57 protein-coding genes, 3 tRNA genes, 1 other RNA gene and 1 riboswitch (1 of these 62 cut by a window edge) are annotated in these 55771 nt (G+C 73.9%); of the genes, 30 read left to right on the forward strand and 31 right to left on the reverse strand.

Annotation, left to right across the window (positions count from 1 at the left end; genetic code table 11):
- Nucleotides 1-185: 185 nt before the first annotated feature.
- Nucleotides 186-608 (reverse strand): phage holin family protein, encoded by a 423-nt coding sequence (locus ATM99_RS07730; RefSeq protein ID WP_062102338.1) that lies wholly within the window; start codon nt 606-608, stop codon nt 186-188.
- A 161-nt stretch (nt 609-769) separates the two neighbouring features.
- On the opposite strand from ATM99_RS07730, the gene ATM99_RS07735 reads away from it, so the two are divergent.
- Nucleotides 770-1339 carry a metallophosphoesterase gene (locus ATM99_RS07735; protein ID WP_223304882.1) on the forward strand — a complete coding sequence of 190 codons (570 nt, stop codon included), beginning with the start codon at nt 770-772 and terminating at the stop codon, nt 1337-1339.
- A gap of 24 nt (nt 1340-1363) precedes the next feature.
- Here the strand turns inward: ATM99_RS07735 and ATM99_RS07740 are convergent.
- The 5 genes from ATM99_RS07740 to ATM99_RS07760 form a co-directional block, all read right to left on the reverse strand.
- A tRNA-Asn gene (locus ATM99_RS07740) sits at nt 1364-1436 on the reverse strand.
- Between the two features lie 89 nt (nt 1437-1525).
- The gene (locus tag ATM99_RS07745) at nt 1526-2038 is read right to left on the reverse strand and encodes a hypothetical protein (RefSeq protein ID WP_062102443.1); all 513 of its coding nucleotides are present in this window, start codon (nt 2036-2038) and stop codon (nt 1526-1528) included.
- A 38-nt stretch (nt 2039-2076) separates the two neighbouring features.
- Nucleotides 2077-2820, reverse strand: coding sequence for a phosphatase PAP2 family protein (locus tag ATM99_RS07750; RefSeq protein ID WP_062102339.1), 744 nt, complete (start codon nt 2818-2820; stop codon nt 2077-2079).
- The gene (locus ATM99_RS07755; protein WP_062102340.1) at nt 2817-3533 is read right to left on the reverse strand and encodes a phosphatase PAP2 family protein; all 717 of its coding nucleotides are present in this window, start codon (nt 3531-3533) and stop codon (nt 2817-2819) included. Before ATM99_RS07755 ends, ATM99_RS07750 begins: the two co-directional genes overlap by 4 nt.
- A gap of 63 nt (nt 3534-3596) precedes the next feature.
- Nucleotides 3597-3670, reverse strand: a tRNA-Ile gene (locus ATM99_RS07760).
- Nucleotides 3671-3811: 141 nt separating this feature from the next.
- Between ATM99_RS07760 and ATM99_RS07765 the strand changes: the two genes are divergently transcribed.
- From ATM99_RS07765 to ATM99_RS07795, 7 genes are all read left to right on the forward strand, one after another.
- On the forward strand, nt 3812-4594 hold the full coding sequence (locus ATM99_RS07765; RefSeq protein ID WP_062102341.1) for a DUF1206 domain-containing protein: 783 nt from the start codon (nt 3812-3814) through the stop codon (nt 4592-4594).
- An 81-nt stretch (nt 4595-4675) separates the two neighbouring features.
- Nucleotides 4676-4750, forward strand: a riboswitch (cyclic di-GMP riboswitch).
- 19 nt (nt 4751-4769) lie between these two features.
- Nucleotides 4770-4994, forward strand: a complete 225-nt coding sequence (locus tag ATM99_RS07770) for a BldC family transcriptional regulator (protein ID WP_062102342.1) — start codon at nt 4770-4772, stop codon at nt 4992-4994.
- Between the two features lie 155 nt (nt 4995-5149).
- The gene (gene def / locus ATM99_RS07775; protein WP_062102343.1) at nt 5150-5638 is read left to right on the forward strand and encodes a peptide deformylase; all 489 of its coding nucleotides are present in this window, start codon (nt 5150-5152) and stop codon (nt 5636-5638) included.
- Nucleotides 5639-5796: 158 nt separating this feature from the next.
- Nucleotides 5797-6297 (forward strand): DUF3145 domain-containing protein, encoded by a 501-nt coding sequence (locus ATM99_RS07780; RefSeq protein WP_062102344.1) that lies wholly within the window; start codon nt 5797-5799, stop codon nt 6295-6297.
- Nucleotides 6298-6421: 124 nt separating this feature from the next.
- The gene (locus tag ATM99_RS07785) at nt 6422-6904 is read left to right on the forward strand and encodes an FMN-binding protein (protein WP_062102345.1); all 483 of its coding nucleotides are present in this window, start codon (nt 6422-6424) and stop codon (nt 6902-6904) included.
- Nucleotides 6891-7748, forward strand: coding sequence for an FAD:protein FMN transferase (locus ATM99_RS07790; RefSeq protein WP_062102346.1), 858 nt, complete (start codon nt 6891-6893; stop codon nt 7746-7748). The genes ATM99_RS07785 and ATM99_RS07790 overlap by 14 nt, the downstream gene beginning before the upstream one ends.
- The gene (locus ATM99_RS07795; RefSeq protein ID WP_062102347.1) at nt 7745-9325 is read left to right on the forward strand and encodes an FAD-dependent oxidoreductase; all 1581 of its coding nucleotides are present in this window, start codon (nt 7745-7747) and stop codon (nt 9323-9325) included. Before ATM99_RS07790 ends, ATM99_RS07795 begins: the two co-directional genes overlap by 4 nt.
- Here ATM99_RS07795 and ATM99_RS07800 read toward each other — a convergent pair.
- The 5 genes from ATM99_RS07800 to ATM99_RS07820 form a co-directional block, all read right to left on the reverse strand.
- On the reverse strand, nt 9292-10536 hold the full coding sequence (locus tag ATM99_RS07800; RefSeq protein WP_062102348.1) for a beta-ketoacyl synthase: 1245 nt from the start codon (nt 10534-10536) through the stop codon (nt 9292-9294). The genes ATM99_RS07795 and ATM99_RS07800 overlap by 34 nt on opposite strands.
- 85 nt (nt 10537-10621) lie before the next feature.
- Complete coding sequence (locus ATM99_RS07805) at nt 10622-10870, reverse strand: acyl carrier protein (protein WP_046528618.1); 249 nt, start codon at nt 10868-10870, stop codon at nt 10622-10624.
- Nucleotides 10871-10951: 81 nt separating this feature from the next.
- Nucleotides 10952-11956, reverse strand: coding sequence for a beta-ketoacyl-ACP synthase III (locus ATM99_RS07810; protein WP_062102349.1), 1005 nt, complete (start codon nt 11954-11956; stop codon nt 10952-10954).
- Complete coding sequence (locus ATM99_RS07815; RefSeq protein WP_062102350.1) at nt 11953-12924, reverse strand: ACP S-malonyltransferase; 972 nt, start codon at nt 12922-12924, stop codon at nt 11953-11955. The genes ATM99_RS07810 and ATM99_RS07815 overlap by 4 nt, the downstream gene beginning before the upstream one ends.
- A gap of 148 nt (nt 12925-13072) precedes the next feature.
- Nucleotides 13073-14335 carry a CdaR family transcriptional regulator gene (locus ATM99_RS07820; protein WP_062102444.1) on the reverse strand — a complete coding sequence of 421 codons (1263 nt, stop codon included), beginning with the start codon at nt 14333-14335 and terminating at the stop codon, nt 13073-13075.
- 115 nt (nt 14336-14450) lie between these two features.
- Between ATM99_RS07820 and ATM99_RS07825 the strand changes: the two genes are divergently transcribed.
- Nucleotides 14451-15137, forward strand: a complete 687-nt coding sequence (locus ATM99_RS07825; protein ID WP_062102351.1) for a hypothetical protein — start codon at nt 14451-14453, stop codon at nt 15135-15137.
- Nucleotides 15138-15227: 90 nt separating this feature from the next.
- Here ATM99_RS07825 and aceE read toward each other — a convergent pair whose 3' ends face one another.
- Nucleotides 15228-17975, reverse strand: a complete 2748-nt coding sequence (aceE, locus tag ATM99_RS07830; protein WP_062102352.1) for a pyruvate dehydrogenase (acetyl-transferring), homodimeric type — start codon at nt 17973-17975, stop codon at nt 15228-15230.
- A gap of 296 nt (nt 17976-18271) precedes the next feature.
- On the opposite strand from aceE, the gene ATM99_RS07835 reads away from it, so the two are divergent.
- Together ATM99_RS07835 and ATM99_RS07840 are read left to right on the forward strand one after the other, a co-directional pair.
- Nucleotides 18272-18694 (forward strand): DUF3052 domain-containing protein, encoded by a 423-nt coding sequence (locus tag ATM99_RS07835; protein WP_062102353.1) that lies wholly within the window; start codon nt 18272-18274, stop codon nt 18692-18694.
- Nucleotides 18691-19158: a peroxiredoxin gene (locus tag ATM99_RS07840; protein WP_062102354.1), complete on the forward strand. Its 468-nt coding sequence runs from the start codon at nt 18691-18693 to the stop codon at nt 19156-19158. The genes ATM99_RS07835 and ATM99_RS07840 overlap by 4 nt, the downstream gene beginning before the upstream one ends.
- A 65-nt stretch (nt 19159-19223) precedes the next feature.
- Here ATM99_RS07840 and ATM99_RS07845 read toward each other — a convergent pair whose 3' ends face one another.
- Both ATM99_RS07845 and ATM99_RS07850 read right to left on the reverse strand, forming a co-directional pair.
- Nucleotides 19224-20321 carry a hypothetical protein gene (locus ATM99_RS07845; RefSeq protein ID WP_150118202.1) on the reverse strand — a complete coding sequence of 366 codons (1098 nt, stop codon included), beginning with the start codon at nt 20319-20321 and terminating at the stop codon, nt 19224-19226.
- A gap of 10 nt (nt 20322-20331) precedes the next feature.
- Nucleotides 20332-20405 (reverse strand) — tRNA-Val (locus tag ATM99_RS07850).
- 88 nt (nt 20406-20493) lie between these two features.
- Between ATM99_RS07850 and ATM99_RS07855 the strand changes: the two genes are divergently transcribed.
- The 4 genes from ATM99_RS07855 to ATM99_RS07870 all read left to right on the forward strand — a co-directional run bounded on the left by ATM99_RS07855 (nt 20494) and on the right by ATM99_RS07870 (nt 24389).
- On the forward strand, nt 20494-21543 hold the full coding sequence (locus ATM99_RS07855; protein WP_062102356.1) for a zinc-dependent alcohol dehydrogenase family protein: 1050 nt from the start codon (nt 20494-20496) through the stop codon (nt 21541-21543).
- Complete coding sequence (locus ATM99_RS07860; RefSeq protein WP_062102357.1) at nt 21540-22727, forward strand: Nif3-like dinuclear metal center hexameric protein; 1188 nt, start codon at nt 21540-21542, stop codon at nt 22725-22727. Before ATM99_RS07855 ends, ATM99_RS07860 begins: the two co-directional genes overlap by 4 nt.
- Entirely contained in the window at nt 22724-23461 is a 738-nt protein-coding gene (locus ATM99_RS07865) for a zinc ribbon domain-containing protein (RefSeq protein ID WP_062102358.1), read from the forward strand. Before ATM99_RS07860 ends, ATM99_RS07865 begins: the two co-directional genes overlap by 4 nt.
- Before the next feature lie 124 nt (nt 23462-23585).
- Nucleotides 23586-24389, forward strand: coding sequence for a histidine phosphatase family protein (locus ATM99_RS07870; protein WP_062102359.1), 804 nt, complete (start codon nt 23586-23588; stop codon nt 24387-24389).
- 165 nt (nt 24390-24554) lie between these two features.
- On the opposite strand, the gene ATM99_RS07875 is transcribed toward ATM99_RS07870, so the two are convergent.
- The gene (locus ATM99_RS07875) at nt 24555-25337 is read right to left on the reverse strand and encodes a YaaA family protein (RefSeq protein WP_062102360.1); all 783 of its coding nucleotides are present in this window, start codon (nt 25335-25337) and stop codon (nt 24555-24557) included.
- 52 nt (nt 25338-25389) lie between these two features.
- Between ATM99_RS07875 and ATM99_RS07880 the strand changes: the two genes are divergently transcribed.
- Together ATM99_RS07880 and rnpB are read left to right on the forward strand one after the other, a co-directional pair.
- Nucleotides 25390-25773 (forward strand): tautomerase family protein, encoded by a 384-nt coding sequence (locus ATM99_RS07880; RefSeq protein ID WP_062102361.1) that lies wholly within the window; start codon nt 25390-25392, stop codon nt 25771-25773.
- A 24-nt stretch (nt 25774-25797) separates the two neighbouring features.
- An RNA gene (gene rnpB / locus ATM99_RS07885) (RNase P RNA component class A) lies at nt 25798-26180 on the forward strand.
- Between the two features lie 135 nt (nt 26181-26315).
- Here rnpB and ATM99_RS07890 read toward each other — a convergent pair.
- The 6 genes from ATM99_RS07890 to ATM99_RS07915 form a co-directional block, all read right to left on the reverse strand.
- Nucleotides 26316-27452, reverse strand: coding sequence for a site-specific integrase (locus ATM99_RS07890; protein ID WP_062102362.1), 1137 nt, complete (start codon nt 27450-27452; stop codon nt 26316-26318).
- Nucleotides 27453-27485: 33 nt separating this feature from the next.
- Nucleotides 27486-27857 carry an ImmA/IrrE family metallo-endopeptidase gene (locus ATM99_RS07895; protein ID WP_062102363.1) on the reverse strand — a complete coding sequence of 124 codons (372 nt, stop codon included), beginning with the start codon at nt 27855-27857 and terminating at the stop codon, nt 27486-27488.
- Between the two features lie 275 nt (nt 27858-28132).
- A complete protein-coding gene (locus ATM99_RS07900; RefSeq protein WP_062102364.1) occupies nt 28133-28525 on the reverse strand; it encodes a hypothetical protein in 393 nt (130 codons plus the stop codon).
- 505 nt (nt 28526-29030) lie between these two features.
- Nucleotides 29031-29558, reverse strand: a complete 528-nt coding sequence (locus ATM99_RS07905; RefSeq protein WP_062102365.1) for a hypothetical protein — start codon at nt 29556-29558, stop codon at nt 29031-29033.
- 23 nt (nt 29559-29581) lie between these two features.
- Entirely contained in the window at nt 29582-30787 is a 1206-nt protein-coding gene (locus tag ATM99_RS07910) for an HIRAN domain-containing protein (RefSeq protein WP_150118203.1), read from the reverse strand.
- A 50-nt stretch (nt 30788-30837) separates the two neighbouring features.
- Nucleotides 30838-31215, reverse strand: a complete 378-nt coding sequence (locus tag ATM99_RS07915) for an ImmA/IrrE family metallo-endopeptidase (protein WP_223304893.1) — start codon at nt 31213-31215, stop codon at nt 30838-30840.
- A 343-nt stretch (nt 31216-31558) separates the two neighbouring features.
- Between ATM99_RS07915 and ATM99_RS07920 the strand changes: the two genes are divergently transcribed.
- Entirely contained in the window at nt 31559-31840 is a 282-nt protein-coding gene (locus ATM99_RS07920; protein ID WP_150118204.1) for a hypothetical protein, read from the forward strand.
- Nucleotides 31841-31960: 120 nt separating this feature from the next.
- Nucleotides 31961-32557 carry a PilZ domain-containing protein gene (locus ATM99_RS07925; RefSeq protein ID WP_062102369.1) on the forward strand — a complete coding sequence of 199 codons (597 nt, stop codon included), beginning with the start codon at nt 31961-31963 and terminating at the stop codon, nt 32555-32557.
- Between the two features lie 4 nt (nt 32558-32561).
- On the opposite strand, the gene ATM99_RS07930 is transcribed toward ATM99_RS07925, so the two are convergent.
- From ATM99_RS07930 to map, 5 genes are all read right to left on the reverse strand, one after another.
- Entirely contained in the window at nt 32562-33482 is a 921-nt protein-coding gene (locus ATM99_RS07930) for a DUF817 domain-containing protein (protein WP_369798030.1), read from the reverse strand.
- Nucleotides 33483-33594: 112 nt separating this feature from the next.
- Nucleotides 33595-34686 carry an acyl-CoA desaturase gene (locus ATM99_RS07935; RefSeq protein WP_062102370.1) on the reverse strand — a complete coding sequence of 364 codons (1092 nt, stop codon included), beginning with the start codon at nt 34684-34686 and terminating at the stop codon, nt 33595-33597.
- A gap of 74 nt (nt 34687-34760) precedes the next feature.
- Nucleotides 34761-35066, reverse strand: a complete 306-nt coding sequence (locus ATM99_RS07940) for a DUF6191 domain-containing protein (RefSeq protein WP_223304884.1) — start codon at nt 35064-35066, stop codon at nt 34761-34763.
- Nucleotide 35067: 1 nt separating this feature from the next.
- Nucleotides 35068-35859 (reverse strand): polyphosphate--glucose phosphotransferase, encoded by a 792-nt coding sequence (gene ppgK, locus ATM99_RS07945; RefSeq protein WP_062102371.1) that lies wholly within the window; start codon nt 35857-35859, stop codon nt 35068-35070.
- A complete protein-coding gene (gene map / locus ATM99_RS07950; RefSeq protein ID WP_062102372.1) occupies nt 35856-36725 on the reverse strand; it encodes a type I methionyl aminopeptidase in 870 nt (289 codons plus the stop codon). Before map ends, ppgK begins: the two co-directional genes overlap by 4 nt.
- 58 nt (nt 36726-36783) lie before the next feature.
- Here map and ATM99_RS07955 point away from each other — a divergent pair, with 58 nt between their 5' ends.
- Nucleotides 36784-36966, forward strand: coding sequence for a hypothetical protein (locus ATM99_RS07955; RefSeq protein ID WP_062102373.1), 183 nt, complete (start codon nt 36784-36786; stop codon nt 36964-36966).
- A gap of 24 nt (nt 36967-36990) precedes the next feature.
- Here ATM99_RS07955 and panB read toward each other — a convergent pair whose 3' ends face one another.
- Complete coding sequence (gene panB, locus ATM99_RS07960; protein ID WP_062102374.1) at nt 36991-37812, reverse strand: 3-methyl-2-oxobutanoate hydroxymethyltransferase; 822 nt, start codon at nt 37810-37812, stop codon at nt 36991-36993.
- 116 nt (nt 37813-37928) lie between these two features.
- On the opposite strand from panB, the gene ATM99_RS07965 reads away from it, so the two are divergent.
- From ATM99_RS07965 to ATM99_RS07985, 5 genes are all read left to right on the forward strand, one after another.
- Nucleotides 37929-39266 carry a glutamine synthetase family protein gene (locus ATM99_RS07965; protein ID WP_062102375.1) on the forward strand — a complete coding sequence of 446 codons (1338 nt, stop codon included), beginning with the start codon at nt 37929-37931 and terminating at the stop codon, nt 39264-39266.
- 2 nt (nt 39267-39268) lie between these two features.
- Complete coding sequence (locus tag ATM99_RS07970) at nt 39269-42307, forward strand: bifunctional [glutamine synthetase] adenylyltransferase/[glutamine synthetase]-adenylyl-L-tyrosine phosphorylase (protein ID WP_062102376.1); 3039 nt, start codon at nt 39269-39271, stop codon at nt 42305-42307.
- Nucleotides 42308-42469: 162 nt separating this feature from the next.
- On the forward strand, nt 42470-44074 hold the full coding sequence (locus ATM99_RS07975) for a methyl-accepting chemotaxis protein (protein ID WP_062102377.1): 1605 nt from the start codon (nt 42470-42472) through the stop codon (nt 44072-44074).
- Between the two features lie 131 nt (nt 44075-44205).
- Nucleotides 44206-44937, forward strand: a complete 732-nt coding sequence (locus ATM99_RS07980) for a GntR family transcriptional regulator (protein WP_062102378.1) — start codon at nt 44206-44208, stop codon at nt 44935-44937.
- 55 nt (nt 44938-44992) lie between these two features.
- The gene (locus tag ATM99_RS07985) at nt 44993-46231 is read left to right on the forward strand and encodes an MFS transporter (RefSeq protein ID WP_190278801.1); all 1239 of its coding nucleotides are present in this window, start codon (nt 44993-44995) and stop codon (nt 46229-46231) included.
- 100 nt (nt 46232-46331) lie between these two features.
- On the opposite strand, the gene ATM99_RS07990 is transcribed toward ATM99_RS07985, so the two are convergent.
- The 3 genes from ATM99_RS07990 to ATM99_RS08000 are packed head-to-tail and all read right to left on the reverse strand — an operon-like array spanning nt 46332 to nt 48366.
- Nucleotides 46332-47138 (reverse strand): creatininase family protein, encoded by an 807-nt coding sequence (locus ATM99_RS07990; protein ID WP_062102380.1) that lies wholly within the window; start codon nt 47136-47138, stop codon nt 46332-46334.
- Nucleotides 47135-47608 carry a cytidine deaminase gene (locus ATM99_RS07995; RefSeq protein ID WP_150118205.1) on the reverse strand — a complete coding sequence of 158 codons (474 nt, stop codon included), beginning with the start codon at nt 47606-47608 and terminating at the stop codon, nt 47135-47137. Before ATM99_RS07995 ends, ATM99_RS07990 begins: the two co-directional genes overlap by 4 nt.
- Nucleotides 47605-48366 carry an amidohydrolase family protein gene (locus ATM99_RS08000; RefSeq protein ID WP_062102382.1) on the reverse strand — a complete coding sequence of 254 codons (762 nt, stop codon included), beginning with the start codon at nt 48364-48366 and terminating at the stop codon, nt 47605-47607. Before ATM99_RS08000 ends, ATM99_RS07995 begins: the two co-directional genes overlap by 4 nt.
- A 298-nt stretch (nt 48367-48664) precedes the next feature.
- Here ATM99_RS08000 and ATM99_RS08005 point away from each other — a divergent pair, with 298 nt between their 5' ends.
- The 5 genes from ATM99_RS08005 to ATM99_RS08025 all read left to right on the forward strand — a co-directional run bounded on the left by ATM99_RS08005 (nt 48665) and on the right by ATM99_RS08025 (nt 55220).
- The gene (locus ATM99_RS08005; RefSeq protein WP_062102383.1) at nt 48665-50239 is read left to right on the forward strand and encodes an ABC transporter substrate-binding protein; all 1575 of its coding nucleotides are present in this window, start codon (nt 48665-48667) and stop codon (nt 50237-50239) included.
- 83 nt (nt 50240-50322) lie between these two features.
- Entirely contained in the window at nt 50323-51369 is a 1047-nt protein-coding gene (locus tag ATM99_RS08010; protein WP_082659440.1) for an ABC transporter permease, read from the forward strand.
- Complete coding sequence (locus tag ATM99_RS19285) at nt 51362-53110, forward strand: dipeptide/oligopeptide/nickel ABC transporter permease/ATP-binding protein (RefSeq protein ID WP_062102384.1); 1749 nt, start codon at nt 51362-51364, stop codon at nt 53108-53110. The genes ATM99_RS08010 and ATM99_RS19285 overlap by 8 nt, the downstream gene beginning before the upstream one ends.
- Nucleotides 53107-53907 carry an ATP-binding cassette domain-containing protein gene (locus tag ATM99_RS19290; protein WP_062102385.1) on the forward strand — a complete coding sequence of 267 codons (801 nt, stop codon included), beginning with the start codon at nt 53107-53109 and terminating at the stop codon, nt 53905-53907. Before ATM99_RS19285 ends, ATM99_RS19290 begins: the two co-directional genes overlap by 4 nt.
- A complete protein-coding gene (locus ATM99_RS08025; RefSeq protein WP_062102386.1) occupies nt 53904-55220 on the forward strand; it encodes an amidohydrolase family protein in 1317 nt (438 codons plus the stop codon). Before ATM99_RS19290 ends, ATM99_RS08025 begins: the two co-directional genes overlap by 4 nt.
- Nucleotides 55221-55387: 167 nt before the next feature.
- On the opposite strand, the gene glnA is transcribed toward ATM99_RS08025, so the two are convergent.
- Nucleotides 55388-55771, reverse strand: partial view of a type I glutamate--ammonia ligase gene (gene glnA / locus ATM99_RS08030; RefSeq protein ID WP_062102387.1) — the 3' portion only. Its footprint extends 1041 nt past the window's final position; the window shows 384 of its 1425 coding nt (coding positions 1042-1425); its start codon lies off the right edge, out of view; its stop codon occupies nt 55388-55390.

The following is a 55771-nucleotide window of genomic DNA, read 5'->3' on the forward strand; positions in this document are numbered from 1 at the left end:
CACGAGGACCCGTGCCGACCGGGCGGAAGCCCGACGTCCGGCGCTCGGACGTCGTCAGTGTGAGGCCTGCACGGACGTTCGTCCAGCCCCGTCGACCGCCCCGGTGTCGGTGCAGGTCAGAGCCGTGTTCGAGCGTGCCGTGGCCGGCTGCTCCCGGGCAACGGCGCGGGTCGGTCGGAGCCGCGTCAGGCGCGTCGGCCGCGGCGACGTCCGGCCGTCGTGGGCGGGACGTCCGCGGGCCCGTCCTGCCGTCGCAGCAGCAGCGGCAGCACGATCGTCGCGAGGGCCGTCACGACCCACACGACGAGCGTCGCGAGGACCCACGCGGCGAGCCCCGAGATGCGCAGCCCCGACGTGAGCAGCTGCGCGAGGAGCAGCGCGACGAACGTCGAGAGCACGCCCACGCCTCCGAGCAGCGCGGGTGCGTACCGCGTGGTCGCGCGGACGGACAGCGGCGCCAGGAGCGACTGCGCGACCGCGAACACCACCACGGTCACGACGAACCCGGACGCGGTCACGCGCACGCCGTCGACCAGCAGCGCGGCCGCGAGCAGGCCGATCGCCGCCGAGCCGAGGAACACGGCGGCGCGCAGCAGCAGGCGGACCATGAGGTCACGGCAGCCCTGGCGGAGGCGACGCGGCGAGGGGTGGGTCCGCGCCCGTGGGACGGCGCGGGTGCGACGGCGGGCGTGCCGCGCGAGCATCGGGGGATGACCACCCGCGTCCCGCCCGTCCGGTCCCACCCGCTCCCGCGTCGCGCAGGGCGGCGGTGACGGCCGCCGACGCGGTGCGGGTCGTGGCCGTCGCGGACACGCACGTCCCGGCCCGGGCCCGCGACCTGCCCGCCGCCGTGTGGCACGCCGTCGACGACGCGGACCTCGTGGTGCACGCGGGGGACTGGGTGGTCGAGGACCTGCTCGACGCGTTCGAGCGCCGCGCTCGTCGGCTGCTCGCGTGCCACGGCAACAACGACCCGGCCGGTCTCGTCGCGCGCGTCCCGGAGGTCGCCACGGCCACCGTCGCGGGCGTCCGCGTGGGGGTCGTCCACGAGACGGGTGCGGCCACCGGACGCGAGCGGCGCTGCGACGAACGGTTCGGCGACCTGGACCTCCTCGTCTTCGGGCACAGCCACGTGCCGTGGGACTCCGTGACGCCGCGCGGGACGCGCCTGCTCAACCCCGGGTCGCCCACCGACCGGCGCCGGCAGCCGGAGTGCACGTACCTGACGTTCACGCTGCGCGACGGCGCGGTCGAGGACGTCGTGCTGCACCGGCTGCCGCAGCGAGCGCCCGCGCGCCGCGCTGCCGCGGGAAGCACGAAGGCACCTGACCCGCGGTGACGCGGGTCAGGTGCCTCGTGGATGCTCCCCCGACTGGACTCGAACCAGTAACCCTTCGATTAACAGTCGAATGCTCTGCCAATTGAGCTACGGGGGATCGTGCGGGAAAACCCTAGCAGGCCCGCGGGGGTGTCCCGGACACGCCCGCGGGCGCGGCCGGTGCGACGTGCGCCACGCCGCGGGACGTCAGGGTGCCAGGCCGGCCTCGGCGCGCACGTGGGCCTCGGCCGCCGCGACCGCGCGGGACACCGCGGCATCGCCGAGGTCGACCGTGCCGTCGCCGATGACCTGCGTGAACAGGTCGCCGTACTCGTCGCGCCGCAGGGCCACGCGCACCGGCCCGCGCGCGCCCGGCACGCTCACGTGCTCGACGTGCACGACCGACTGCTGCACCCGCTCGCGGAACGACTGCGCGAAGTCCCACGCGTCCGCGTCGGGGTCCAGCGCCAGCTCGGTGCGCGCGCCGCTGACCCAGTGCACCGTCAGCGTGCTCGTCGCGGCGTCCAGCGAGCCGCGATCGACGTCCGCCCACGGCGTGCGGACCGCGCCCTCCTCGCCCACGAGGTGCAGCGCACGTCGCGCGCTCACCGCCCAGCGTCCGTCGACCAGCGGGGCGGACGCGAGGATCGCGTCGGCGCGCAGGTCGAGCGAGCGGCGCAGCGGGTCGGGCAGGCGACGGCTTCGGGAGAACAGGGCCACGTGCCCACGGTAGTCCGCGCGCGCCGGTGCTCCGGCGATCACCTGGCCGGTGCCGCCACCGCGCCGCCCGGCTCGGCGCCGGCGACGTCCTCGGGCGTCCGCGGCGAGCGGCGCAGGTACCCCCAGGCGATGACCGCGCACGTCGCGCCGTTGAGGAAACCCACCGTGACGTCGCTGACCGAGTGCATGCCGCGGTACACGCGCGCGCTCCCCACCGCGAACGGCACGACGACGCACAGCACGGTCACGGCCCACCGCAGCGCGGGCCGCCGGATCCGCTGGGCGACGAGCGCGAGGGTCAGGTAGAACGCGGCGGACGCCCCGGTGTGCCCGCTGGGGAAGCTCGACGTCGGCGGCGCGTGGTCGAGGTGCTCGACGTCCGGACGCTCGCGGCCGACCACGGCCGCGGCGCTGAGGAAGACCGCCGCCTGCAGCGCGACCGCGAGCCCCAGCACCGTCGCGTACCACCACTGCCGCGTGCGCCACCAGGTCAGCGCGATGCCGACGAGGCACGCGCCGATCAGCGGCTCGGTCTGGCCGATCGCGGACAACCAGGTCGTGAGGGTGTCGAGCGCGGGCGTGCGCACGTCGACGAACCACCGGTTGACGGCCGCCTCACCGGGCAGCCCGTGCAACGGCCCGGTGATGACGAGTCCGAGGCCGACCACGACGCACCACAGCACGGCCGTCGGCAGCAGCGCACGACGCAGCAGGTCGCGACGCCACTCGCGGCCCGACGGTGCGCGGGTGTCGGTCTCCCAGCGGTGCCAGAACCTGCTCATGCGCCCTCCGGGCGGCCGGCGGACACCGGTGCGGCGTCCGGGTCGCGGGTGCCGCGGCCGCGGAACCCGACGTACGACGCGCCGACGACCGCGACGCCCAGGAGCGTCCCGGCGACGACGTCGGACGGGTAGTGCACGCCCAGCAGCACGCGGTCCGCCGCCGCGCCGACGATCGCGAGCGTCGCGACCGCGACGGCGGTGACGCGGCCCCGACGCCGCAGCGCCGGCCACGCGAGCACCGTGAGGGCGAGGGCGGCCATCGTCGTGCCGGCCGCGTGGCCGGACGGGAAGCTCGACCCCGGCGCGTGCGCGACCGCGTCCTCGATCACGGGCCGCGCGCGCTGCACGAGGCCCTTGGCGGCGAGCTGCAGCGCCCACCCGGCGGCGACCGTGGCGCCGGCCCACGCCGCACGCGCGCCGAGTCCGTGACGACGCCACGCCCACAGGCACACGAGCGGCACGACGACGAGGTTGAGCCACCGCGGCGCGAGGACGTCCTGCCACAGCACCAGCGTGGTGCGCAGCGGCGCCGACGCGCGCGTGAGGTCGGTGGCCGCGACGACCGTCGACTCGTCGAACCGCACGACGTCGTTGGAGCCGCCGCGCACCACGACCGCGAGCGCGACGACCGGCAGCGCGACCGCGGTGCCGAGCAGCACCGCGCGCAGCAGCGCGCGCGGTGCCGCACTGGACGGGCCTCCGGCGTCGCGCATGGCGAGAGGCTAGGGGCGCACCCGGTTCCGCGCGCGGGGAACCGGGCGGGGGCGCGTGACCGGTGGGCCAGGTGGGGCTTGAACCCACGACCGACGGATTATGAGTCCGCTGCTCTGACCGACTGAGCTACTGGCCCGCGGGCGGCAGCCTACCGAGGGGAGCGCTCGCGCCCGGTTCGTGGCGTTCCGGTCGCGGAGCGGGCCGTGCGCTGCGAGCATCGCCGCGGGCGTCCGGCGCGGGCCGGACCGGGTGGGGGAGCGGCAGCGAGGGAGGTCGCATGTCCACGGTCGCGGCGAGGTCGGGTCAGCACGCGTGGGAGGTCGGTGCGCGCGCGGGGTACGCCGCGAGCGGTCTGGTGCACGTGCTGATCGGTGTGCTGGCGCTGCAGCTCGCGCTCGGCTCGGGAGGGGGCAGCGCCGACCAGTCGGGGGCGTTCCAGCAGATCGCGCAGACGTCCTTCGGGGCGCTCGTGCTGTGGGTGTCGGTCGTGGCGTTCGTCGCGCTGGGCGCGTGGCAGGCGGCGGCCGCGCTCAGCGGGGCGGCGGGGGAGACGTCCGACCGCGTGAAGTCCGGTGCGAAGGCGGTCGTGTACCTCGCGCTGGCCGGCACGGCCTTCTCCGTGCTGCAGGGCGGCGGTTCCTCGAGCAGCGGCCAGACGACGAGCATGACCGGTCGGCTGATGCAGGCGCCGGCGGGGCGTGTGCTCGTCGGCGCGGTCGGTCTCGCCGTCGTCGTCGTGGGCGGGTACCACGTCTACAAGGGGCTGACGAAGAAGTTCCTCGAGGACCTGCACCGGCTGCCGAGCGGGACGACCGGTCGGGTGGCGCGCACCGCGGGGGTCGTGGGCTACGCCGCGAAGGGTGTGGCGCTCGGCGTGGTCGGGGTGCTGTTCGTCGTGGCGGCGGCCCACGCGAACCCCGACGAGGCGTCCGGGCTCGACGGTGCGCTGCAGGCGCTGCGCGAGGCGCCGGCCGGTCCGGTGCTGCTGGTCCTGGTCGCGCTGGGGCTCGTCGCGTTCGGTGGTTACTGCGCTGTCAGGGCTCGCTTCGGCCGGCTGTGACTTTTCACCCGCTCCGGACAGATCAGACGACCCTCCGGTTCTTGCACGCTTGTCCAGTTTCGGGCATAGTCGTCCTTCGTCAGCGACAAACGGCAAACCCGCCGCAAGGTGGGGACGCAAAGCCACGGGGCCCACGGGGTCAGCCGAGCTACCGAACGACGAAGGAGCACCACCCATGGCTGTTCAGACGCCTGCCACCGACGCCCCCCTCACGCAGGGTGCGCTGCTCACGCCGGGTGAGGTCGCGGTCCTGTTCCGCGTCGACCCCAAGACGGTGACGCGCTGGGCCCAGGCCGGCAAGCTCTCCGCCGTCCGCACGCTGGGCGGGCACCGCCGCTTCCACGAGGCCGAGGTGCGCCAGCTCCTGACGGGTGTTCCGCAGCAGCGCGTCGGGGAGTGACGCCCGCGTCGTCCGGGACGACGCATCGAGAGACGCCGACGCCGGTGGTGACCTGGTCACCACCGGCGTCGTGCTGCGTCGGGGGTCCGCTCCGCCGACCGTCGAACCCCGCGACGGCGGTTCGGCGCACCCCCGCGACGTGAAAGGATCAGGTCATGGCCCTGCGTGAGATCCGCACCGTCGGCGACCCCGTCCTGCGCACCCCGTGCGACCCCGTCACCACGATCGACGACCGCGTGCGCTCGCTCGTCGAGGACCTCCTCGAGACGGTCGACCAGGACGGTCGCGCCGGGCTCGCGGCCAACCAGATCGGCGTCAGCCTGCGCGCCTTCTCGTGGAACATCGACGACGAGATCGGCTACGTGCTGAACCCCGTGATCGTCGAGATGTCCGAGGACGAGTACCAGGACGGCGACGAGGGCTGCCTCTCGGTCCCCGGGCTGTGGTACCCGACGCACCGCGCGTGGTACGCCCGCGTGGTGGGCACCGACCTCGACGGCAAGGAGGTCGTGGTCGAGGGGGTCGAGCTCATGGCCCGTTGCCTCCAGCACGAGGTCGACCACCTCGACGGCATGCTCTACCTGGACCGGCTCGAGCGGTCGGTGCGCAAGAAGGCGATGCGCGCGATCCGCGAGCAGCTCTGACCGTGCGCCGGTCCGGCCTGCGCGTCCGCTGGACCTGCGCGGTCATCTGAGGCATCCTGTGCCTGCACGCCGCGTGCGTGGTGCTGTGCCGGAGGATCTTCCTGCCGGGGTACGAGGTCGTTGGGGAAGGCGACCCTCGAGCCCACTGGGAGGACAACATGGCCGGTGCCGTCACCCGCGGTGTCCTTTTCGTGCACTCCGCGCCGCGCGCGCTGTGCCCCCACGTCGAGTGGGCGGCTGGCAACGCGCTCGGAGTGCGCGTCAGCATGGACTGGACCGCGCAGCCGGCCGGTCCGAGCTTCTACCGCGCCGAGCTGTCCTGGCAGGGCACCCCCGGGACCGGTGCGCGTCTGGCCTCCGCGCTGCGCGGCTGGGCCCACCTCCGGTACGAGGTGACCGAGGAGGCCAGCGTCGGCGTCGACGGCTCGCGCTGGAGCCACACGCCCGAGCTCGGCATCTTCCACGCCCAGACGGACGTGCACGGCAACGTCGTCGTCCCCGAGGACCGCATCCGCGCGGCCCTGGAGCACGCCGCGGATCCCGAGCGTCTGCGCGCCGAGCTCGACCTCGCCCTCGGTCAGGCCTGGGACGACGAGCTCGAGCCGTTCCGGTACGCGGGCGCCGGCGCTCCCGTGCGCTGGCTGCACCGCGTCGGCTGACCGCACGCCGGGCGGTCCCGGCAGATCCGCAGCCTGTTCCTGGTGAACGTCCAGGTCCGGTTCCTACGGTCGCAGCGTCCCGTCAGCACGACGCGGCGCGAGCCGCGACCTGGGAGCCGCGACCATGCGCACCACGCACCGACGTTCGTTCGTCGTCCTCGCCACGACGGCCACGCTCACCACTCTCGCCGGCTGCGCCAGCGGCGCGGCCGGCGGCACCCCGGCCACCGGCGGCGACCCGAGCGCGGCCGCCACGCCCGCCGGCGGGGCGTCGACCCCCACCGCCTCCGCCGGTGGCACGTCCGCGGGGACCTACCGTGACGGCACGTACAGCGCGACGGGTGACTACCGCTCGCCCGGAGGCGAGCAGAAGGTCCAGGTGAAGGTCACCCTCGCGGACGACGTCGTGACGGCGGTCGAGGTCACGCCCGAGCCCTCGGACCCGACGTCGCAGTCCTACCAGCAGCGGTTCGCGTCGGGCGTCGCCGAGCAGGTCGTCGGCAAGCGGCTCGACGAGGTGCACGTCGACCGTGTCTCCGGCTCGTCCCTGACGTCGCAGGGCTTCGCGGCGGCCCTCGCGCAGATCGCGACCGATGCACGGGGCTGAGGTCGCGTTCGAGGCGATCGGCACGGCGTGGCGGATCACCACGGCCACGCCGCTGCCCGACGCGACGCTCGACCGCGTGCACGCGACCATCGCCGCCTACGACCGGGTCTGGTCGCGGTTCCGTGACGACTCGGTCGTCCGCGAGCTGGCCCGCACCGGGGGCACGTGCACGCTGCCCGACCACGGTGGTGCGCTCCTCGACCTGTACGACGTGCTCGATGAGCGCACGCACGGCGCGGTCACGCCGCTGGTCGGAGCGAGCCTCGAACGCCTCGGCTACGACGCGGGCTACCACCTGCGGGCCTCCGGGCCGGCCCTGCCCGCGCCCCGCACGCCGGTGCTGCGCGACGGGGCGACGATCACGCTCGCGGCTCCCGCGCTGCTCGACGTCGGCGCGGCGGGGAAGGGCCAGCTCGTCGACCTCGTGGCCGCTGAGCTGCGCGCCTGCGGCGTGGGGGAGTACGTCGTCGACGCGGGCGGCGACCTCGTGCACCGCGGGCCCGACGCGCTGCGCGTCGGCCTGCAGGCGCCGGGCGACCCCACGCACGTGCTCGGCGTGGTCGACGTGCGCGACCGCGCGCTGTGCGGGTCGGCGGTCGACCGACGTGCCTGGGGCGACGGCCTGCACCACGTCGTCGACGCGCGCACCGGGACGCCCACGCGCGACGTCGTCGCGACGTGGGTCGTCGCGGACCGCGCGATGGACGCCGACGGGCTCGCGACCGCGCTGTTCTTCGCCGACCCGGACCTGCTGCAGGACGTGGTCGAGCACACCTACGTCCGTGTGCACGCCGACGGACGCGCGCGCTTCGCCCTCGACCTGCCGGGAGAGGTGTTCTCGTGACGCGCGTCGACGCGCTCCTCGGGCGCCTGACCACGTACCGCGTCGTCTCGCTGGGGCTCGTCGCGCTCGTCGCGGCGGCCACCGTGCTGGCGTCGGTCGGGCGCGTCGGGGTCGACCCGATCGCGCTGCTGGTCGGTGCGCTCGTGGCGGTCGCGGCGACCCTGGCCGCGTCGTGGGTCGGCGGCAGGGTCGTGGGCCGACGCGTGCACGTCGAGTCCTCGGTCGTCAGCGGCCTGATCCTCGCGCTGCTGCTGTGGCCGTCGCTCGAGCCGGCCGCGCTCGTGACGCTCGCGGGGGCGGGGGTCCTCGCCGGCGCGTCGAAGTACGTGCTGACCTGGCACGGCCGGCACGTGCTCAACCCCGCGGCGGCCGGTGCGCTCGGTGCGGGTCTCGTCGCGTGGCCGCTGCTCGGCGTCGCCGGCGCTGCGTGGTGGGTCGCGACGCCCGCGCTGCTGCCCGTCGTCGCCGTCGTCGGGCTCGCGGTCGTGCTGCGGACGCGGCACCTCGTGCCGGTGGTCGCCTACCTCGGCACGGGTCTCGCGGTGGTCGTGCCCGGGCTGGTCGCCGACGGCGCCGCACCCGGTGCGGCGCTGCTCACCGCGCTGGGCTCCTACCCGCTGCTGTTCGCGGGCGCCGTCATGCTCACCGAGCCGCTCACGCTCCCGGCGCGACGCTGGCAGCAGGGTGTCGAGGCCGTCGTCGTCGCACTGCTGACGGTGCTGCCCTGGCGCCTGGGCGTGGTCGCCGCCTCGCCCGAGGTGGCGCTGCTCGTGGGCAACGCGCTCGCGTTCGCGGTCGGCCGGCGCGGCGGCGTGCGTCTCGCGGTCGTCGCGAGCCGTGCGATCGCCCCCGACGTCCACGAGGTGACGTTCGCGCCGTCGCGCCCGCTGCGCGTCGTGCCCGGCCAGTGGGTCGAGCTGCACGTGCCGCACGTGCCCGACGCGCGCGGGGTCCGGCGCACGTTCTCGGTGATCCCCGGCGACGACGGCACCGTCGCGTTCGCCTACCGGCTCGGCGCCGCTCCCAGCTCGTTCAAGCGCACGCTCACCGCGCTGCCGCCGGGCGCGGTCGTCGACGTCGCGGCCGTGGGCGGTGACGTCCGGCTGCCGCGTGCGCCGGGCGCGCCGGTGCTGCTGCTCGCGGGAGGAATCGGCGTGACGCCGTTCGTGGCGATGGCCGAGCAGGCCGCGCACGAGGGCCGGGACGCGGTCCTCGTGCTGCGGCACGGTGCCGCGAGCCCACCGCCGTACGTCGAGCGGCTCACCGCGACGGGGACGCGCACCTTCCTCGTGGGGCCGCGGCCCGACTGGCCGCTGCCCGCGCGCTGGCACCACGTCGGACCCGACCTGACGCCGCGCGTGCTGGCCGAGGCCGTGCCGGACCTGTCCCGTCGGCGCGCGTACGCGTCGGGGTCGCCGTCCTGGGTCGCGCGCGCGTCGCAGGTGCTGCGCACGTGCGGCGTGCGCCGCGTCCGCCGCGACGCGTTCGTCGGGTACGGCGCGCCCCGCCCGCGCGCAGGCACGGACGGGGCGGGCGGGCGGCGTCAGGCGGAGGTGACCACGAGCGCGACGTTGTGACCGCCGAACCCGAACGAGTTGTTCACCGCGGCGATCTGGCCCTCGGGCAGCGCGCGCGGCGTGCCGCGCACGAGGTCGAGCACGAGCTCGGGGTCGGGGTTCTCGACGTTGATCGTCGGCGGCGCCTGCCGCTCGTGCACCGCGAGCACCGTGAAGATCGTCTCGAGCGCACCCGCGCCGCCCAGCAGGTGGCCGGTCATCGACTTGGTCGCGGACAGCGCGACGTGGTCCGCGTCGTCGCCCAGCACGCCGCGGATCGAGCGCGCCTCGATGAGGTCGCCGACGACCGTCGACGTCGCGTGCGCGTTGACGTGCACGACGTCGGTCGCGGCGACGCCCGAGTCGGCGAGCGCGGCGCGCATCGCACGGACCTGCCCGTCGCCCGAGGGCTCGGGGGACGTGATGTGGTAGCCGTCGGCCGACAGGCCGACGCCGCCGATGCGCGCGTACACGCGCGCACCGCGGGCCGCCGCGTGCGCGGCGGACTCGAGCACGACGACGCCCGCGCCCTCACCGATGACGAAGCCGTCACGGTCGACGTCGTACGGCCGCGAGGCGCCCGTCGGGTCGTCGTTGCGCAGCGACAGCGTGCGCGAGGCCGCGAACGCCGCGATCGGCATGGGGTGGATGGTGGCCTCGGTGCCGCCGGCGACGACGACGTCGGCGCGACCCGAGCGGATCATCTCGACGCCGTAGCCGATCGCCTCGGCGCCGGACGCGCACGCCGAGACGAGCGCGTGCGCACCGGCACGCGCGCCGAGCTCGAGCGACACGTACGCGACGGGGGAGTTCGGCATCAGCATCGGCACGGTCATGGGCAGCACGCGACGGCCGCCCTTCTCGCGCAGCGTGTCCCACGCGTCGAGCGTCGTCCAGATGCCGCCGATGCCCGACGACACGACCGCGCCCAGGCGCTCGCCGTCGACCTCGGGGGCGCCCGCGTCGGCCCACGCCTCGCGCGTCGCGATCAGCGCGTACTGCGCGGACGGGTCCATGCGCTTGATCTCGGGGCGCGTGAGCACCTGGTCGGGCGTGACCTTGATCGTCGCGCCGAAGGACACGCCGATCTCGTAGCGCTCGGCCCAGTCGTTCTCGAACGGGCGGGCGCCGGACTCGCCGGCGAGCGCGGCGCGCCACGTGCTGGGGACGTCACCGCCGAGCGGCGTGGTGGCGCCCAGGCCGGTGACGACGACCTCGGGGACGGTGCTCATGGGGGTTTCTCCTCGGGTGGGTCGGGCGGTGCGCACGGCAGGGGTGCCGGCGCACCGCCCGTGGCCGCGGGTGCGGCGCGCAGGCTCAGGCCTGGGCGCCCGCGATGAAGCTCACGGCGTCGCCGACGGTCGCGAGGTTCTTGACCTCGTCGTCGGGGATCCGGACCTCGAACTTCTCCTCCGCCAGCGTGACGATCGTCATCATCGACAGCGAGTCGATGTCGAGGTCGTCGGTGAAGGACTTCTCGGGCAGGACGGCGTCGGTCGGCAGACCGGTCTCCTCGCTGACGATCTCGGCCAGGCCGGCCAGGATCTCCTGCTCGCTGTGCGCCATCGGGGGTCTCCTCGTGTCAGGTGGTGCAGGGACGTGCTGAACGGTACAGGCGCACGGTGCGCCGACCGCCCGGGTCACGGGTCAGGGCAGGACGACGACCTGCGCGGCGTAGACGAGGCCCGCGCCGAAGCCGATCTGCAGCGCCAGCGCGCCCGAGGGCACCTGGCCCTCGCGCAGCAGGCGCTCGGCCGCGAGCGGGATCGACGCGGCCGAGGTGTTGCCGGTGTCGGCGATGTCACGGCCCACGACGACCGACTCGGGCAGCTTGAGCTGCTTGATCATCTGGTCGATGATCCGCATGTTCGCCTGGTGCGGGATGAACGCCTCGATGTCCTCGGGGGCGACCCCGGCGGCGTCCATGGCCTTCTGCGCGACGGGCGCCATCTGCCACACCGCCCACTTGAAGACCGACTGGCCCTCCTGGCGCAGGGTCGGCCAGCCAGCGCCCTCGTCGCGCGTCGCGAGCCACGAGTGCGTCTGGCGGATGGCCTGCGCCTGCCCGCCGTCCGAGCCCCAGATCGTCGGGCCGATGCCGGGCGTGTCGGACGCGCCGACGATCACGGCTCCGGCCCCGTCGCCGAGCAGGAACGAGATCGACCGGTCCGTCGGGTCGACGAACTCGCTCATCTTCTCGGCACCGATCACCAGCACGTTGCGTGCCGTGCCGGCGCGCACGAGCGCGTCGGCCTGGCCGATGCCGTAGCAGTAGCCCGCGCACGCGGCCGAGATGTCGTAGGCCGCGGCGGGCGTCGCGCCGATGCGGTCCGCGACGATCGCGGCACCGGCGGGCGTCTGGTGGAAGTAGGTGACGGTCGACAGGATCACGGCGTCGATGTCGGCACCCGTGAGCCCGGCGTTCTCGAGCGCGGCGCGCGCGGCGCCCTCGGCGAGGTCGAGCACGTCGGTGCCCGCCTCGGCGCGGCGGCGCGTGACGATGCCGGTGCGCTGGCGGATCCACTCGTCGGACGAGTCGATGGGGCCCACGAGCTCGTCGTTGGGCACGACGCGCTCGCCGCGCACACCGCCCAGTCCGAGGATGCGCGTGTGCGCGGGGCCGGTGGACTGCGTGAGGGTCGGACGGGTCACGACTGGCTCTCCTGTGCGGTGGTGCCGGCGTGCCGACGCACGAGGTCGCGCGCGGCGTCGAGGTCGGCGGGGGACTTCAGCGCGAGCGTCTCGACGCCGGGCAGCGTACGCCGCGCGAGTCCGGTGAGGACACCGCCGGGCGCGACCTCGAGGAGCGCGGTGACGCCGAGCTCGAGGAGCGTGGTCTGGCACAGGTCCCAGCGCACGGGGCGCGCGACCTGGCCGACGATGCGCGTCAGCGCGTCCGCTCCGCTCGCGACCGCCGCGCCGTCGGCGTTGCCGAGCAGCGTGACGACGGGCTCGCGCGGCACGACCGTGGCGGCGGCCGCCGCCAGCTCGTCGACCGCCGGCGCCATGTATCGGGTGTGGAACGCGCCGGCTACCTGCAGCGGCACGACGCGGGTGCGCGCGGGGGCGTCGGCGGCGAGCGCGGCGAGCGCGTCGAGCGCCCCGGCCGCGACGACCTGGCCGCCGCCGTTGACGTTGGCGGGCACCAGGTCGAGCGCCTCGAGCCGGGCCAGGACCTCGTCCGGGTCGCCGCCCAGCACGGCGCTCATGCCCGTGGGCGTCGCGGCGGCCGCGCGGGCCATCGCGGCGCCGCGGACGGCCACGAGCCGCAACGCGTCGTCGTCGGTCAGCACGCCCGCGGCCGCGGCGGCCGCGAGCTCGCCGACCGAGTGGCCCGCGGCGACGTCGAACGACGCCGGTGCGAGCTGCGCGAGGTCGGCCGTGACGTCCGCGCCGAGCACCGCGCGCAGGCTCGCGAGCGCGGTCGCGACGAGCAGCGGCTGCGCGACCGCGGTGTCACGGATCGTCTCGGCGTCCGAGACGGTGCCGTGGGCGAGCAGGTCGACGCCGACGACGTCGCTCGCGCGCGTCAGCGCGTCGGCGAAGCCGTCGACCTCGGTCCACGGGACGAGCATGCCGGGGGACTGGGCACCCTGGCCGGGGCAGGCGACGACGAGCACCCGACCACTGTGCCGCCCGGCGGGCCCGTCGCCCGGTCACGGCTCGTACCAACCTCGCGACCCAGCCTTGTCGGACCTGTACAAAGCCGGTGGCGCCCACGTCGTCAGCGGCCTGCCGGGGCCGCCGGGGCTGGCCAGGTCGTGCGGGTCAGGCGGTCGCGGCGGCGTCGAGCCGCCCGACGGCGAGAGCCGTCTGCAGCACGTACGACTCCCGCGCGTCCAGCGGGTCCCACCCGGTGACGTCAGCGACGCGCTTGAGCCGGTAGCGCACCGTGTTGGGGTGGACGTACAGCGTGCGCGCGGCGGCCTCGAGCGACCGTCCGGCACCGAGGTACGCCGAGAGGGTCTCGAGCAGCGACCCCTGGCTCGCGGCGAGCGGCGCGTACGCACGCTCGACGAGCGCGCGACGGGCGTCCTCGTCGCCCACGAGCACACGCTCGGGCAGCAGGTCGTCGGCCAGCACCGGACGCGGCGCCTGCTCCCACCCCGGTGCCGCGGCCAGCCCGGCCAGCGCGGCGCGCGCCGAGCGCGTCGCCTCCGCGAGACCGGGAGCGAGCGGGCCGATCACCACCGGCCCGGGGCCGAACCGGGGGAGCAGCGACATCGCGGCGGCGCGCAGGTCCCCCTCGCCGCCGAGGAACACCACGAGCCGGTCGCCCATGATCCCGACGAGCGCGTCGTCGGCCGAGCGGCGCGTCGCGCGTCGCAGGTCGGCCGAGCGGACCTCGTCCATGTGCGCGGCGGCCGTGCCGACGACGACGAGCGTCGAGCCGCGTCCGCCCCAGCCCAGGGCCGAGACGCGCGAGCGCAGCGAGTCGTCGCCGTCGCCGCGCACGAGCGCGTCGACGACGAGCGCCTCGAGCCGCGCGTCCCACGCGCCGCGCACCTCGGCGGCGCGCGCGTAGACCTCGGCCGCCGAGAACGCGACCTCGCGGGAGTACCGGACCACGGCCTCGCGCAGCTCGCGCTCGGCGCCGGGCGCGGCCAGCCGGTCGGAGTGGGCCTCCACGACGTCGACGACGATGCGCACGAGCTGCAGGGTGTGCTGCAGCGAGATCGAGCGCGTCAGCTCGGGCGGGGCGGCCGCGAAGATCTCGCCGACGCCGTGCGGCGGCCGCGTCGGGTCGGCGTACCAGGACGTGAACGCCGTGATCGCGGACTGCGCGACCAGGTTGACCCACGAGCGGTCCTCGGCGGGCAGCGCGCGGTACCACTCCAGGTCGGCGTCGAGCCGGCGCATCGCAGCCGCCGACAGCAGGCCGGCGCCCTCGCGCACGCGGCGGTGCGTCTCGCTCTGGTCGGCAGCGGCGTCGCCGGCGGCCGTCGTGCCCGGACCCGTCGCCCCGGTCGCGGGGGTGGTGCCGCGCCGGCGGGGCGCACGCGCCGCCGGCGGCCTGGGAGACGTCGCCATGAGCGCGAGCATAGGTCGCGCGTTGTGGGAAGTCGACAAAGCCGCGGCGCGGCCGGTCGCGTCGTGATCGCGGCGCGAACGGGTGCGGACGGGGCAGAACGGATAGTGTCACCGCATGGCTCTCCTGCCCCGCCTGCGCCAGCTCATGCGGCGACCCTCCTCGGCCTCCCGGGTCGGGGCGCGCCGTCCGACGACGGCCTCGCGCCGGGGGGACACCCTCCACGAGGACGCGCTGCGCTCGATGTTGAGCGACGACCCCAACAACGAACGGGCCTTCCAGGCCCTCGCGGAGATCGTCCGCCGCCGCGCCGCCGAGTCCGTCCCGGAGGAAGACCCGCTGACCGCGCCCAACGTCGAGCACGAGCGGCAGCACGCCGCCGAGCTCGCGGTGTGGGCGCTGGGCGAGGAGCTCGCGGGCAACCCGCGCGCCTGGTACCCGCTCGTCGAGCTCGCGCGCCTGTCGGTCCGTGACGACCACGAGGGCACGATCCGCCGGCTGACGACCGCCGCGGAGCGTGACCCCTCGGGCGCCGCGCTCGCGCAGTCCCTGGCGCTCCTCTCCGAGGCGGGGCAGCCCGTCGAGGCGCTCAACCTGGGCGTGGGCCACTGGCGTCCGCGCGAGCACGACCCCGAGGTCGCGCGCCAGCTCGTGCGGGCCGCGATCCAGGCGGACCGTCCGCTCGAGGCCAAGCAGCACCTCGCGTCGCTCGACCTGTACCCGGACGCCGCGGCGGTGGCCGCGCTCAAGGACGAGCTGACCCGCGACGTCGCGCACGCCGAGCAGTCGATCACCGGCACCTGACGAGCACCGCGCCCGGCGCGGGCGCGGTACGAACGACGAGACCCCCGGCCGATCCGGCCGGGGGTCTCGTGCGTTCAGCGGGTCAGCGGCTCAGGAGTCGCCACCGGTGTTGCCGGACGTGCCGGCCGTGACGTCGTGCAGGCGGTAGCGCTCGATCGCCTGCGCCGGGAGCGACGGGTCGACCTTGCCCTCGAGCACGAGCTGCTGCAGCACACGCACGACGGTCGACGGGCCGTCGATCTTGAAGTGACGACGAGCCGCGGCGCGGGTGTCGGAGAACCCGAACCCGTCGGCGCCGAGCGTCGCGTAGCGCCCCGGGACCCACGCGCGGACCTGGTCGGCGACCAGGTGGTCGTAGTCCGTCGTCGCGACGAACGGACCCTCGGCGCCCTGCAGCTTGGCGGTGAGGTACGGCGTGCGGACCTCCTCGCCCGGGTGCAGGAACGCGTGCTGCTCGGCGGCCAGCGCCTCGCGACGCAGCTCGTTCCAGCTCGTCACGGACCAGACCGCGGCGCGCACGCCCCAGTCCTCGGCGAGCAGCTGCTGCGCCTCGAGCGCCCACGGCACGGCCACGCCCGACGCGAGGATCTGGGCGCGCGGCCCGTCGCCCTCGGCACCGGACACCAGGTGGATGCCCTTGAGGATGCCCTCGACGTCGACGCCCTCGGGCTCCGCGGGCTGCACCATCGGCTCGTTGTAGACCGTCAGGTAGTAGATGACGTCCTGGTCGCGGCCGTCGGCGTTCTCGCCGTACATCCGCTCGATGCCGTCGCGCACGATGTGCCGGATCTCGTACCCGTAGGCCGGGTCGTAGTGCACGACGTGCGACATGGTCCCCGCGAGCAGCGGCGAGTGGCCGTCGGCGTGCTGCAGGCCCTCACCCGTCAGCGTCGTGCGGCCGGCGGTCGCGCCGATGAGGAACCCGCGCGCCATCTGGTCGCCCGCGGCCCAGAACTGGTCGCCCGTGCGCTGGAACCCGAACATCGAGTAGTAGAAGTAGAACGGGATGAGCGGCTCGCCGTGCGTGGCGTACGACGTGCCGACGGCCTGGAACGCGGACGCCGACCCGGCCTCGTTGATGCCGGTGTGCATGATCTGCCCGGCCTCGGACTCCTTGTAGCTCAGCATGAGCTCGCGGTCCACGGCCATGTAGTTCTGGCCGTTGGTGTTGAAGATCTTCGCGCTCGGGAAGATCGCGTCCAGGCCGAACGTGCGGGCCTCGTCGGGGATGATCGGCACCAGGCGGTGGCCGAACTCCTTGTCCTTCACGAGGTCCTTGAACAGGCGCACGAGCGCCATCGTCGAGGCGACCTCCTGCGTGCCCGAGCCCTTGGCGAGCGTCTCGTACACCTTGTCGCCCGGCAGCGTGAGCTTGGTGTGCGTGCTGCGGCGCTCGGGCACGAAACCGCCGAGCTGACGGCGACGGTCGAGCATGTACTGGATCGCCTCGTCCTCCGGCCCCGGGTGGTAGTACGGGGGCAGGTACGGGTTCGCCTCGAGCTGCTCGTCCGTGATCGGGATGTGCAGCGAGTCGCGCAGCGTCTTGAGCTCGTCGATCTTGAGCTTCTTCATCTGGTGCGTCGCGTTGCGTCCGGCGAAGCCCGAGCCCAGGCCGTAGCCCTTGATGGTGTGCGCGAGGATGACGGTCGGCTGGCCCGTGTGCTCCCGCGCCGCCTTGTAGGCCGCGTAGAGCTTGCGGTAGTCGTGGCCGCCGCGCTTGAGCGCCCAGATCTCGTCGTCCGTCATCTTCTCGACGAGCTGCTTGGTGCGCGGGTCGCGCCCGAAGAAGTGCTCGCGGATGAACGCGCCGTCCTCGGCGCGGAACGTCTGGAAGTCGCCGTCGGGCGTCGTGTTCATCAGGTGCACGAGCGCGCGGTCCTTGTCGGCGTTGAGCAGGGTGTCCCACTCGCGGCCCCAGATGACCTTGATGACGTTCCAGCCGGCGCCGCGGAACTGCGCCTCGAGCTCCTGGATGATCTTGCCGTTCCCGCGCACCGGGCCGTCGAGGCGCTGCAGGTTGCAGTTCACGACGAACGTGAGGTTGTCGAGGCCCTGCTGGGCGGCGTGCTGGAGCATGCCGCGCGACTCGGGCTCGTCCATCTCGCCGTCGCCGAGGAACGCCCAGACGTCCTGCTGGCTGGTGTCCTTGATCCCGCGGTTGTGCAGGTAGCGGTTGGTCCACGCCTGGTAGATCGCCGACGACGGGCCCAGGCCCATCGACACCGTGGGGAACTCCCACAGCTCGGGCGCGAGACGCGGGTGCGGGTAGGACGGCAGGCCGCCGCCGGGGTGCGACAGCTCCTGGCGGAACCCGTCGAGCTGGTGCTCGCTCAGGCGACCCTCGAGCAGGCCGCGCGCGTAGACGCCGGGGGAGGCGTGGCCCTGGAAGTAGACCTGGTCGCCGCCGCCCGGGTGGTCCTTGCCGCGGAAGAAGTGGTTGAGGCCGACCTCGGTGAGCGTCGCGACGGACGCGTAGGACGAGATGTGGCCGCCGACCGAGACGCCGGGCCGCTGCGCGCGCGTCACCATGACGGCCGCGTTCCAGCGGATCCACGAGCGGTAGCGGCGCTCGATGACCTCGTCGCCGGGGAAGTACGGCTCGTTGTGGACCGCGATGGTGTTGACGTACGGGGTGTTCAGCGACGCCGGGATCGCGACGTTGCGCTCGCGGGCGTGCCGCAGCAGGCTCATGAGGACGTAGCGCGCACGCGGGCCGCCCTTGTCCCCGATCAGGCCGTCGAGGGACTCGAGCCACTCACCGGTCTCTTCCGGGTCGATGTCCGGGACCTGGCTGAGCAGGCCACCGATCAGGGGGCCCGTCTCGTCGATGGAAGCCACCGGTGCTCCTTCGCGTCTCGTGCGCGCCCCGGCGCCTGTCGGCGCCTCGGCACGCTCCGTGTCGGCACCCGACGTCCTGCACGTGTCGGCAGGGCCTGGCGGGTGGTCGGACCATTGTCGGTCTGTCGAGGCCCGAAAGTCACACCCGCGCGGCCTGATCAGGGCGTGACGTCGGTGACACGCACGTTCCCTCCCCGCTTGCCAGGGCCCGCAGGCGTGCGGTGGGCTAACGTGTCCCGACATCACCAGGTGGGTCCGCGACCGCGCGGGCCCACGGCAGAAGGGAACAGGTCCACGTGTCACCCACCGCGGACGACGCCGTGTCCCAGGCGGTCGCTCGGCTCGGCTTCACCGCCGGTCAGACGATCCAGGAGATCGGCTACGACGACGACGTCGACGGCGACGTGCGCGCGGCGCTCGAGGCCGTCACCGGCAGCGAGCTCGTCGACGAGGACTACGACGACGTCACGGACGGCGCCGTGATCTGGTTCCGTGACGACGACGGCGACCTCACCGACTACCTCGTCGACGCGATGACGGTCCTCGACGACTCCGGTCCCATCTGGGTGTTCTCGCCGAAGGCCGGGCGCCCGGGCCACGTGTCGCACTCCGACATCGAGGAGGCCGCGACCACGTCCGGCCTGCACGCGATGACGACGTTCGCCATCGGCCCCGACTGGTCGGCCACGCGTCTGGCGACGCGCGGCCGGGGCAAGTGAGCGCGGGGGAGACCCTGCGCGTCGGCGACCCCGTCCCCGACCTGACCCTTCCCGACACGCACGGCACGCCCGTGACGCTGTCGGAGCTGCGCGGCGAGCCCGTGGTGCTCGTGTTCGTGCCCTTCGCGTTCTCGTGCATCTGCACCGACGAGCTGTGCGAGCTGCGCGACAACCTCGCGACGTTCGACGACGCGGGAGTCCGCCTGCTGGCGATCTCCTGCGACCCGATGTTCACGCTGCGTGCGTGGGCGGAACGTGAGGGGTACGAGTTCGACCTGCTGTCGGACTTCTGGCCGCACGGCGCCGCGGCGCGTGCGTTCGGCGTGTTCGACGAGTCGACCGGGCACGCGCTGCGCGGCTCGTTCCTCGTCGACGCCGACGGCGTGCTGCGGTGGAGCGTGGTCAACCCGCGCGGCACGGCCCGCCCGCTGGCGGCGTACCGCGAGGCGCTCGCGACGCTCTGACGGGCTCGCTCCGCCGCCACGGCAGACGCACCACGTGTCGGTCAGCGCCGCGGGGGCTGAGTCGTTCAGCCGAGCTCGTGCTGCACGACGGTGACCGGGGCATCGGAGCCGACCGCCGTGATGATCTTGCCTCGTAGATGCTGCGCCACGGGACCATGTCCGGCGTGGACGACGACGCGGTGCCCGCCCTCGAGCAGCGCCTTGACGCAGGCGACGGTGTCGTAGTTGTCGCTCAGCGAAGCGAACCGATCGCCGTGGACATGCACCACTGCGCACGACGTCTCCCGGACGAACTCCAAGAGCGCTTCGCGGCTTGAGCTCGACAGGTCGATGGCACACGGGTGGTCGGCAACTCCGAGCGCGGGCGCGGTCAGGATGAACCTACTGGTCGCGCCGTCGAGCCGATCGACCACGTGCACGCGGCCCTCGGTGACCTCCTCAAGGTCACGAACGGCGTCGAAGCCGCCGCGCCCGGACGTTTCGCCGAGCAGTCGGTCGAGGCCGTATCTCGAACTGGACGCGTACCGGAGCTCAATCGAGCGCTCGTAGGACGCGAGCGTCATCCGCCGCACTCCTTCATGCTGGCGAGCGTTTCTCGCCAGCTCGTAGACGAGCGCCGCGCTCCACTGGCGGTCGGCGTCGCGCATGACCTCGCCCGATGCGACGTCGTCGAAGAAGTCTTGGATTGCCTGCTTGACTGCCGAGTCGTCGCCGCCCTCGTGCCACGCGAGGGTCAGTTGGTGAGTGATGAACCTGGCATCGGAGACGGTCGCGAGCTCCTGCCTTCGGGCGGCTCGGTGCTCTGCGCGGCGCTTCCACTCACGCAGGAGGTCCACGGTGTGCTGCGACCTGTTGGCATCGACCAGCCGCGCGTGCACCAGGCAGAGCCAGATCCCGTTCTCGGCGGACCTTCGAGCGTCGCGCGTCAGCGTGGAGTCCCATCTTGGGCCTCCCCGCGCAGCGGCCGTGATGTGGGCTGCGTCGCCGGTGTGGGTGAAGCCCTGCTGCAGGTCGTCGGACGGTCCCACTGTTTCGCGTTCGCAACCCGGCTTCGAGCAGCGATACCCGACGCGTGCCGCGAGCTCCCGCTTCGTTGCTGGCCCGAACTCGTCACGTTCGTTGGAAGCGGAGGCTGGCATGGTCTGCTCTCGTTCGTCGCGCACGCCTGAGACGTGGGCCCGGCCGGTCTCGAACCGACGACCTCCGCGGTGTAAGCGCGGCGCTCTGACCAACTGAGCTACAGGCCCCTGCGGTCGGTCAGCCTACCGGCGAGCGGACGGCGCCGACGCACGCGTCGCCGGGCGCCGCGCCCGCCCCGCGCCGTAGGCTTCCGGTGTGCGAGCGACAGTGATCCACGGCCCCCGCGACGTGCGCGTCGAGCAGGTGCCGGACCCCGAGATCCAGCGACCCACCGATGCCGTCGTGCGCGTCGTCGCGACGTGCGTGTGCGGCTCCGACCTGTGGGGGTACCGCGGCGTGCGGCCGACCGACGGTCCGCACCGGATCGGGCACGAGTTCGTGGGCGTGGTCGAGGAGGTCGGGTCCGACGTGCGTCGCGTGCGCGTCGGCGACTTCGTCGTGGCGCCGTTCTCGATCTGCGACAACACGTGCGTGCACTGCCGCAACGGCGTCCACACGTCGTGCGAGCAGGTCGCGTGGTGGGGCTCGCCCGACCACGACGGCGTGCCGTCCGACGGTGCGCAGGGCGAGTACGTGCGCGTGCCGCTGGCCGACGGCACGCTCGTCGTCACGCCCGAGCACCCGGACGACGCGCTGCTGCCGCACGTCCTCACGCTCACCGACGTGCTCGGCACCGGGCACCACGCGGCGTTGTCGGCGGGCGTGCGTGCCGGGTCGACCGTCGCGGTCGTCGGCGACGGCGCGGTGGGGCTGTGCGGCGTCATCGCGGCGCGCCGGCTCGGTGCCGAGCGGATCGTCGCGATGTCGCGCAACCCGGCCCGGCAGGCGCTCGCGCGCCGGTTCGGCGCGACCGACGTCGTCGCCGAGCGTGGCGACGAGGGCGCGGCCGCCGTGCTCGACCTGCTCGGCGGCGTCGGGCCTGACGGCGTGCTCGAGTGCGTCGGCACGAAGGAGTCGATGGCGCAGGCGCTCGCGACCGTGCGGCCCGGTGGCCGCGTCGGGTTCGTCGGCGTCCCCGCGGGTGGTCCTGAGCTGCCGGTCGGGCTGATGTTCGGCACGAACAAGGGCGTGGTCGGCGGCGTCGCGCCCGTGCGCGGCTACATCGAGGGGCTGCTGCCCGACGTGTGGGCCGGGACCATCGAGCCGGGCCTGGTGTTCGACGGGACGTTCGCGCTCGACGACGTCGCGGACGCGTACCGCGCGATGGACGAGCGCACGTGCACCAAGGCGCTCGTGCTGCCGTGACGGCGACGCTCGCGGACGTCGTCCGCGCCCTGGAGACCCGGTACCCGCCGCGCACCGCCGAGCAGTGGGACCGCGTCGGCCTCGCGGTCGGCGACCCCGCCGCGCCCGTGCGGCGCGTGCTGTTCGCCGTCGACCCCGTCGCCGCGGTCGTCGACGAGGCGGAGGAGTGGGACGCCGACCTGCTCGTCACCCACCACCCGCTGCTGCTGCGGCCCGTGCACTCGGTCGCCGCCACCACCTACAAAGGTGCGCTCGTGCACCGGCTGGTCCGCGCCGGCTGCGGCCTGTACACGGCGCACACCAACGCGGACTCCGCGCACGGCGGGGTCGCCGAGGCGCTCGCCGACGTCCTCGGGCTCGTCGGCACCGTGCCGCTCGTGGCCGCCGACGCCCCCGCGCTCGACAAGCACGTGGTGACGGCGCCGGTCGACGTCGCCGACGCGGTCGTCGACGCGATGGCCGCCGCCGGCGCCGGACGGGTGGGTGCGTACGAGCGGTGCGCGTGGACCACCACCGGGCAGGGCACGTTCACGCCGCTCGAGGGGGCCACGCCCGCGATCGGCGAGGTCGGGCGCCGTGAGACGCTGCCCGAGGTGCGCGTCGAGATGGTCGCCGCACGCGGCCTACGGGCTCGTGTGGTCGCCGCGATGCGCGCGGCGCACCCGTACGAGGAGCCCGCGTTCGACGTCCTCGAGTTCGCGGCGCTGCCCGGCGACACCGGCCTCGGGCGGGTCGGGACGCTGCCTGAGCCCGTGCCGCTCGCACAGTTCGCCGCCGACGTCGCCGCGGCCGTGCCCGCGACCGCGCAGGGCGTGCGCTGGGCGGGCGACCCGGACATGCCCGTGCGGCGCGTCGCCGTGCTCGGAGGGTCGGGGGACTCGCTGTTCGACGCCGTGCGCGCCGCCGACGTCGACGCGTACGTCACGGCGGACCTGCGTCACCACCCCGCGTCCGAGCAGCAGGAACGCGCCGCGTTCGAGTCCGCGGGCGGTCCGCCCCGGCCCGCGCTGGTCGACCTCGCGCACGCGGCGTCCGAGTGGGTGTGGCTGCCGCGCGCCGCGGCGAGCCTGCGCGCCGACCTGGCGGCCCAGGGCACTACGGTGGAGACCCGCGTCAGCACGCGCCGCACCGACCCGTGGACGGGACACGTGCGGCAGACGTCCCAGCCGGAAGGATCTCCGTGAGCACCGCCCCCGCAGCCGACCAGCGACGACTCCTCGACGTCCAGGAGCTCGACACCCGACTCGCGCAGCTCGCGCACCAGCGGCGGTCGCTCCCGGCGCTCGCCCGCATCGTCGAGCTCGACGCCCAGCTCGCGGACCTCGACACCGCACTCGTCACGTCGCGCACGGCCGCCTCCGACCTGCGCGCCGAGCTCGCGAAGGCCGAGGCCGACGTCGCCCAGGTGCGCAACCGCGCCACGCGCGACCAGCAGCGCCTCGACGCGGGCCAGGTGTCGGCGAAGGACGCGCAGGCGCTCACGAGCGAGCTCGCGAGCCTCGCGAACCGGCAGTCGCACCTGGAGGACGTCGAGCTCGAGGTCATGGAGCGGCTCGAGGCCCACGAGACGGCGCTCGCCGAGCTCGAGCAGGCGCACGCCGCGCTCGTGTCCGCGCGCGACGAGGTCGTCGCCGAGCGGGACTCCGGCTGGGCGCAGGTCGACGCCGAGGCCGACCGCGTGCGTGCGCAGCGCGACCGCACCGCCGACGGGCTCGACGCCGGGCTCGTGGCCCTCTACGAGCGGCTGCGCGGCCAGCTCGGCGGCAGCGGGGCCGCGGCCCTTCGCGGCAGCCGCTGCGAGGGCTGCCGCCTCGAGCTCAACCCGCTCGACCTCGAGGCGATCCGCGCACGCCCGGCCGACGCGATCGTGCGCTGCGAGGAGTGCGGCCGGATCCTCGTGCGGGGCGCCGACGGCTGACACCCGTCGACGGCGGTCCGGCGTCGCGCGCGAGGACCGCTCCGGGCGGCTCCCGCCCGTCCCGTGACCGGCACGTGCCGGGGCACGGTTGGACGCCCGGGCGCCCACGGCCGAGACTGCGGGGGTGACCCCGACGCACCCGTCCGACGCCTCGCCCGACCCGACCGCCGACCCGCTCGCGAGCGAGACGTCCGACCCGACCGGGTCGGGGGCGTCCGCCGCGCCGCGGCGCCGGGCGTCCCGGCCGTCCGGTGCGTCGCCGCGCTTCGACGACGACCAGCCGACCACGGTCGTGCTGGTCCGCCACGGGCAGACGGCGATGACCGTGTCCCGCGGCTACTCGGGCTCGTCCGAGCCGGGCCCGTCGCTCGACGAGCACGGCCGCGGGCAGGCGCGCGCCGCGGCCGCCCTCGTGGAGCGCGTGGGGCGCGACCTGTGGGGCGACATCCCGTACCCGAGCGAGGTCGTCGCGTCGCCCATGGTGCGCACGCAGGAGACCGCCGGGGTGATCGCGGCGCGGCTCGGCCTCGCGGTGCGTACCGACGCGGCGTTCCAGGAGGCCGACTTCGGCGCGTGGCAGGGCCTCACGGCCGAGCAGATCGAGGAGCGGTGGCCCGGCGAGCTCGAGCCGTGGCACACGTCGGGCCGTGTGCGGCCGCCCGGCGGCGAGTCGATCGCCGACGTGGGCGAGCGGCTGCGGCGCGGGCTCGACGCGCTGCGCGCCGGCGGCCCTGACCGCACGGTCGTGGTCGTGTCGCACGCGGTCGCGATCCGCGCGGCGCTGGGCGTCACGCTCGGGTCCGACCCCGGCACCTGGAGCCAGCTGCGCGTGGCACCCGCGTCCGTCAGCATCGTGCGGCTGTTCACCGACCGGCGCGACGAGATCGCGGTCGCGGGGGCGCCGAGCGAGGGCTGGGCGCGCGGCTGAGGAAGTCGTGTGCGGCGTTGCGGCCACCTGGCGGCCAGAACGCCGCACACCGGGGCCGGCGTGCACCGGGACGGTCGTGCCCCGGGGCGGTCGTGCACCGGAACCGCGCAGACCCATGACGCCGCGCACCGGGAACGGCGTGCCGCGGCGCGGGCCGTGCGGCCGTCAGAGCACGACGAGGCTGAGCGTGCGCACCCCGCGTCGCGGCGCGGGCCCGAGCTCGACCGCGTGCAGCGCGTCGCCCACGAGCGCGCTCGCAGCGTGCGCGAGCTCGTCGGCGTCCCGCGGCGCGCGGCCGCGTCGGGTCACGAGGTGACGTGTCAGCACGCCGCGCGTGTGCTTGGCGTGGTGCGACACGACGGACCGGCGACCGTCGACCTCACGCAGCACGCGCACGTCGACCCAGCGGGCGCCCGCCGGCGGCGTCCACGCGGCCCGGTACGCCGCCGAGCGGCAGTCCACGACGAGGTCGCCGTCGGCGTCCGCGTCGAGCGCGTCCCCCAGCGGGCCGCGCCACGCGGCGGCGAGCGGACCGACGCCAGGCAGGTCCGTGCCCATCGACAGCCGGTAGGCGGGCACGGCGTCGTCGACCGTGAGCACGCCCCACAGGGCCGACACGACGCGCACGCTCGCGACCGCCCGGGCCCTGGCCGTCGGGGTCAGCGTGTCCAGACCGGCAGCGCCGTAGAGCACACCCGTGTACACGCGCGACGCGCGCGCGGCAGGAGCGGTGCGCAGCGTCGTGTTGCGGGCGACCTCGGCGGCGAGCCCGGGGGAGACGCCCAGCACGTCGCACGCGTCGGGCCGGGCACTGATCGCGGCGAGCGCGTCGAGCACGTGCTCGCGCACGGGCGTCAGGCCGGCGTGCGTGAGCGCCGGCAGGTCGACCGGGGCGGCGTCGGCGGGCGCGGGCGTCTTGCCCTCGGACGGCGGGAGCAGGACGAGCACCGCACGAGGGTACGGTGTGCGCGCCGGGAGTCCGACGACGCGGGGGTGTGACGTGGCGCAGGTCAAGATCCACGGGCGGCGCTCGGTGTGGGCCGCGCGGCGCTCCGAGGTGTCCGACGCCGTGCACTCCGCGCTCACCGGCGCGTGGGGGCTGCCCGCCGACAAGCGGTTCCACCGCTTCTACCTGCTCGACGACGACGACCTCGTCGCGCCGCGCTCGGACGCGTACCTCGTGGTCGAGGTGGTCTGCTTCACCGGTCGCAGCCCGGCGGCCGTGCGCGCGCTGATCGCGGCGTTCTTCGACGACGTCGCCCCCGCGCTCGGGCTCGACGCCGACGACCTCGAGGTCGTGGTCCTCGAGAGCCTGCCCACGCACTGGGGCATCCGCGGGCGCAGCGGCGACGAGCTCACGCTGCCGTACCGCGTCGACGTCTGACGCGGGTAGGCTGACCGGCGCGGATGAGTCAGCCAGGCGGCCGCGTCGGGACCCTCGGGTCCCGCCGAGGAACGTCCGGGCTCCGCAGGGCAGGGTGGTGGGTAACGCCCACCCGGGGTGACCCGCGGGACAGTGCCACAGAGAACAGACCGCCACGTCGGCCTCGGTCGGCGGGGTAAGGGTGAAACGGTGGTGCAAGAGACCACCAGCGCACCGGGTGACCGGTGCGGCTCGGCAAACCCCACCCGGAGCAAGGCCAGACAGGGAGCGTTCGAGGGTTGCCCGCCCGAGCTCCCGGGTAGGCCGCTGGAGGCGTGCGGCAACGTACGTCGTAGATGGATGGTCGCCACCCCCGCCCGGGCAACCGGACGGGGGGACAGAACCCGGCGTACCGGCTGACTCATCCGCCCTTCGGGGTCGTGACCTGCGGAAACACGGCGTCACGAGCCCGTCTCCGTGTCGCCGGGGGCTCGTGGGGGCCGGGCATCGTTGCAGCGTGTTGCGACGTGTTGAGGCGCGCAGCCCCCACACAGCCCCCAGGTTCAGGCGCTCACGGGCGGACCGTCGGCGAGCCGGATCACGCCGTCGGACGCGTCGCGCATCCGCTCGTCGTCGTCGATCCACAGGTGCGCGTAGGTCCGCATCGTCTCGGTCGGGTCCTTGTGCCCGAGCCGGTGCGCGACGGCCACCGGGGACGCGCCGCCGGCGATGAGCAGCGACGCGTGGAAGTGCCGGAGCTCGTGCCAGCCGTTGCCGTCGGGCGCGCCGGCGGCGCCCGCGGACGCGCGCCAGATCCGCCACGCCGTCTTGTACAGGATCGGCCCGCCGCGCGTCGTCGTGAACACGAACCCGTCGCGCCGCTCGCCGAGTGCACCCCGGGTGGCCTTCCCGATCGCGACCAGCCGGTCGCTCGACGCCGTCTTCACCGGCCCGAGCACGGTACGCGCGGCCGCGACGGTCTCGCGGGTCAGCTGCCTGTCGACACGCAGCACCGCACCGCCTTGCGTGTCAACCACGCGGTCCCACGTCAGCCCCCGCAGCTCGCCCGACCGCAGCCCGGACGCGGCGGCGAGCACGACCAGCGGCCGGTACCGCTCGTCGGCCGCGTCGGTGAGCACCTGCACGAGCGTCGTCGAGTACGGCTCGACGCGCGGCCGTTCGTCGCGCGGGAGGCTGATCCGCGTGCACGGCGACGTCACCAGGCGCCGCTCCTGCACCGCCAGCGCGCACACCCCGGCCAGGTACACGTAGGCGACCCGCACCGTCCCGGGAGCGAGCGTCGCCGACCACGTCGTCACCGCGTCCTGCACCACCGAGCGCGTCAGCAGCGTGAGCGGCACGACCCCGAGCGTCGGCAGGATCGTCCGGTCCATGCGCAGGCGCACGCCCTCGAGCGACGTCGGACGCTGGTGCACCTGCTCCCGGAACCACCCCTCCGCCACGTCGCGCAGTGGCACGGCGCTCGCGGTGGGGGAGACGTAGGTGCCGGTGCGCTGCTGCACGCCGACGTCCTGCAGGTGCGCCTCGGCGGCGTCCTTCGTGTCAAATTTCCGCCTGCGCTGCCCGTTCGGCTCCTGCCACACGGCGCGCCACCGCGCGCCGACGCCGTACCGCGGCCCGCGCACGCGTCCGCGGCCGTTCGGGTTGGGGACCGTCCGGCGGTCCTCGACGTGCGCCATCGATTCCTCGGGGTCTCGGCCGCGCGGGGCAGGTCAGGAGGGTCGAGCGAGCTCGTCGTGCAGCGCGACGAGCGCGGCGCGCTCGGCGGCGGTCAGGGTGTCGATGCGGGCCTGGAGCGTGTCGAAGTCGACCCACAGCTCGTCGGCGACCTCCTTGAGGTGCTCGGCCCACCGGAAAGCGTCGAGCAGCGCGTCGCGGTCGATCAGCCGCCGCGCCGCGGCCGCGCACGCCTCAGCCTCCTCCGCGCGCGAGCACGACGCACCGTGCCCGAGTTCGATGTGCGCGAGCTCGTGCGCCAGCGTGCACCGACGTTTCACCCGCAGCTGGTCCGGGTGCATCACGATGACGCGCTCGCCGGCGGTCGCCCCCAGCAGCCCAGGCGTCCGCCGCCACACGACCAGCACGTGTGACAGCGTTCGCAGCCGTCTCCATGGGTGGTCTGGACTCATGCTCGGGACCGTAGGCACCACCGCTCACACCGGTCACGCGAGCTGAGTAGTTCTCCCCGTGGGGGTCCGTCGCACTGCTCAGATCTCGTAACTACGCCCGTGCTCGGCGCAGTCGCGCGGATCCCGCAGGGGCCGGCGACAGGAATGGTGGGAACGGCGCTCGTGCATCAGCGAGCACCTCTTCCTGCTGGATGAGTACCGGCTGGACCCCGATGACGGCCTTGGGGGCCTCACAGTTCGAGTTGGCCCAAGGGTCGCACATCGACGAGCCGATAAGCGGGACGCTGAGCACTGCCGGCGGAACTGCGTCTGACGACTCGCTCGAGCGTGGCTACGACCTGCTGGTCGAGCAGCGCCCTGACGGTTGGAACAAGAAACTCGTCGACCGAGCCGCTGATGTCGCGCTCGCCGACCGTCAGGAAGAACTCGCGCCGGCGAAACCGCATGCCGTCCAGTTGCCCAGTCAAGTGCTGCGTCGTAACGTCTTCGCGCACATCGGCGAGCAGTTCCGTGATCGCTGCGGCCTGCTCTGTCGCGACCGTAGCCGTCGTGTCCTCGTTGGTGCCGCGGAGGCTCACGACAATGCCTTCGAGCTTCTTGGCGACCAGCGCAATCTCGTTCATCGCTCGTGCTGTGGGTGGGCGCGAGGAGAGGACGCGGCTCGCCAGCGTCGGATCGTGGCCGCTCGCAGGGAGGAGGTTCGCGAGTCGAGTTAGTGCCCGCTCGGCGACCGAGGGTCCGCCGGGGATCGTCCCCAGGATGGGACTAGAGGGACCAGCAGACAGCACTAGTGGTCCCCCTGGCGTGCCCGACAGGAAGACGGGTGCTCGGTCATAGTCAGCGGGCCGCAGTTGCCGGAAGGCAGCGCTGCCCAGGGTGAGTTCCTGGCCGATAGAGGCAACAGCCCGCGAGAACCGGTCGACTACCATCGCAACGTCTCGCCCGGTCAACGATGTGCGACTCCCGGCGACCGTGAGCGACACTTCGGACGCCGTAGACAGGCGAAAACCGTGCGGGGCGAGACGGTTGAAGACCGTAAGGAGGCCGCCAGCGCTGAGGGCTGCTAGGGCATCGCCTTCGCGAGCATCCGTCCATGCGTCGCCGACCATGCGGCGAAGGTCCGCTACGTCAGTCATGACTCGCAACCTCGATCTCGATGAACCCCTTGGTCACGCCTTCAAGTACCACCCCGTCGACGCCAAGCACGGCAGCCCATGCGTGACGGTAACCGGTCTTCGTTCCGCGGTCGATGAGGTGAGCATCCACTAGGGCACTGACAGCCCAGCGCTCCTCGGTGCCACCGCCAGGTGGTGGATACGAGTAGATGACTTTCGACAGCGAGAGAACGGTGTGCGCTAGGCCGCTCCGCGCTGCCTGCAGCGCGAGGCCTCGGTCTTCCGGCTCGTAGGCGAGCCACGCCGTGTCGGTGGGCTCACCTGTGCTGATGAAGCCACCGCTCAGCCACGCCGTACCGGCGCCGAAGATCGTGGGAGCCATGCCGATCCAGGCTGTGACCCCGTCGAAGACGGCTTGCCGTAGCCGGGGGTTCGAGCCGGCGTTCTGTACGAAGGCGTGGTGCACGTCGCTGAGCGACGCGCGGTGGATGCCGGGCGGGAGGAGTCCGGTTGGGAGATGCGCAGGGATTCCGGTGCTCACGCTGGCTCGTTGCCCCCCTGGTTTTAGTCCGCCTCGCCCGTCGCGGTGTTCGGCGGGTTGCCGGGTTCGCCTCGCCGGGCGGCGAGGTCGTCCCTGTCGCTCGTGAGCGCATCGGCAACGCGCTCGGTGTGCTGCAGGTCGGGGGCGCCGCCGGCAGGGGTACCGTCGGCGGCGCTCGCGTGCTCGTCAATCCATGACTGTGGGATGTCGCTCGGCCTCGCCGCGTTGATCGAGATGTTCACGGCGAGGGAGTTGCCCGTGATCTTGGCGTGAGCGATCGCGGTGACGCCGTGCTCTTCGAGCGTCGTCAGGAGGGGCGTGTACTCCTGGCCCTTTGCGGCTGAGAGGTGGCCGACGTGTGATCCGTTGACGTAGACCTCGACCACTTCCTTGACGCTGCGGGCGCCTTGCACGGTGCCGCGACGCAGGGCGACCCAGAGCGGGGCCTCCTGTTGGGTGACGAGGGGCGCGAGGACGTCCAGGTGCAGCTCCTCGCCGGTAACCTGGAAGGTTGTCCCGGGGGGAAGTTCGGCGGTGCGTCCGGTGGGCTTGGGGTTGATCGGATAGATCAGGTGGGGCTCGGCGAGGTCGAGCGTGATGCGAGACCGCCAGGTGCCGCTGTCGTTGCGGGCCCAGAGCCGTGCTGTCGTGAGCGGAGCGAGCCCAGCGAGGATCATCCGCTGCAGGACGTCCGCATATCGAGCCGCGTCCTCGCGCGGCAGGTAGCCGACAGCTTTGCCGTCGATGTCGACGCGCACGGCGTTGCGGTCGTAGGGGTTGCCTGGTTCGGGTACGAGCACGGCCTCGGCAGCCGTCTCGCCGCCGGAGCGTCCTCCGTGCGCGCGGAACACGTCACGCACGGCGTCGCGGCGGTGGTTCTCTCCAACGATCTCCTGGTTCGGCCAACCGGTCTGCCCCCAGAGGTCGAAGCCCTTGAGGGTTATGTCCTTCCCGGTCGGCCAACCCGCGGGCAACGGAGCTGCAGATCTCTCGCGAGGTGCGGGTGCCGCCCGGCTGACGGCGTTGGGTGCTTTGACCGGCGTGGTCTGAGCTGTGCTTGCGGTGGGACGCCTTGGGGCCTCGTCGGCGGACGTGCCCGCTGCAAGAGTCTTCACCCCGACTGCGGCGAGCCATAGCGCGCCCACCAGGAAGGCGAGGATGCCGAGTACGGCCAGCCCGGCGGCATTCGCTACGGTCCCAACCACCGTCGAGATGGCGCCGGCGGCCATGAGTAGGGCGGGCCGCTTGGGGCGTGGCTGCGATGCTGATCGACTCTTGCTCACCCGATCCTCCGGGAGCGTCGCGCGCGGCCGTGCCAGGCGGTGATGATGCCGAGGGTGACGCCGAGCTCGCGGGCGAGGATACCGGGGTGGCGGCCGACTGTCCGCTCGGCGAGGGCGTAGTCGTAGTCGCTGATGAGGAGCTCGGTTGCGTGCTCGTCTGCCAGGCGCTCCTGGCGGGCGTGCTGGACGGGCTCGTCGGTTCGCACGTGGCTGTAGTGCGCGTGCCCGAGCTCGTGAGCGAGAGTCGCGCTCTGCACCGTCAGGGAGAGCTGAGGGTTGAGGAGGGCGAGGCTGCTCGAGTGGTACTCGCCGTGTCGCCGTCCGAGCGGGCGCCAGGCGACCCGGACGCCCCGCTGTGCGGCGATCTTGAGCATGTCTTCCACCGGCGCCCCCTTACGGCTCGGTCTGCTGGGCCTCGACCTCTTCGTCTGGGTCTGCCCTTTCTTCGGCATCGGACGCCGCTGGGTTGAGCGTGATGAGATGCTCGACGTCGTCATCGAGGTCGAAGACGGTGTTGCGCGGTGGGGAGGGATTCAGCCCCCACCGCGGCGTCGGCGCAGGCGGGAGCGGACCGCTTCGCCGCCTCGCGTACCGGCTGACTCATCCGCCCTTCGGGCGGCTCGCGCCGGGTGAAACCGTCACCCGTGAGCCTGGTGCGGCGGGTGAATGCTGCCGGAACGCGCGCGCATTGCGGGCATAGGTGCTCATTCTGGACATATGGCAGACGAGACCGACCCTCGTGTGGACGTGACCGACGCGGACATCCTCGCCGCGAAGCGTGCCTGGCTGTCGGCCTGCGACCGCGGGCTCGACCCCTCACGCACCGCTCGCCTGCGCGACTCCTACCGCTGGCTGGTGAGCGCGCAGGCGCAGCAGATCGCCGAGCAGTTCCGTGAGACCTACCGGCGCCGCCGGGGCGACGGCGGCCGCTCGGCGTCGTCCCCGGACGCGGACGACGACGTACGGCCGCTTCGTGGCAGCGACCCCCGTACCGGGTGATCTTCGCTCGGACCACCCGGCCGGCGGTTGGCGGTGCGGGACCCGCCCAGTACAACTGGGCGGATGTCCTGGTCGTGGGCGCGTGAGGGCGCGCCCCACCCGAACCCGAGGGGGTGACACGTGCACGAGCTGGCCCTGTGCCGTCTCGGGACGAAGTCGGGTGAGGTCGAGGGGCACGTGCGGGCCTTCGAGGGCGACCTGCTCGTGCTCGAGGTCGACGAGCTGCCCACGGGGCGGGAGATCGGCGACGCCGCCACGGTGACGGTGCTGGACCCTGTCCGGGGGCGCTGCCCCTACGTCGGCCTGCTCGGCGGCATGGTCGACGACGAGGTGCGGGTCGTCGTGCTCGAGCGCGGCGAGCCGAACCAGCGTCGCTCGGCCGCGCGGGCGTTCTACCGCGTGAGCGCGCTCGGCAAGCTCGAGACGCCGGACGGCACGCAGGCGCTGCCGGTCACGGTCGTCGACGTCAGCGCGTCGGGGGTGCGGTTCGTGACGCGACGCCTGCTGCACCGCGGCGACGTCGTGCGGTTCCCCATGCCCGTCGACGACGGGTCGGTCGACCTCGTGGCCCGGGTGCTGCGCGTCGAGGAGGGGCAGCACGAGTGGCGCTACGGCTGCGAGCTGCTCGACCTGGACGACCGGACGCGGGAGCGGCTGTTCCGGCTCGTGCTGAGCCTGCACCGCGCGTGGGCGCGCGAGCGCGCCGCGCGGCAGTGACCGCTCAGCCGGCTCTCGCGGCGGCGTCGACGCAAGCCCGGTCGGGTCGCCGCGGGGGATACACCCAGGTGACGAGCACGACCGAGATGATCATCAGCAGGAACCATGACACGAGCTTGGCGCCGCCCACGACGTGCCAGCCGGCCTCCTGCGACGGGTAGAGCCATGCCCCGGCGAACGTCGCCACGTTCTCGGCGAGCCAGATGAACGACGCCACCAGGCCGAACGCGAGCAGCAGCGGCATCCGCAGGCGCGCGGCGTGGACCCGGAAGTGCATGACGCACGGCCCGAAGACGACCACGACGGCGGCGAGCAGCACCCACCGGGCGTCGGCGACCCAGTGGTGCGTGAAGAAGTTGGCGTAGATCCCTCCCGCCACGACCGCCGTGACCCAGCGCCGCGGGTAGCGGTCGAAACGCAGCTCGAAGATGCGGAACACGCGCACGAGGTACGAGCCGACGGCGCCGTACATGAACCCCGAGAACAGGGGCACCGCGCCGACGCGCAGCACGCCCTCGGTGGCGTAGGACCACGACCCGACGTCGGTCTTGAAGACCTCCATGGCCGTCCCGACGACGTGGAACAGCAGCACGACACGCATCTCGCGGACCGTCTCGAGGCGTGTCGCGAGCATGCCGACCTGCAGCGCGAGGGCGGCGAGCGTCAGCGCGTCGTTGCGCGCGAGCCACGCGCCGTCGGGGTACCAGAACCGCGCCGCGAGGAGCAGTGCGAGCAGGAGGGCGCCGAACAGGCACGCCCAGCCCTGCTTGAGCGTGAAGACCACGAGCTCGACGAACCACGTGCGGGCGCGTCGGCCCTGCAGGTGCAGCAGACGGTGACGTGCCCACGCGTCGATGCGCTCCTCGACGACCGTGAGCTCGCGCGCACCGGGCCGGGGGAGGCGGAGTCGCAGGTCGTGCAGCACGTGACCATCCCAGCGCGCGACGCCCGCCCGCGGGTGCGGACGGGCGTCGGGTCGACGGGGGGACCTGTGCAGATCCTGTGACGCGCGCCGTCGCGCGTCACCGGGTGCGTCGTCAGCGCGAGCTGCGCGGACGGAACCGCTGCACCATCGGGCAGTCGAAGGGGTCGCGCGCGGCGAGACCCACGCGGTTGAGGTACTGCACCACCAGGAGGTACGAGCGCGCGAGCGACGTCTCGGTGTACGGCATGCCGACGCGCGCGCAGTGCTCCTGCACGATGCGGCGGGCGCGTGCCAGGTGGGGGCGCGCCATGCTCGGGAACAGGTGGTGCTCGATCTGCGCGTCGAGGCCGCCCATGAGCGTCGTCACCCACGCGCCGCCGCGGATGTTGCGCGACGTGAGGACCTGCTTGGACAGGAAGTCGAGGCGGCTCTCGGCGGGGATGACCGCCATGCCCTTGTGGTTCGGCGCGAACGACGCGCCCATGTAGACGCCGAACACCGCGAGCTGCACGGCGAGGAACGCGGCGGCCATGCCGAGCGGCAGCGCCCACACGACCAGCGCGACGTAGACGCTCAGCCGCAGTCCGATCGTCAGGAGCTCGAGGTTGCGCGCGCGCGTCGACGGCGACGCGATCAGGCTGCGGATCGCGAGCACGTGCAGGTTGACGCCCTCGAGCGTGAGGAGCGGGAAGAACAGCCAGCCCTGGCGGCGCGTCAGCGCACCCATGAACCCGCTCTGCTGCGCGGCGTCCTGCTCGACGAACGAGATCGTGTCCCGCTCGATGTCCGGGTCCTTGCCGATCCGGTTCGGGTTGGCGTGGTGCCGCGTGTGCTTCGTCATCCACCACGAGTGGCTGATGCCGACGACGCCGTTGGCGAGGATCCGCCCCAGCCGGTCGTTGGCCGGGCCCGTCAGCATGACCTGGCGGTGCGACGCCTCGTGCGCGACGAACGCGAACTGCGTCAGCACGATCCCCAGGCCGGCGGCGACCGCGAGCTGCCACCACGAGTGGCCGATCAGCACGAACGCGGTCACGAGCCCGCCGAGCGCCACGGTGAGGCCGGCGACGAGCCAGGCGTAGAAGCCGAGCGTCCGCTCGAGCAGACCGGCCTCACGCACCTCCGCCAGCAGCTCGTGGTAGCTGCCGGTGGCGGCAGCCTGTCGCGGGCGGGTGGGCGCGGTGGGTACGGGTGCAGGAGCCACATGACCTCCAGGGCTCGACGTCGACTTCCCAGCCGTGGAGTGAGCAGGTGCTCGTCTTCCGGATGTCGCCCACCCTACGGGACCGTAGGTTGCGTGTCTCCGTCCGGGGCGCGTCGATCTCGTGGAGGTGCCGCGTCGCCCTCGCGCACGACGTCGAGCCGCTGCCGCTCCTGCTCGGCCACGAGGTGCGTGACGTTCGGCTGGAAGATCTCGACGAAGTCGCCCATCATCCCGCCGCCACCCGCGATGCCGCCGCCGTCGGCGTCACGTCCGGAGCGGACGCTGATCCGCCAGCGGTCGAACCACCCGTGCGCGACGGCCCGGTCGAGCGCGACGAGCACGACGACCGCCGTCACGACGACCACGACCCAGCCGGGCACGTCAGCGACGCCTCGCGGCCAGGTGCGCTGCTCCGACGATGCCGGCCGCGTTGCGCAGCCCCGCGGGCACGATGGGCGTGCGCAGGTCGAGCAGCGGCAGGAACTGGTCGTGCTTCTTGCTGACGCCGCCGCCCACGACGATGAGGTCGGGCCAGAACAGGTTCTCGACCACGCCGAAGTAGCGCTGCAGCCGCGTGGCCCACTGCTCGAACGTGAGGTCCTCCCGGTCGCGCGCCGCGTCGGACGCGCGCGACTCGGCGTCGTGGCCGTCGATCTCGAGGTGCCCGAGCTCGGTGTTGGGCACGAGCACGCCGTCGACGACGAGCGCCGAGCCGATGCCCGTGCCGAGCGTGACGACCAGCACGACGCCCGGGACGTCCTTGGCGGCGCCGTGGACGACCTCGGCGTACCCGGCGGCGTCGGCGTCGTTCACGGCCACGACGCGCCGCCCCGTCGCCGCGCCGATCGTCTTCTCGACGTCGGTGCCGATCCAGGAGTCGTCGACGTTCGCGGCGGACTGCGCGACGCCGTGCAGGATCACGGCCGGGAACGTCACGCCGATCGGCACGTCCTTGTCGAGCGAGAACGAGTCGACGACCTCGGCCACCGTCTCCGCGACCGCCTGCGGTGTCGCCGGCTGCGGTGTCGGGATGCGGACGCGGTCGGCCGCGAACTGCCCGGTGCCCAGGTCGACCGGCGCACCCTTGATGCCGGACCCTCCGATGTCGACGCCGAAGGCCGTCACGACCTCGTCGCCGTGCTTGTGCTTGCCCGTGTGCTCGTCCTTGCTCATGGCAGCGTCAGGACCTCCGCCCCGGTGTCGGTGACCAGCAGGGTGTGCTCGAACTGCGCCGACCGGCTGCGGTCGGCCGTGACGACGGTCCAGCCGTCGTCCCACATCTCCCAGTCCGCGGTGCCCAGGTCGAGCATGGGCTCGATCGTGAAGACCATCCCGGGCTCGATCACGGTGTCGTGCGCGGGTGCGGCGTCGTAGTGCGGCACGACGAGCCCCGTGTGGAACGCGGGTCCGACGCCGTGGCCGGTGAACTCACGCACGACGCCGTACCCGAACCGCGCCGCGTACCGCTCGATCACGCGGCCGATGACGTTGATCTCCCGGCCCGGACGGACGGCCTTGATGCCGCGTTCCAGGGCCTCGCGCGTGCGCTCGACGAGCAGGCGCGAGTCCTCGTCGACGTCGCCCGCGAGGAACGTCGCGTTGGTGTCGCCGTGCACGCCGCCCACGTACGCGGTGACGTCGACGTTCACGATGTCGCCGTCCTCGACGACCGTCGAGTCGGGGATGCCGTGGCAGATCACCTCGTTGAGCGACGTGCACAGCGACTTGGGGAACCCGCGGTAGCCCAGGGTCGAGGGGTACGCGTCGTGGTCCAGGAGGAACGCGTGGCCGATCGCGTCGAGCTCGTCGGTGGTCACGCCGGGAACGACGTGCCTGCCGACCTCGGCGAGCGCCTGAGCGGCGATCCGCGCCGCGACCCGCACGCGCTCGATCGTCTCCGCGTCGAGCACGTCCGACCCGCTCCAGGGCGCGGGCATCGGCCTGTCGACGTACTCGGGGCGGGCGATGTGCGCCGGGACGCCGCGTCGTGGCCCGACACGACCGGGGACGAGGGCGGTGCGCGAGTGGACCGGCGGCATGGCTGGCAGTCTACGTAGCGGCGGTGCCGCCCGGCCCGTCGGGACGGGAGGTGCCCTGGTGGCCGAGTTCTACTTCAACACCCGGACGCACGAGGTCGAGGAGGGTCCGCGCAGCGACTGGTCGCACCGCATGGGCCCGTACGCCACGCGTGAGGAGGCCTCGCGCGCCCTCGAGACGGCGCGCGAGCGGACGAAGGCGTGGGACGAGGAGGACCGGCGGGAGGCCGAGGAGGACGCCTGAGCGTCACCCTCGGCCCCGCGGACCTCACGCGTCGAACGAGTGCGACGCGTCGGGGAAGGCGCCGCCGCGGACCTCGTCCGCGAAGCCCCGCGCGGCGGCGCTCAGCGCCGCCCCGACCTCGCCGAACCGCTTGGCGAACCGCGGCGACCAGTCGCCCATGCCCGCCATGTCGACCCACACGAGCACCTGCCCGTCGCAGTCCGGTCCCGCGCCGATCCCGATCGTCGGGATGCGCACGACCTCGGTGATCCGGGCGGCGACCGGTGCGGGCACCATCTCGAGCACGACGGCCACGGCACCGGCCTCGGTGACCGCGACGGCGTCGTCGCTGATCTCCTCGGCCGCCTGCCCGCGGCCCTGCACGCGCGGCCCGCCGAGCGCGTTCTCCGACTGCGGCGTGTAGCCGAGGTGCGCCACGACCGGGATGCCGGCGGCCGTGAGCGCGCGGATCTGCGGGACCGACCGCTGCCCGCCCTCGAGCTTCACCGCGGCGACGCCGGTCTCCTTCATGACCCGCACCGCGCTCGCGAGCGCCTGCTCCGGACCGGCCTCGTACGTGCCGAACGGCAGGTCGGCGACGACGAACGCGCGTCGCGCGGCACCGGCGACCGCGCGCGCCGCGACGACGATCTCGTCGAGCGTGACGGGCAGCGTCGTGGCGTGCCCGTGCATCGTGTTCCCGATCGAGTCGCCGACCAGCAGCATGTCGATGCCGGCCTCGTCGAACAGGCGCGCGGTGAGCGCGTCGTAGGCGGTGAGCATGGTCAGGCGCTCACCACGGTCCTTGGCGGCCTGCAGGTGGTGCACCCGCACGCGGCGCGGTGCCGGGACGTCACTGGTCGACATGCCGCGAGCCTAGCCGCGACCTCGTGGCGCGGTCTGTGACGGCGCGCACGGCCCGGCGCCGCGCCGCGCGCGAGACGCACCACTCGCGAGGCCCGGTCATCAGGCAGGATGTGCGCATGGACAGGCAGCAGGAGTTCGTCCTCCGGACCGTCGAGGAGCGGGACATCCGCTTCATCCGTCTGTGGTTCACGGACGTGCTGGGGATGCTCAAGTCGGTCGCGGTCGCGCCCGCCGAGCTCGAGCAGGCGTTCAGCGAGGGCATCGGCTTCGACGGCAGCTCGATCGAGGGCCTCACGCGCGTGTACGAGGCCGACATGATCGCCCGGCCCGACCCGTCGACGTTCCAGATCCTGCCGTGGCGGGGTGAGCGGCACGGCACGGCACGCATGTTCTGCGACCTGCTGACGCCCGACGGACAGCCCTCGCTCGCCGACTCGCGCTACGTGCTCAAGCGTGCGCTCGACCGGGCGAGCGAGCGCGGCTTCACGTTCTACACGCACCCCGAGGTCGAGTTCTACCTGTTCGACGCGCCCGCCGACCCGTCGCGCCCGCTCGTCCCGGTGGACCAGGGGGGCTACTTCGACCACGTGCCGCGCGGCACCGCGCACGACTTCCGGCGCGCCGCGATCACGATGCTCGAGTCGATGGGGATCTCGGTCGAGTTCTCGCACCACGAGGCCGGCCCGGGCCAGAACGAGATCGACCTGCGGTACGCCGACGCGCTGACCACGGCCGACAACATCATGACGTTCCGCACGGTGGTGAAGGAGGTCGCGCTCGAGCAGGGCGTCTTCGCGTCCTTCATGCCCAAGCCCCTGGCCGACCAGCCGGGCTCGGGGATGCACACCCACCTGTCGCTGTTCGAGGACGACCGCAACGCGTTCCACGAGCCGGGGGCACCCCTCGAGCTGTCGAAGGTCGCGCGCTCGTTCATCGCGGGCCTGCTCACCCACGCCGCCGAGATCACGGCCGTGACGAACCAGTTCGTCAACTCCTACAAGCGGCTGTGGGGCGGAGCCGAGGCGCCGAGCTTCATCTGCTGGGGCCACAACAACCGCTCCGCGCTGGTGCGCGTGCCGATGTACAAGCCCGGCAAGGGCAACTCGAGCCGCGTCGAGTACCGCGCGGTGGACTCCGCGACGAACCCGTACCTCGCGTTCGCGGTGCTGCTCGCGGCCGGCCTGAAGGGCATCGAGGAGGGCTACGAGCTGCCCGAGGGCGCCGACGACGACGTGTGGGAGCTCACCGACGCCGAGCGCAAGGCGCTGGGCATCGAGCCGCTGCCGACGTCGCTCGAGGCCGCGATCGCGGTCATGGAGCGCTCCGAGCTCGTCGCCGAGACGCTGGGCGAGCACGTGTTCGACTACTTCCTGCGCAACAAGCGTCAGGAGTGGGCCGAGTACCGCGCGCAGGTCACGCCGTACGAGCTGCAGCGGTTCCTGCCGCTCGTCTGACCGTGGCCACGCCGGGCCGGGGGTCGTCGCTGCCGACGCGTCTGACGCGCGTCGGCGTGGCCGACGTGCCGCGTGCCGAGCGTCTGCTCGCCGACCCGGCGCTCGCGGCCGTCGACGACGCGGTCGTCGAGCACGTCGTCGCGGCGCTCGCCGAGGTCGGCGACCCGGACGAGGCGCTGCTCGCGCTCGCCAAGGTGGCCGGTGCCGTGCAGCGCGACGCCGACCTCACGGCGCTGCTGCACGACGTGCTCGCCGACGACGGGCCGGCCCGCGAGCGCCTGCTGGCCGTGACGGGTGCGTCCCTCGCGCTCGGGAACACCCTCGCGGCGCACCCGCAGAACCTGCGGGTCGTCGCGGACCCGGCGCCCGGCATCGGGGTCGCGGCCGACGACGTGCGCGCCGAGCTGCTGCGCGCCGTCGACGCCGACCCGGACGCCGCCGTCCCCGTCGCGGGGCGCACGGGCACGGCCGGTGTCGACGCGATGCGCCGCGCGTACCGCACCCGTCTGCTGCGGATCGCCGCGACGGACCTCACGTCGCAGGACCCGCTGAGCCGGCTGCCCGGCGTCGGCGCCGCGCTCGCGGACCTCGCCGGTGCCGCGCTGGAGGCTGCGCTGGCCGTCGCACGCGCCGACCTCGACGACGAGGGTCGCGGTGTGCGCCTCGCGGTCATCGGCATGGGCAAGGCCGGCGGACGCGAGCTCAACTACGTGTCGGACGTCGACGTGGTGTACGTCGTCGAGGCGGTCGACGGCACGCCCGAGGACGAGGCGCTCGTGGCCGGCGCACGGCTCGCCGCCGGTCTGGCGCGTGCCTGCTCGGCGCCTGCGGGGGAGCCCGCGCTGTGGCCCGTCGACGCCGCGCTGCGTCCCGAGGGCAAGGACGGCCCGCTCGTGCGCACGCTCGCGAGCCACCGCGCCTACTACGAGCGGTGGGCCAGGACGTGGGAGTTCCAGGCGCTGCTCAAGGCGCGACCGCTCGCGGGGGACCGCGAGCTGGGGCGCGCGTACGTCGAGACGGTCAACCCGTTCGTGTGGGCGGCGGTGCAGCGCGAGAACTTCGTCGAGGACTCGCAGGCGATGCGTCGGCGCGTCGAGGCGCACATCCCGCGGGCCGAGGCCGACCGTCAGCTCAAGCTCGGTGCCGGCGGCCTGCGGGACGTCGAGTTCACGGTGCAGCTGCTGCAGCTCGTGCACGGACGGGCCGACGAGTCGATCCGCAGCCCGTCGACGCTCACGGCCCTGGCGGCGCTCGCCGCCGGCGGGTACGTGGGCCGCGAGCACGCCGCGCAGCTCGCGGTCTGCTACCGGTGGATGCGCATGATGGAGCACCGCATCCAGCTGCACCGGCTGCAGCGCACGCACCTCGTGCCGACGGCCGAGGCCGACCTGCGCCGGCTCGCGCGGACCATGCGGATGCGCATCGAGGGCCCCGAGGGCCTGCTCGACCGGTGGCGCACGACCCGCCGTGAGGTGCGGCGCCTGCACGAGGAGCTCTTCTACCGGCCGCTGCTGCCGGCGACCGCCGCCCTCTCGACAGAGGAGGCGACCCTCGCACCCGAGGCGCAGCGCGCGCGACTGGCGGCGATCGGCTACCGCGACCCCGCGGGTGCGGTGCGGCACATCGCCGCCCTCTCCGAGGGCGTCTCGCGGCGCGCGGCGATCCAGCGCCAGCTGCTGCCAGTCATGCTCGGCTGGTTCGCCGAGGGCGCGGACCCCGACGCCGGCCTCCTGGCGTTCCGACGGCTGTCCGAGCAGCTCGGCTCGACGCACTGGTACCTCAAGCTGCTGCGCGACTCCGGGACGGCGGGCCAGCGCCTCGCGCAGGTGCTGTCGACGTCGCGCTACGCCGCCGACGCGCTGTCGCGCTCACCCAACTCCGTGACCTGGCTCGACGACGACGCCGAGCTCGCGCCCCGGTCCGCCGAACGGCTCGAGGCCGAGGCGGACGCCGTGCTGCGGCGCGCGTCCGAGCCCGTGCCGGCGGTGACCGCGCTGCGCGCGCTGCGGCGCCGCGAGCTCGCCCGCACCGCCGTCGCCGACGTGCTCGGCGGCACGACCGGCGTGCGCGCGTCGCAGAGCCTGACGACCGCCGCCGACGCCGTGGTCGCCGGGACGCTGCGCGTCGCGGAGGCGGAGGCGCGCGCGGCGGCCGGGCTCGAGGCGAGCCCGACACGCCTGCTGGTGGTCGCGATGGGCCGCATGGGCGGGCGCGAGATGGGGTACTCGTCGGACGCCGACGTGCTGTTCGTCCACGACCCCCTCCCGGGCGCCGACCCGCGGGTCGCGCAGCAGTTCGCGGTCGCGGTCGCGTCGCAGCTGCGCCAGCTGCTCGGCTCGGTCGGTCCCGAGCCCCCGCTGAGCGTCGACGCCGACCTGCGCCCCGAGGGGCGCAACGGCCCGCTCGCGCGCTCGTTCGACGCGTACGCGGAGTACTACGCGCGCTGGTCCTCTCCGTGGGAGAGCCAGGCACTGCTGCGCGCCCGGCCGGTCGCGGGCGACGCCGACCTGGGCGAGCGCTTCGTGGCGCTCGTCGACCCGCTGCGCTACCCCGAGGGCGGCGTCGACGCCGCGACCGAGCGCGAGGTGCGCCGCGTCAAGGCGCGCGTCGAGGCCGAGCGCCTGCCACGCGGCGTCGACCCGACCCGGCACCTCAAGCTCGGGCGCGGCGGCATCAGCGACGTCGAGTGGACCGCGCAGCTCCTGCAGCTGCAGCACGCGCACGCGGTCGCCGGGCTGCGCACGACCTCGACGCTCGGGGCCCTCGCCGCCGCCACGGCCGCGGGCCTGCTCGACGAGGACGACGCGACCGTCCTGCGCGAGGCGTGGGAGCTCGCGTCACGGGTACGGGACGCCAACGTGCTGTGGACCGGGCGCGCCGAGGGGGCGCACGCCGACGTGCTCCCGCACGACCGGGTCGCGCTCGCGGGCGTGTCGCGCGTGCTGGGTCTGCCGCCGGGGTCGGGCGCCGAGCTCGAGGACACCTACCTGCGCACCGCGCGGCGGGCACGCGCGGTCGTCGAGCGCGTCTTCTACGGCTGAGGAGAGGCACCGCGGCGCGGGTCGATCTCGTGCACCGGGTCGTGCACGGCGCGGCGGTCGGTCACGACGGCTCACCGTTCGCCCGGGGCAACCGATGGAGGGGATGAACCCCCTCCCGCCCGGTGGCTGTCGTGCGCCGTCGCGGCCGTCGTCAGGAGCCCCATGTCCCACCCTTCCGCCGTCACCCCGTCGCGCCACCGTGGCCTGCGCCTGTCGATCGCCGGGAAGGTGCTGGGGCTGCTCGCGGCCGCGGGACTCGTCGGCGTCGTCGTGGTCGTCTCGGCCGCGCTCGGGCTCACGCAGCTGCGTGGCGACGTCGAGCGGACCAGCGCGAACGTCGCACAGCTCGGCCAGGTCAGCGACCTCGCGCGGGCGTTCCAGGCGGGCCGGGCCCGCATGGTCGAGTACCCGGCGGCCTCCGAGCAGGTGCGTGCCGACCTGCGCGACCAGCTCGACGGCTATGTGACGACGATCGACGAGCAGCTCGCCGGCTACGAGGACGACGCGGCTGACACCGACGCCTTCGCGGCGTTCGAGGGGGCCTGGACCGAGATGGTCCGCCTCGCGCAGGACGAGCTGTTCCCGATGGCGGACGACGGTGACGTCGCGGGCGCCGCGGCGTTCTACCGCGCCGCGATCCTGCCGCAGACGACGATCGGCGCGGACGCGATCGCCGCCGAGAACGCGGCCGTCGCGGCGGCCGCCGACGCGGACGCCTCCGCGTCCGGCGCCAACGTCAACCGGACGCTCGCCACCGTGGTCGGTGTGCTGCTCCTCGGGCTGACCGTCGTCGTCGTGGTCGGCCTGCGGGTCGCCCGTCGCCTCGCGCTGGACGCGGGCGAGGTGCGCACGGCGCTCGAGGCCATGGCGGACGGCGACCTCACGCACACGGCTCACGTGCGCAGCACCGACGAGCTCGGCGACATGGCGCGCTCGCTGGACCTCGCGCAGACGAGCCTGCGCGAGGTCGTGTCCGGCGTCGCCGAGTCCGCGCACACCGTCGCCTCGGCGGCCGAGGAGCTCGCCGCCGCGTCGACGCAGGTCGTCGCGGGGTCCGACGAGACGTCGGCCCAGGCCGGGGTCGTCGCCGCCGCGGCCGAGCAGGTGTCGCGCAACGTGCAGTCGGTCGCCGCGGGGGCCGAGCAGATGGGTGCCTCGATCCGGGAGATCGCGCAGAACGCGTCGCAGGCCGCCAAGGTCGCGGGCCAGGCCACCGACGCCGCCGCGGCGACCAACGAGCAGGTCTCGCGCCTGGGGACGTCGTCGCAGGAGATCGGCAACGTCGTCAAGGTCATCACGTCGATCGCGGAGCAGACCAACCTGCTGGCGCTCAACGCGACGATCGAGGCGGCGCGCGCGGGCGAGGCGGGCAAGGGGTTCGCGGTCGTGGCGGGGGAGGTCAAGGAGCTCGCGCAGGAGACGGCGAAGGCCACCGAGGACATCGTGCGGCGGGTCGAGGCCATCCAGGCCGACACGTCCGGTGCGGTCGGTGCGATCGGCGAGATCGCCGAGATCATCGCGAGCATCAACGACTACCAGCTGACGATCGCCTCGGCGGTCGAGGAGCAGACCGCCACGACCACCGAGATGTCGCGGTCGGTCGGCGAGGCGGCCGCGGGGTCGGGGGAGATCGCCTCGAACATCACGGGCGTCGCCACGGCGGCGAGCTCGTCGTCGGAGACCCTCAACCAGATGGGTGCCGCGATCGGCGAGATGGCCCGCACGTCGGAGGACCTGCGCGCGAGGGTCTCGCACTTCCGGTACTGAGGCCGGCGGGGCCGCGGGCGGCGATCGCGCGGGTGGAACAGGTCTCGTCGGGAAGGTGACGTGGATACACTTCCGACTGGACCGGCCCCACCGCGCACCGCCCGCCGCACAGCCCGCCGAGGAGACGACGCATGAGCCCCACGACGGCACCCGGTGACGGCGCGGCGCTGGTCGACGACCTCGCCCGGCGCATCCGCGACGAGATCCTCTCGGGCGCGATCCCGCTGGGTCGGCCGCTGCGGCAGGCCGAGCTGGCCGAACGGTTCGGGATCAGCCGTACGCCCGTGCGCGAGGCGCTGCGGCAGCTGCAGACCAGCGGCCTCATCGAGATCCACGCGCACCGCGGCGCGGTCGTCCGGGTGCCCGTCCCGTGGGAGGTGCGCGAGACGTACGAGGTCCGTGCCGCGCTCGAGGCGCTCGCGGCCCGCCGGGCCGCGACGCGGCTGTCGGCCCGGGTGATCGCGCAGATGCGGGAGTCGAACGACGCGCTCTACGCGCTCGCCGTCGCGGCGGCCGAGCGCTCGACGCCGCTGAGCGACCACGACGTGCGCGAGACGGCGAACGACTACGCGCTGCACTCGACGATCCACCGCGCGGCGATGAACGAGCGGTTGCAGGCGATGCTCGACGACATCCACCTGTCCTACCCGCGCAACGTCCCCGCGATGCTGCTGCGGGAGAACGCGCAGCACCGCGAGGGCAACTACCGCCAGCACGTCGCGATCATCGACGCGCTCGCGGCGGAGGACGGCGAGCTCGCCGCCCGGCTCATGCAGGAGCACGTGCTGAGCACGGGCGAGCAGGTGGCCCGGTGGTACGAGCAGCACACGGCCGCGGCGCCGCGTGGGGGAGCCGCCCGGTAGGATTGGATCCAATCTGCGGGTGCAGTCGGCCCCGCGCCCGTCGCCGGGAGCGTGCGTGCCACTCCGTTCTGCAGTTCCGCACCCGCGAGGCGTCGTCGTCGCGGGCACCCGGTCACCCGGGTTCTGGCTGATCGTCCTGGCGGCCACGGCCGGCTACACGGTGCTGTCGGCCTCCGCGCCGCTCCTCAACCGCGGGGTCACCGAGGTGCTCGGCCTCGGGGAGGACGTGTCGGGAGGCCTGGTCGCGGTCACCGGTCTCACGGGAGCGGCGTCCATGGCGCTCGCCGGGGTCGCCGCGAGCAGGTTCGGCCCGCGAGCGGTGACGCTCGTCGGCGCGGTCGTCGCCGTGCTCGGCGTCGCGGTCGTGCTGCTCGCGTTCACCGTGCCAGCCCTCGCGGTCAGCCGCGTCGTGCACGGCCTCGGCAACGCCGGCGTCACCGTCGCCACCACGGCGTGGATCTCCGGTACGGCACCGCCCGACGAGCGGGGCCGTGCGCTCGGCTACTACGGCATCAGCGTCTGGGTGGGGCTCGCGCTCGGCCCGCTGCTCGGCGAGAACCTCTACGCGGCCGGGGGGAACGGGGCCGCCTGGGCGGGGCTGCTCGTCGTCCAGGCCGTGGTCCTGCTGCTCGCCTCCGGGGTCCGCGGCGTCGGCGCCGGCCGGGCGGCGGCCGGCGTCCACGCCGCGGCCCGGCCCGCTCGGGACCGTCGCGGTGCGGGGCGCGTGCGCGAGGTCGCGGCCGCCGTGCGCGTGCCCGGCCTCGTCGCGCTCAGCGCCTGGGGGGCGCAGGGGCTGTTCACGACGTTCCTCGTCCAGCACCTCGAGGCCCGCGGCCTGCCGCCTGCGGGCGCGACCGGCGCCTCGGCGGTCTTCCTCGTGTTCGCCGCCGCCGTCGTGACCTTCCGCTTCGTGCTCGGCTCGTTGCCGGACCGGGCGGGCCCCGCGGTGACGACCCGGTGGGCGCTGCTCGTGGTCGCGCTCGGGCTGGTCGTCATGGCGTCCGCCGGGTCGTTCGGGTTCGCCGCCGCCGGCGCCGTCGTGCTCGGCCTCGGCTACGCACCGCTCTACCCGTCGCTGACGCTCATGAGCACGGCACCGCTCCCGGAGGCCCTGCGTCCCACCGGGATCGGCTTGTTCTCGGCGGCGACGTCCGCCGGGATGGCGGCCGGCGCCTTCGGGGGCGGGCTGCTGGTCGCCTCGTGGGGGACTGCTCCTGCGCTGCTGTGCGCCGCGGCCGTGCAGGTCGCCGCCGTCGCCGCGGTGCGGCGCCCACGGGCCGTGGCGGGCGCGTAGCCCGACGCGGCCGTGCGGAGGCGGCGCGACGGACGACGCGTGGCAGACGCGACGACGCCCGCCGCCCCGAGGGGACGGCGGGCGTCGGGGTGCGTGGCTGCTAGCGGGTGCGTTCGGGCTCGGGCTCGCGCACCGCCGCGGCCAGCGCGCGCGCCGTGCGCTCGACGCACCGGTCGAACTCGGCGCGCCCGTGCTCGGCGTCCGCCTCCGTGACGTCGTTGCCCCACACGCCCGAGTCGCTCACCTGGTCCATGCGGTAGTCCCAGAACGAGTCGACGTCGCGGTGCGAGACCGCACGGTCCATGCGCACGAGTTCGGGGCGCAGGTGCAGCATCACCGACGTCTCGAAGTAGTTGGCGTGCATCAGGGCGCGGCCGTACCGGACGTGCCCGTCGACCTCCGGGCCCGGGTACATCGTCACGTAGCCGATCGATCGCGCGCGCACGTCGTCGTACCGGGTCCGCAGCTTCTCGATCGCGACGTCGAGCGCACCGCTGTTCCAGATGTGCCCCGACAGGAAGACGAACTGCCGCACGCCCGAGCGGTACAACGAGTCCGTGAGGTCCTCCATCACGGCGACCAGCGTCTCGGGGCGGTAGGTCAGCGTGCCGGGGAAGTCGCCGTGCGACCCCGAGACGCCGACCGCGACGGGCGGCAGCACGGGGATGCCCGTGATCGCCGAGACCGCGTGCGCGACGGCCGTGTCGATCTCGGTGTCGACGTTGAGCGGCAGGTGCGGGCCGTGCTGCTCGATCGCTCCGACCGGCACGACCGCCGCACGCAGCGCCCCGACGACGTCAAGGACGGACGGCCAGTCCAGCTCCTCCCACAGCACGGGAGCTCCCGTGCCGCCCAGCTCGGCGGCGAGCGCGGGGATGTCGAGGCCTGTCGGGGGCAGCGTCGTCATGCGGGGTCCTTCCGAGAGGGGGCCAGACGTCCGGTCCGGACGTGGCGGTAGGGGAGCAGGTCGGCGGCGGACGTCGCCGCGACGGCGCCGTCGCGCGCGACCCAGACGGTCGCGTCGGGGCAGTGGTCGGTGAGGATCTCGGCGCAGACGCCGCACGGCTCGATGACGCGCGGCGTGGGGTCGCCGGGGCGTCGCAGCACCGCGACGAGCGTGCGGACCTCGTCACCGGCGGCGGCTGCGGACGACAGCACGCCCGACTCGGCGCAGACCGAGGCCCGGCCCTGGCTGGCCTCGACGTGCAGGCCGGTGACGACACGCCCCGACGCGAGGCGTGCTGCGGCGGCGACCTCGTGCCGGCGCTCGACGTACCGCTGCTCGAGCAGCCTGAGAGCGACCTCGAGGAGCGCGCGGTCGGGTGCGGGCATCTCCGCGGCGGCCTGCGCCGCCGTCGGACGGTCAACGATGGTCACGACCACCCCATGATCCGGGCCATGTTGCCGCCCTCGACCAGCGCGCGGTCGGCGTCGTCGGGGATCGCCTTGGCGATCTTCATGCGCTCGAGGTCGAAGTCGCTGCCGGGCCACTCCGAGCCCATGAGGATCTTCTCGGCGCCGAGGCGGGCGTAGGCCCGCTTGACGTCCGACATCAGCGTCGCCGAGGTCTCGAGGAAGACGTGGGCCTGACGCTCGGCGACGATGATCGCCTCGGGGACGTTCCAGACCGCGCCCATGTGGGCGATGATCGTCGGCACGGCGGGGTGGTCCTTGGTGATCTCCTCGATGGCCAGCGGGGCGCAGAACGCGTCGTCGAGCGCGTTGATCAGCACCGGGATGCCGAGCTCGGCGCAGACCTCGAAGACCGGGTCGAGCAGGCCGTGGTCGGCGACGTGGTAGCCGTGCATGCTCGGGTGCAGCTTGAGACCGACGAGCCCGGCGTCGACGAACCGGCGGACCTGGTCGACCGCGTCGTCGTCCTGCGGCATGACCTGCCCGAAGCCGAACAGCCGGTCGGGGTGCCGGGCGACGAGGTCGGCGAGGAAGTCGTTCTCGATGCGCTGCGCGAGCGAGCAGACCATCGCCCGGTCGACCCCTGCCGCGTCCATGCGGCCGATGATCCGGGCCGGGTCGAACGGCGTGTACGGGGGAGCGGGCTGACCGGGGCGCACGCCGGTCAGGTAGTCGCTGCGCCCGCGGACGTCCTGGGTCGTGTTGTACGCGTCGATGATCATCGGCTGTCGCCCTCCGGCTTCGTGGTCTGCTCCAGAATGGATCCAATCTAGCCCATCGGGATCCGGTGCGGCATGCGACGGGCCGGGTCGGGGCATTGTCGCGCACGTCGGTCGGCCGTGGCGTGGCGCGTTTCACATGCGTCTTCACGGCGCACCGGGGGGTCGTCACACGGCGGAAACACGCGCGATGCCCCGCCGACACATCGATCGGTAGATTGGATACATGTTGGTGGTCTGGGCGGTGGGCAGTCGCCGCGGACGGTCGACTCCCTCGTCCCTCCCCCTCGTTGGAGCAACCATGGCCAGGAAGTCCCTCGCCGCCCTCTCGCTCGTGGCCGCGGTCGGTGTCGCGCTCACCGCGTGCTCGTCCGGCGGCCCGGCGCAGAGCGGTGGCGCGACCGGTGCCGCCGCGCGCGACACGATCAACACGGTGCTCTGGTACGCGCCGTCCAACTTCGACCCCGCGACGACCGCGAGCTCGCCCGACTACACCGCGGCCCGGCTCGGCTTCGACACCCTGCTCCGCAAGGGCGACGACGGCGGGTACGTCGGCGGGCTCGCGACCGACTGGCAGGCGGAGTCCGCCTCGGCGTACGTGTTCACGATCCGCGACGACGCGACCTGCTCCGACGGCACCCCGATCACGGCGCAGGTGGTCGCCGACTCCCTGACCTACCTGACCACGTCGGAGGCCGCAGGTGCCAAGAACTGGTCGGGGCTCGCCTTCGGCCCCGGCACCCCGACGTTCACGGTCGACGAGCAGGCGGGCACGCTGCGGGTCGACCTGAGCGAGCCCTACTCGCAGCTGCTCGGCGGTGTGACGCTCGAGGGCACCGGGGTCATCTGCCCGGCGGGCCTCGCGGACCCCGAGGGACTCGCCGCGGGGGCCGTCGACGGCGCCTTCTCGGGCCCGTACACGCTCACCGCGTACTCGGCTGGCGTCAGTGCGACCTACACGCTGCGCGATGATTACGACGCCTGGCCGGCGTGGGAGGGCCTCGAGGGCACCCCGGCGACGACCATCAACATCACGGTCGAGTCGGACTCCAACACCAGTGCCAACCTCCTCGCGTCCGGCGGGCTCGACGTCGCCCGGTTCTACGACGCGAATGCCACGCGGTTCGTCGACGACGACGCGTTCTCCTACGTCACCGACAACGCGACCGCCAACACGCTGCTGTTCAACGAGGACCCGTCCTCTGTCTTCGCCACCGACCGCGACCTGCGCGCCGCCGTCGCGCAGGCCGTCTCGGCGCAGGCGTTCAACGCCGCCGCGCTCGACGGGCTCGGCAACCTCATGACCTCGGTCACCGACTCCGGCTTCGCGTGCGTCTCGGACGACGAGTCCCTGCTGCAGGAGTACGACCCGACGGCCGCGGCGACGACCCTGGCCGGCACGACCGTCCGGCTGCTCACCATGACCAACTGGGCGCCCGCGGTGGACTACGTGACCGAGGCCCTCTCCGCCGCGGGTGCCACGGTGCAGGTGACCTCGCTCGACGCGTCGGAGTGGGCCAAGCAGCTGCGCACCGAGCCCACGACGTGGGACCTCACGATCCGTGGCGAGGCGAACTCCTCCGGCCTGGTGCACCAGGCGCTGCTCACCAAGATCGGTCCGTCCTTCACCGAGGGCGGCTCGAACTACACGAGCTCGGACAACCCCGAGGGTGAGGCGTTCCTGGCGGCGGCGCTGGCCAGCTCGGACCCCGACGAGCAGTGCACGAACCTCCTCGCCGCGCAGCGCACGGTGCTCGAGCGCGTGGACGTCGCGCCGCTCGCCACCAGCACGCACTACATCGTTGCCCGTGAGGGCGTGCGGGCCACCACGTTCTCTGGCTACTGGGACGTGACCGCGCTGCGCCTGACCTCCTGACCCTCGGCCCCCTCCGGCAGGTCGTCCTGCGACCCGCCGGAGGGCGCCGCGCCCGGCGTCCCCGTCCCCCGAGGAGCACGCGCATGACCACCACGCTCACCGCGAGCGACCCCACCGCCGGCACCGGTGCGCCCGCCACGACCGGCGGTCACCGCGCCGGGTCGCGCGCCACCCTGTGGCGGCGCTTCCTCGTCCGCCGCCTGCTCGGCGTCGTGGTCAACGTCGGGCTGCTCGTGCTGCTGACGTTCTTCATCGTCCAGCTCATCCCGGGCGACCCGGCCACCGCCATCGCCGGGGAGAACGCGACGCTCGCCCAGGTCGAGCAGGTCCGGCAGCAGCTCGGGCTGGACCAGCCGCTCACGACGCAGCTCGGCGGGTACGTCTCCGGGGTGCTGCACGGCGACTTCGGCACGTCGTTCCGCTACGGCCTGCCGGCCACGACGATCGTGCTCACGGCCCTGCCCTACACGTTGTCGATCGCCGCGGCGGCCGTGACGATCGTCCTGGTCGTCGGGTCGAGCGTCGGCGTCGTCGTGGGCATCGCGACCCGGGGCGACCGCAACCGCTGGCTCGACCGCGTCTTCAACGCGGTGACCGGCGTCATGCAGGCCGTCCCGTCGTACCTGCAGGCGACGCTGCTCGTGCTGGTCTTCGCGGTGTGGCTCACGGTCCTTCCACCGGCCTACACGCTCGCCTACGGGCCGGTCGAGTCGGCGATCCTGCCGGTCGTGGCGCTGTCGATCGGCGGCACGTCGTCCGTCGCCCGCATCGTGCGCCGCGAGGCCGCCGTCGCGCAGGAGCTGGACTACATGCGCACCGCCCGGGGCTGGCGCCTGCCGCCGGTCCGCACGTACGCCAAGCACCTGCTGCCGAACCTGCTCACGACGACGCTGACGCTGTCCGGGATCATCCTCACCTCGATGCTCGGGTCGGCGCTCATCGTCGAGACCGTGTTCGCGTGGCCGGGCCTCGGCAGCACCGTCATCCAGGCCATCGCCGTCGACAAGGACTACCCGGTGATCCAGGCCGCCGTCTTCGTGATCGGCACGGTGTCCATCCTCATCACGCTCGTGATCGACGTCGTGCTCGGCCTCGTCGACCCCCGCACCCTGGGAGGCAGGAATGACTGAGGCGCTGGCGGCGTCCCCCGTCGCGGTGACGGCCGCGCCCGACCGCGCACGACGGTTCGCCTGGAACGGGACGCTGGTCGTCGGGCTGGTGATGTCCGGGGTCGTCCTGCTCGTCGCTGTGGTCGCACCGTTCGTGCTGACGGAGCGTGCGACCGCGCTCAGCCCCGACGCCGGGCTCGGGAGCGTGCCCGGCCACCTGCTCGGCACGGACACCCTGGGGCGCGACATGCTCGCCCGCACGCTCGTGGCCACGCGGCTCACCGTCGTCATGGCGCTCGCCGCGACCGTGATCGCGGGCGTCGCAGGCGTCGCGATCGGCGTCGGGGTGTGGCTCGCGCCGCGGCGCGTGCGCGAGCTCGGCCTGCGGGCGATCGAGTTCGCGGTGTCGTACCCGACACTCCTGGTCGCGATCATGATCGCCGCGATCCTCGGGCAGAGCGCGACCACGGTGGTCGTCGCGATCGGCCTCGCCAACGTCGCCGGGTTCGCGCGGCTCACCGCCAACCTCGCGGCGGGGCTCTCGCAGCGCGACTTCGTGGCGACCGCGCGCCTCGTGGGCGTGCCGCCGCTCCGGCTCGCGACGCGGCACATCCTGCCGAACATGGCCGAGCCGATGCTCATCCTGCTGACGCAGACCCTCGCGGGTGCGCTCGTGGAGATCTCGGGCCTGTCGTTCGTCGGCCTCGGGTCGCAGAACCCGTCCTTCGACCTCGGCACCCTGCTGCAGGACGCGCTCGGGAAGCTCGGCACCAACCCCGTCCTCGTCGTCGGGCCCGCGTGCGCCCTCGTGTTCACCTCGCTCGCGGCGCTGTTCGTCGGCGACGGCCTGGCCGCTGCCGCCAACCCCCGCTCGATCGGCACGCGGGCGCGGCTGCGACGTGCGGCAGGCGCAGACACGGGCACGGCTGCGGCCGCTCCGGCGGACCCGCGCCGGCTGCTCACCGTGGAGCACGTCACCGTGACGCACACCCGCACCGGGCGCGAGCTCGTGCGCGACGTGTCGTTCCACCTCGACCGCGGGGAGATCCTCGGGATCGTGGGGGAGTCCGGCTCGGGCAAGTCGCTGACCGCCTCGGTCGTCTCGCGCCTGCTCCCCGAGGGACTCACGGCCACGGCCGCGCGGCTCGAGCTCGCCGGCACGGACCTGCTCGGCACGGTCTCGCCGGCCGAGCTCGCGACCCGGATCGGCCTGGTCTACCAGGACCCGGGCACGTCGCTGAACCCCGCCCTCACGCTGGGCGCACAGCTCACCGACGTGCTCACCGTCCACCGCGGCCTGTCGCGCCGGGTGGCGCGCGAGCGCGTCGCCGCCGGGTTCCGCAGCGTCGTGCTGCCCGACCCGCAGGGGCACCTGCGGCAGCTCCCGCACGAGCTGTCGGGCGGCATGAAGCAGCGCGCCATGATCGCCTCCGCGATGAGCACCGAGCCGGACCTGCTCGTCGCCGACGAGCCGACCACCGCGCTCGACGTCACCGTGCAGCGCGAGGTGCTGTCGATCATCCGCCGGATGAACGCCGAGGCCGGCACCGCCGTGCTCGTCATCTCCCACGACATCGGCGTGGTGCGACGGCTCTGCGACCGGGTCCTGGTGATGAAGGACGGTCAGGTCGTCGAGGAGGTCACGTCGCCCGGGCAGCTCACCGTCGACGCCGTCAGCCACCCCTACACCCGCCGGCTGCTGGCCGCGACGCCGTCGGTCGTCGTGCCGGTGGCACCCGACGCCGAGGAGGCCGCCCGATGAGCGACACCATCGTGAACGTGGAGGGGCTGGACGTGCGCTTCGGGTCGGCGCACGTGCTGCGGGACGTGTCGCTCGCGCTGGACCGCGGGCGCACGGTCGGCGTGGTGGGGGAGTCCGGGTCGGGCAAGTCGACGCTCGCCAAGACGATGGTCGGCCTGCACCAGCCGTCCGCGGGGCAGGTGTGGGTCGACGGCATCGACGTCGCGCAGGCGGGCCGTCGCGAGCTCGCCGCGTACCGGCGGCGCGTCCAGATGATCCCGCAGGACCCGTTCTCCTCGCTGTCGCCCCGGCAGACCATCGGTCAGACCCTCGCCGAGGCCGTCGACCCGGCGCGGGCGCGCGTCGGCCGGCACCGCGACCTCATCGCCACGTGGCTCGAGCGCGTGGGCCTGCCCGCCGACGTCATGCACCGGTACCCGCACGAGTTCTCGGGCGGCCAGCGGCAGCGGATCGCGATCGCGCGGGGCCTGATCGTCGAGCCGTCCCTCGTGATCGCCGACGAGATCACGTCGGCCCTCGACGTCTCGGTGCAGGCGCAGATCCTCGAGCTGCTCGCGGGCATCAAGCAGTCGCTCGGCCTGACGATGATGTTCATCTCGCACAATCTCGCGGTCGTGCAGCGCGTCAGCGACGAGGTGGTCGTGCTCTACGGCGGCGCCGTCGTGGAGCGGGGCCCGGTCGGGGAGATCTTCGCGCACCCGCAGCACTGGTACACCCGGGCGCTGCTCGCGGCCGACCCCGGCTCCCCGGGGTTCTCTCTGGACGTCGAGCGCACGCCGCGCGGCGCGGCCGCGTGAGCGCCCGCCTGCCTCGCACGCCGTCGGGGACGGGACGCACCCGCATCGTCGGGGCGACGCTCGTCGACGGCACCGGGGCGCCCGCGCTGCCGGACGCCGAGGTCGAGGTCGTGGACGACCGCATCGGGTACGTCGGACCGCGACGGCCCGACACCGGGGCGGACACCGAGGCCGACGCCGTCGGCAACGGCCGGGCGACGCCGGCCACCGTCGTGGACGCCAGGGGGCTGCACGTCCTGCCGGGTTTCGTCGACCTGCACGTGCACGCCGCGATGCCCGACGACGTCGGCCCGGACGTGCGCGCCGGGTGGTTCCCCGAGGAGGAGGCCTTCAGCACGGCACGCACGCTGGCCCGCACGCTCGCGGCCGGCGTCACGACCGCGCGCGACCTCAGCGGCCTGACGCCCGGCTTCCGCAACGCCGTCGCCGCGGGGCACATCACCGGTCCGCGGCTGCACCTGGCCGTCGCGCTGCTGTCGCCCACGGGCGGTCACGGCGACCCCGTCGCCCCGAACGGGTCGCTGCCGGTGTACGCGCAGCGCGCCACGACGCCCGGCTGGTGCGTCGTCGACACCGCCGACGAGGTCGTGCGCGCGGTCCGGCGGCTCGACCGCATCGGCGCCGACGTCATCAAGGTCTGCACGTCCGGCGGCCTGAGCACCCCCGGCGACGACCCCACCGAGCTCGGCGTCCCCGCCGAGCACGTCGCGCTGATCGTCGCCGAGATGCGCCGCCGCCGCTCGCAGCCGGTCACCGCGCACGCGCAGAGCGAGCAGGGCATCCGGGAGGCGCTGCGCGGCGGCGCCGCCAGCATCGAGCACGGCTACGGCCTGACCGACGAGCTGATCGAGGAGATGCTCGATCGCGCCACGGTCCTGGTCCCCACGCTGTCCGCGCTCACGAGCCTGCCCGACCCCGCCCGCGCGTCGCAGGAGAAGATCGACCGCAAGCGCTGGTGGCGCGACACGGGCCTGCGCGCCGTCGCGCGCGCGGTCGAGGCCGGGGTCACGATCGCGACGGGCACCGACGCCGGTGTCGTGCCGCACGGCAGGAACCTCGCCGAGCTCGGTCACCTCGTCGACGTCGGCATGACCCCGCTCGCCGCCGTCCGTGCGGGCACGCTCGTCGGGGCGCGCACGATGGGCCTGCAGGAGCACCTCGGCTCGGTCACCACCGGCAAGCTCGCCGACCTCGTCCTGACGCGCGCCGACCCGTTGACCGCCGTCCATGCGCTCGCGGACCCGCGGGAGGTGCGCGCGGTGTGGCAGTCCGGCCGCGTCGTCAAGGACCTGGACCGGATCACCGGCGCCTGAGCGGGCAGCCTCCGCAGCGGGGCGGCGACGGGACCACCTCGTCGCCGCCCCGCTCGGGTGCGCCCTGCGATCGCCCGCGACAGCGGAGCACCCCCGCCGCCTCGAGGGCGACGGGGGTGCTTTCCTGCAGGTCAGGCGCTCACGGGAGCAGCCGTGACACCTGACGATCAGACGTCGTAGTACAGCTCGAACTCGTGCGGGTGCGGGCGCAGCCGGATCGGGTCGACCTCGGCGGAGCGCTTGTAGTCGATCCACGTCTGGATGAGGTCCGGCGTGAAGACGTTGCCGGCCGTGAGCCAGTCGTGGTCCGCCTCGAGGTTGTCGAGGACCTCGGCGAGCGAGCCCGGGACCTGCTGGATGAGCGCGTGCTCCTCGGGGGGCAGCTCGTACAGGTCCTTGTCGACCGGCTCCGGCGGCTCGATGCGGTTCTGGATGCCGTCGAGGCCGGCCATGAGCATGGCAGCGAACGCCAGGTACGGGTTCGACGACGGGTCCGGCACGCGGAACTCGACGCGCTTGGCCTTCGGGTTCGAGCCCGTCACGGGGATGCG

Source organism: Cellulomonas sp. B6 (assembly GCF_001462455.1).
GTDB lineage: Bacteria > Actinomycetota > Actinomycetes > Actinomycetales > Cellulomonadaceae > Cellulomonas.

Coding starts and splice junctions, on each gene's coding strand:
- ATM99_RS07730 (WP_062102338.1), bottom strand. CDS start 608: ATGGTCCGCCTGCTGCTGCGCGCCGCCGTGTTCCTCGGCTCGGCGGCG.
- ATM99_RS07750 (WP_062102339.1), bottom strand. CDS start 2,820: ATGAGCAGGTTCTGGCACCGCTGGGAGACCGACACCCGCGCACCGTCG.
- ATM99_RS07755 (WP_062102340.1), bottom strand. CDS start 3,533: ATGCGCGACGCCGGAGGCCCGTCCAGTGCGGCACCGCGCGCGCTGCTG.
- ATM99_RS07765 (WP_062102341.1), top strand. CDS start 3,812: ATGTCCACGGTCGCGGCGAGGTCGGGTCAGCACGCGTGGGAGGTCGGT.
- ATM99_RS07770 (WP_062102342.1), top strand. CDS start 4,770: ATGGCTGTTCAGACGCCTGCCACCGACGCCCCCCTCACGCAGGGTGCG.
- def (WP_062102343.1), top strand. CDS start 5,150: ATGGCCCTGCGTGAGATCCGCACCGTCGGCGACCCCGTCCTGCGCACC.
- ATM99_RS07780 (WP_062102344.1), top strand. CDS start 5,797: ATGGCCGGTGCCGTCACCCGCGGTGTCCTTTTCGTGCACTCCGCGCCG.
- ATM99_RS07785 (WP_062102345.1), top strand. CDS start 6,422: ATGCGCACCACGCACCGACGTTCGTTCGTCGTCCTCGCCACGACGGCC.
- ATM99_RS07790 (WP_062102346.1), top strand. CDS start 6,891: ATGCACGGGGCTGAGGTCGCGTTCGAGGCGATCGGCACGGCGTGGCGG.
- ATM99_RS07800 (WP_062102348.1), bottom strand. CDS start 10,536: ATGAGCACCGTCCCCGAGGTCGTCGTCACCGGCCTGGGCGCCACCACG.
- ATM99_RS07805 (WP_046528618.1), bottom strand. CDS start 10,870: ATGGCGCACAGCGAGCAGGAGATCCTGGCCGGCCTGGCCGAGATCGTC.
- ATM99_RS07820 (WP_062102444.1), bottom strand. CDS start 14,335: ATGGCGACGTCTCCCAGGCCGCCGGCGGCGCGTGCGCCCCGCCGGCGC.
- ATM99_RS07825 (WP_062102351.1), top strand. CDS start 14,451: ATGGCTCTCCTGCCCCGCCTGCGCCAGCTCATGCGGCGACCCTCCTCG.
- ATM99_RS07890 (WP_062102362.1), bottom strand. CDS start 27,452: ATGGCGCACGTCGAGGACCGCCGGACGGTCCCCAACCCGAACGGCCGC.
- ATM99_RS07900 (WP_062102364.1), bottom strand. CDS start 28,525: ATGAACGAGATTGCGCTGGTCGCCAAGAAGCTCGAAGGCATTGTCGTG.
- ATM99_RS07910 (WP_150118203.1), bottom strand. CDS start 30,787: ATGGCCGCCGGCGCCATCTCGACGGTGGTTGGGACCGTAGCGAATGCC.
- ATM99_RS07915 (WP_223304893.1), bottom strand. CDS start 31,215: ATGCTCAAGATCGCCGCACAGCGGGGCGTCCGGGTCGCCTGGCGCCCG.
- ATM99_RS07920 (WP_150118204.1), top strand. CDS start 31,559: ATGGCAGACGAGACCGACCCTCGTGTGGACGTGACCGACGCGGACATC.
- ppgK (WP_062102371.1), bottom strand. CDS start 35,859: ATGAGCAAGGACGAGCACACGGGCAAGCACAAGCACGGCGACGAGGTC.
- map (WP_062102372.1), bottom strand. CDS start 36,725: ATGCCGCCGGTCCACTCGCGCACCGCCCTCGTCCCCGGTCGTGTCGGG.
- panB (WP_062102374.1), bottom strand. CDS start 37,812: ATGTCGACCAGTGACGTCCCGGCACCGCGCCGCGTGCGGGTGCACCAC.
- ATM99_RS07965 (WP_062102375.1), top strand. CDS start 37,929: ATGGACAGGCAGCAGGAGTTCGTCCTCCGGACCGTCGAGGAGCGGGAC.
- ATM99_RS07975 (WP_062102377.1), top strand. CDS start 42,470: ATGTCCCACCCTTCCGCCGTCACCCCGTCGCGCCACCGTGGCCTGCGC.
- ATM99_RS07980 (WP_062102378.1), top strand. CDS start 44,206: ATGAGCCCCACGACGGCACCCGGTGACGGCGCGGCGCTGGTCGACGAC.
- ATM99_RS07990 (WP_062102380.1), bottom strand. CDS start 47,138: ATGACGACGCTGCCCCCGACAGGCCTCGACATCCCCGCGCTCGCCGCC.
- ATM99_RS08000 (WP_062102382.1), bottom strand. CDS start 48,366: ATGATCATCGACGCGTACAACACGACCCAGGACGTCCGCGGGCGCAGC.
- ATM99_RS08005 (WP_062102383.1), top strand. CDS start 48,665: ATGGCCAGGAAGTCCCTCGCCGCCCTCTCGCTCGTGGCCGCGGTCGGT.
- ATM99_RS08010 (WP_082659440.1), top strand. CDS start 50,323: ATGACCACCACGCTCACCGCGAGCGACCCCACCGCCGGCACCGGTGCG.
- ATM99_RS19285 (WP_062102384.1), top strand. CDS start 51,362: ATGACTGAGGCGCTGGCGGCGTCCCCCGTCGCGGTGACGGCCGCGCCC.
- ATM99_RS19290 (WP_062102385.1), top strand. CDS start 53,107: ATGAGCGACACCATCGTGAACGTGGAGGGGCTGGACGTGCGCTTCGGG.